The organism is Bifidobacteriaceae bacterium (assembly GCA_031281585.1).
Taxonomy (GTDB): domain Bacteria; phylum Actinomycetota; class Actinomycetes; order Actinomycetales; family WQXJ01; genus JAIRTF01.
Window position 1 is genome coordinate 1 of record JAITFE010000138.1, and the last position, 56,208, is coordinate 56,208.

The window sequence follows — 56,208 nt, forward strand, 5'->3', positions numbered from 1 at the left end:
TGGGGGAGACCGGCGGCCGCAGGCGCGACGGCGCCGGTCGGGGCCGGGGCGGTTCCGGCGGCGGGTCGCGCGGTTCCGATTCCCGTTCCGACGGCCGCTCGAAGGCCCGCACCCGGGCCACCGGTTCGGCCCGCCGCCAAGCCGCCGATGCCGACCGGTCCGGTTCGCCCAAACACGGCGACTCCCAGGGCGCCGGCGCCCCGAAACGCTCCCGCCGCCGCACCCGCGGCGGCAAGGCAGTCCAGCAGCCCTGATCGGCGTGCCCTGAGCTTGGGGCTCCGCTTCAGCGCGCGCGGGGACCGTCGGGCACTCGGCCGGCCCAACGGGCCCAACCAGCCCGGCCCGGTCAGCCGACCCCGATCAAATGGTCAGCACTTGGGGACCACGGCCGCGAAGGCAGCCACGTCCTGCTCGAAGATGCGGGTCTTGCCCGTCGCGTAGGCGTACATGACCGAGTCCGGCAGGTCGGAGTGGCCCAGGCCGAAGGCGTGGCCAATCTCATGCAACACAACCAGCACCGCCTCGTCATGGTTCGCAGCCAACGCGCGCTCAAAATAGGGTTCGTCCAGCATGATGTCTGAGTTGGTGATCCCGAAGCTGGTGTGGTAGGTGATCGCCAAACCGATCGAATCGGCAGAGGCGGCGTTGGAGGCGCCCCGAATTTCCGCGGACGGCACGTATTCGAAGGTGATCTCGACCGCCGCGACCGGCACGTCCTTGTCCGGCCGGATGTTCACGCCCGTCATCTCGCTGGCCAGGGCCACTGCCTCTTCGACCGCTTTCCTGCCGCCCGCCGGATAGTCCCCCACCAGCTCCCACGTGACCGGCCCGCAGATTAGCTTGTCGCCGCCTTCCTGCAGGTCACCCGCCCAGACGTAACCCTCGGGCAGCCCGTTGGGGCCGATCTTCACGTTCTCCGCCACGGGCACCTGTGTGCGCTCCGGCGTGAAACTGTTCCATGCCAGGTGGACCACAACAACGGCCAGCACGAACGCCACAACGATGGCGACTAGCTTCGGCCCCGTCTTCAGCCGTCGCCGGGCCGCCTTCGGCTCGCCCCACATGATGGGCGTCGGGCTGGGCGGGGCGAACATCGGGGGTGGCGGGGCGAAGCCCCCGCCCCATCCCCCGCCAGCCGCGCCTGGCACCGGATTGGTCGGGTACGTTCCGTTCGGCCCAAAGCCTCGGGGCGGTTGGCCGCCGACCTGGTACGGCGGCTGCGCCGCCGCTCCCGGCAGCGGAAACGACATCGGAGAAGGCGAATAGCCCACAGGGGGCGGCACGGAAGGCCTCGAGGCGGCAGGCGGCCAGCCGGTGCCCGGAGGCGGCACGGAGCTTTGGTACGGCGCGGAATACGGCTGCGGATAGTTTCCGGGAAATGGCACCGCCGCAGGCGGAGGAGTCAGCGGAACAGGCGGGGTCAGCGGAACAGGCGGGGTCAAAGGCTCGGCGGGAGAGGCAGGCAAATCGGTCGGGGATGAAGCCGAATCGGTGCGGGCGAATGGTCCAGCGGCACCGGGCACCGGCCCTTGATACCGGCTTTGAGGCTGGGCCAGCGGACTGTCGAGGGCGGGCGGAGGAAGCGGGGGACGCCAGAAATCCTGACCCCGCACCGACGTCCAGCGCTCCTCGCTGCGGTCGGGCGGGCCACTGGTCACTCACCCATTATGGCCACTCGCCATTGGCCAGGCCAGCGGCCACGGCCCGGCAACCGGGAATGCCCTTCTGAGGCTTGCCCGTGCGGCCCCGACACCGCCCGCATGGTCCCGTCAGCGAAGTTCGCCTGGCAGGCCGCCACCGAAGCCGGGCCGGGCGACCAGGCCGAGCCACCGGCGCAAAGCGCCGGCGGCCAGCTTGATGCGGGTTTGACAGGTACCCAGGCTCGGACGGGTGATCAAAGCGAACCACCCGGCGACTGCGGCCCACGCCTCACCCGCCCGCACTCTGAGCGGAAGCTGGTCAGCCCGGACGGTCGCAGCCAGCGCGCATGGGCAGGCGGCCGCGGTGACGCTTGCCCAGGGGATGGCGTAATCCGTGGTCAGGCGACCGGTGCTGAGGCAGCAAACCCCAACGCCCGCAATAGGCCTGACCGGCCATACGGGCCGGGATCCGGTTCCCGCCCAAGGACCTGCGGGCAGCCCCTCGAGGGAATCCTCAATCCGCACATGCTCAATCCAGCCCGTGTGGCGGTCAAGCCCCTCAAAGCGGCCGCCGTCCGGAAGGGTCACCGCTAAGACCACGTCCGCGAGCTGGTCCACCCAGGTCAGGCCGACCAGGCCGACCAGGCGCGGATCCGCCACGCAGCCGAGTTCGACCGGCCACAGGGCTTCGTTGATCCAAACCTCATGGTTGACGATTTGCGGATCAGACCCGTCGCTTGGCCTCAGCACCACCTCTGGCAGCTCGCCCCAGCCGTCCACACGTTGCCCGGCGGTGGCGGCGATAGCCGCCGCAACCCGCCCAAACACGACCATTCTTCTTCCGACTCCAATCGACCGTTCGGCGGCGCGCACACGCGCCGCCGCTGAGGAGCGAAGCCGGGACAAGTCCATTTAACCAGGTGGGGCCACCCGAAGAGAAGGCGGTGGCCGTCAATTCGTGAGATTCTCAGGGTTTCCACCTAAGAAAGTGAGCAACGTCACACCGTGCCCGAAGGCGTCCGGCCCGGCCCACCGCGCGTCCGGTGCACTGCGCGCTGGCGGTCGCCGACTGCCGAAGGCAACCGGCGCAGCGCCACAAGTTCCAGCGCGCCCAAGTCGGGCGGGGCCGGACCGACGCGGCCATGGCGGCCGTTGTTCAGACCCAGTTCTGAACCAGCCAGAACACCAACGGCAGGCTGGCGAACATCAAAACGTTCGACTGGACCACCGTCTGAGCCGAGAACTGGTACGCGGTCCGGTGCTGCGCCGCCAGCACCACTGTCATGGTGCCGCACGGCAGCCCGCACATGACCGCGGCGACGTTTGCGCCGAGCGGGTCAAGCCCAATCAGGCGCCCGGCCGCCAGCAGCGCGACCGGCCAGACCAGAAGCCGCAGGAAGTTGATGGCGTAACCGTAGGGATTGCGGATCAGGTCTGCCGGGGCCGAATCTGCCAGCCCGAACCCCACGATCATCATGGCCAGCGGCGCCATCGCCGCCCCGATCATGCCGAGCGCCCCGTTCAGCTCCGAGGGCAGCGACCACGGCACGAAGTAGAGCACCACCGCTGCGACACAGGCCACCACAACCGGGCTTTTGAACACCCGCGCTATGGAGAACTTCCGTTCCGGCGCCATGTTGTGCTCCCCGAACGTGAAGAACGCCAGGTTGAAGATCAGGTTCCCGGCCACCGCGCACAGCAGCCCCGCCTGGCCGTACAGCTCTTGGATGATCGGCATCCCGATGAACGTCATGTTCGGAAAGGTCACCAGGTTGACGAAGGCGTGCCGGGTGTCCCGGTCCAACGGCAACGCCTTCGACAGGACCAGCATCGCCAAGACGCAGACCACGAAGTAGGCGGCCAGCACCGCCGACGTGGTCCCCACCGCCGTCGCCAACTCCTGCGAGTACGGCCGCGAAGCCGCCACGACCACCGCGAACGGCGTGATGACCTGCATCAGCAGCCGCCCCAGGTCCTGGGCGAACCGCTCTGAGACGAAGCCCGACCGCCGGAGGCCGAATCCCAGCCCGCCAGCCAGGATGATCTTGGCACCGACCGCGATCAGCGCGCCCACTGGCCCTCCCCCGCCAGCGGCAACTCGCCTTGTCCAAGGATGGCGGCGAGCGTCTCCGGGTCCGTCAGGTTCTCCCCCAACCGATTGGGTTTGCCCGCGCCGTGGTAGTCGGAGGCCCCGGTCGTCAACAGCCCCAGCTTCTCCGCCAGCGCTTTCAGCCGCTCCCTTTGCTCCGGCGGGTTGTCCCGGTGGTAGACCTCCAGCCCTGCCAGCCCCGCTTCCACCATTTGGCCGATGCCGTCGTCCCCCACTATCCGTTGACGTCCCGTCGCCCCGGGGTGCGCCAGCACCGGGACGCCGCCAGCCTCCCTGATGAGTTCAACGGCCGCAGGCGCCTCCACAGACCAATAGCGCACGTAGTAGGGCCCGCGCGGGTGCAGCAACTGGGCGAAGGCCGCGCTGCGGTCGGGGATGGCCCCCAACGACACAAGTTCATCCGCAATGTGCGGCCGCCCGATCGCTATCCCCCCGGGGGCTCTGGCCTCAACTCTTTCCCAAGCGATCGGGTAGTCCCTGGCCAACCGCTCCACCATGGCTTGGGCGCGTTCCCGCCGGGCGTCTTTGATCCGGTCCATCAGGTCGATCAGCGGCTGATAGGCCGGATCATGGAGGTATGACAGCAGATGAACGGTGATGCCGCTGGCCCGCGCCGACAACTCCGTCCCCCGGACCAGCCCAATCCCGAGCGCCTCGGCGGCGGCCGTGGCCTCCGCCCAACCCGCCGTCGAATCATGGTCGGTCAGGCCCACCACGTCCAGCCCGGCGGCCTTGGCCGCCGCCATCACCTGGGACGGCGTCTCAGTGCCGTCCGAAACGTTGGAGTGGGTGTGCAGGTCGATCCGCATCGTCCCATTTTCTCAGGCTTTCCTGGGTACCAAGTCCCCCTCCCTGCGCGTCAGGGCCCGCGTGCGCCACCCGGACCAACCCCTCCAAGACACGCCAAGTGCGACTGAAACCACGATCGTGATCCACTGGTGGATCAAGAAGAGCTTGGAGGTCGCACTTGGGGCGCCCACAAGGCGTCGAAACCGCGCAAGTGCGACTGAAACGACGATCCTGATCCAGTGGCGGATCAAGAAGACCACGAAGGTTGCTTGAACGCCCGGCGCCGATGAATTGGCCAGGGCGTGGCGATTTGTCTGCTCGCAGCAGACCCGGCCGCTTGCCCCCGCCAATAGGCTGGCTGTGCGTTGGTCCATCCGGGAACCTGCGCGCGGTTGCCGCCAAGGCCGACGGCATTCCGGCCGCAACGGCCACGCGCTCGGTTGACGCAGGTGGGACCAGCGCCGTTCAGGGCTGTGGTGCGACCAAGGAGGAGCGAGATGTACTGTCCAAACTGCGGGGAGCGATTGGCGCCCGAGGACCGGTTCTGCGGCGCTTGCGGGCTTCCGGTCCCCCTACAACCGGCGGCGGCCGAAGCCGCCCCGGCCGCGCCAACCGGGGCGCCGCCGCAACCCTGGCCCTCCCAGCCGCCTAATTCCTCGCCGCCCTGGGCCGCGGGTGAGCCGCCGGCCCCCAGGCGCCGGGGCCGCGCCAAGTTGATCGTCGCCGCCGCCAGCGTGCTGGTGGTGGCGCTTGGAGGCTTGTCGGTCTGGTTCTTCACCCGCCCGGACGCCCCCGCGACGATTCGGTATCAACCCGCCGAGGACTTCCTCGCAGAACCGGAGTTCGGCCCGGACACCACAGCGGAGTCGCTGTTCGACGGGGATTTCGACAGTGTCTACCTGACCACGTTCAGCCCCTCGGGCAACCTGATCGCCGCAGTCGCGCAGTCGACAGGCAAGCCAGCGAGCCCGTCGGAAGCCGCTGCCGTGACCGCCATTTTCGCCGACGGCTGCGAACCGGCGTGGAAAGAGCCGGTGGACCTGGCGGTGGCCTCGGGGTTCGATCAGCCCGAGGTCAACGACCTCAAGTTCACCGATTCGGACTACATGATTGTGAATGTGGGCAACGGGGAAGACGCCGGCGAGGAATCGCTGCTGGTGGCCATGGACAGCCGCGGCGCGGTGCTGGGAACCACGACCGCCTATGGCGAGTGGTCGACCGTTGGCGACCACGTTGTGGTCCGAACCGAGGACGGCCAACTGTCTGTTCGGTCGGCGCAAGACGTGGATTCGGAGCTTTGGCACGCGAAGGCGCCCGATTCGAGTTACACCGTTAATCCGGGAAACTCTCCGGACCCGGAGAGTTGGCTCGGTCGCCTGATGGGAAAGGGGGGTGCCTATTACATTGAGGCGAAGGACGGCTACCGCGAGTTGCGGACCGGGGAGAAGGCTTCCTTGGGCAAGCCAGACGAGGACACCCAATACCTGTCGACGCTCGAAGGCGTGATCCTGCGGGCCACGCAGGACCCGGACGGGGAAGACTGCCAAGTCATGCGGGTCGATCCCGCGACCGGCAAGGACCTGTGGAACGCCGCCATCAAGTCTGAGACCTTCGGCGTGTGGGATTCCAACGCCAAGGCGTTCTTGTTGGAAACGGTCGAGGAGGGCGAGGTGTCTGCCATCGACGCCGCCACCGGCGAGGAATTGTGGGCGCATGTGATCGGGGACGAATACCCGAGCTACGCGAAGCTGCTCGCGGACGCGAGGGCCATAATGTTCGCGCAGTCCCCCGGCGACGGGGGCTGGGCCGCGATGCTGGTCGGCCAAGATGGCACCGAGGCGTCAAGGTTCGAGATCGGGACGCCCACCTCGCTGGTGTACGGCACCGCAGTCCTATACACGGTCAGCGATGGCACGTTGATCGCCTATGACCTGCAAGGGGAGGGCGCCGAGTTGTGGACCCTGGACTTGGACGAGGATGACGCAGCGTGGTCGTTGGGCGGGAACCTTCTAGTCGGCAACGCCGAGCACATGCGGCAGCTGGTTGGCAGTTGAACCGGGTCCCCACCACGCGGGACCCCACAACCCGAAGCCCCTGACGCCCGATGCCGCCGCCACCCCAAGCCGCCGCCGCCGCCCCGGATAGGCGGACAAGGCCTAAAGTAGCAGGGTGAACCAAGGCACCGACCAGCCCCTCGAGGCGCGCGGCGACAACCGCTCGCGCCGGCCCAATTCCAAAGCGTTCCGCGAGCTCATGGCCCGCGATTGGGGCGCCGTCGCCCCTGAGCCGGGCGCCGGCGAGCGCCTCCAAAGCGCCGACCCGGCCGCCGAACGCCGCCGACGCCTGGGCCGTGAGTTCCCCGGCGACCGCTTGGTCATCCCCGCCGGGCAATTGCGGACCAGGTCCAACGACACGGACTACCGGTTCCGCCCGCATTCGGCGTTCGCGCACCTGACAGGCCTGGGCGCCGACCAAGAACCCGAGGCGGTCCTGGTCTTGGAACCAGTCGAAGACGCCGAAAAGGCGCTCCTCGCGGGCGAGCCCACCCATGAGGGCGTCCTCTACATCCGCCCTCCCGCCACGCGCGACACCCCCGAGTTCTACTTCGACTCGCGCTACGGCGAGTTCTGGGTGGGCCGCCGCCCCTCCCTCCAAGAGGTCGCCGCCCAGACCGGGCTGCGCACCGAGCACCTGGACCAACTCAGGGACGCGCTCGCCAAGGACGCGGGCCAGGTCCAGCTTCGGGTCATCAAGGAAGCGGACCAAGCCGTCACGGAAACGGTGAGCCAGGTGCGCGCCGAGGCGGGCGCGCCGCCGTTCGCCGAACCGAGCCCCAACCCGGCCGAGGACCCCGACGCGAGACTGGCGGAGGCGGCATCGGAGGCAAGGCTGGTCAAGGACGCCTATGAGGTCGCCCAAATGCGCCTGGCGGTCCAGGCCACCATCCAGGGTTTCGAGCGCGTGGTCAAAGCCCTGCCGGAGGCGGTCGCGGCCGAACGGGGCGAGCGGGTCGTGGAGGCCCGTTTCGAGACGGGCGCCCGCGTGGCCGGGAACGGCACCGGCTATGAGACGATCGCCGCCGCCGGGCCGCACGCCACCACCTTGCACTGGATCAAGAACAACGGCCCCGTCCGCCCCGGCGAGCTTTTGCTGCTGGACGCCGGCGTGGAGGTCGACTCCCTCTACACCGCGGACGTCACCCGCACCATCCCCGTCTCCGGCCGTTACACCGACGTGCAGCGCCGCGTTTGGGAGGCGGTGGTGGACGCCGCCGATGCCGCCTTCGCCGCCGCCCGTCCCGGCAACCTTTTCAGGGACGTGCACGATGCCGCCATGCAGGTCATAGCCGAACGTCTAGAAGAGTGGGGGTTGCTTCCGGTGACGGCGGCCAAGGCGCTCGGACCCGAGGGGCAGCAGCACCGCCGCTGGATGGTCCACGGCACCTCCCACCACCTGGGGTTGGACGTGCACGATTGCGCCCAAGCCCGGGAGGCCCTCTACCTGGACGGGCGCTTGGAGCCGGGCATGGTTTTCACAATCGAGCCGGGCCTCTACTTCAAACCGGAGGACTTGGCGGTGCCGGAGGAGTACCGGGGGATCGGCTGCCGCTGCGAGGACGACATCTTGATCACCGCGGCCGGGGCCGAGAACCTCTCGGCGGCCCTCCCCCGCCGCGCGGACGCCATCGAGTCCTGGATGGCAACCCTCCGCGGCTGAAAAAAGGGACGGTCCTTTTCGCCTAGACGGTGGGGGCACACGTCGAGCCAGCGGACTCGCGGCCGCTCGCGGACCCGCCCCGAACCCGCCCGCCACTAGGCTGGTCGCATGAGCCATTCGCGTCGCGTGTTCGTGGCGCGCCTGGCCGGCACGGCCGTCTTCGACCCGATTGGAGACCGCGTCGGCTGGGCGCGCGATGTCGTCGTCACCATTGGCCTGAAGGGCCGCCCTAGAGCCATCGGCTTGGTGGTGGAGGTGCCGGGCAAGCGGCGCGTGTTCTTGCCGTTCACAAGGGTGACCTCGATCGATGCGGGCCAGATCGTCTCGACCGGCCTGGTCAACATGCGCAGGTTCGAGCAGCGCCCGGTGGAGACGCTGGTGGTGGCCGAACTGCTGGACCGGCGGATAGTCCTCAAAGACAACCGCCACGCGCTGATCGAAGACGTGGGCATTGAGGCGCATTCGGTGGGGCGCGGGGAATGGGAGGTCGCCCAACTGTTCGTGCGGGTCCTCAGCGGGGCGCGCGGCATCGGGCGCAACCGCGGGCCGACCGAGCTGGTGGACGTGCGGGACGTGCCGGACTTGGCGGGGCAGGCGGGCGTGCAGGGTGTGGGCCAGCTGATGGCGACCTGGGGCGACATGAAGCCGGCGGACATGGCGGATCTGTTGCATGACATGCCCAAGGGGCGGCGCCTGGAGGTGGCGACCGCGCTGGACAACGACCGGCTGGCGGACGTGATGCAGGAACTCGGCAACGACGACCGGCTGGACGTCATCGAACATCTGGGCAGGGCCAGGGCGGCGGACGTGCTGGAGGCCATGGAGCCGGACGACGCGGCGGACCTGATCAACGAGCTCCCCCAAGACGAGGCCTCGATCCTGCTGGCACTGATGGAACCCGACGAGGCCCAAGGGGTGCGCCGCCTGCTGGCCTACGGCGAGAACTCGGCCGGCGGCCTGATGACCACCGAGCCGGTGATCATGCCCCCCGAGTCGCCCATCGCCCAGGCGTTGGCGGCCGTCAGACGCCACGACCTGTCGCCGGCGCTCGCGTCGATGGTGTTCGTGACCCGGCCGCCATCGGAGACGCCGACCGGGCGTTTTCTGGGCGTGGCGCACATTCAACGGCTGCTCAGGGAGCCGCCGCACCTGGCAATCGGCGCCGTGTTGGACACCGACATCGAGGAGCTCAGCCCGGGCGACCCGCTGGGGCGGGTGACCCGCCTGATGGCCACCTACAACCTGATCGCCCTGCCGGTGGTGGATTCGGACCGCCGCCTGCTGGGCGCCGTTTCCGCCGATGACGTCCTGGACCACCTCCTCCCCGAGGACTGGCGGTCCGGGGACGACGATTTGACCGACCTATCGCTAGGACCCGCCGAGGAGGTGCCCCATGGCTGACCGGCTAGACACACCGCGCGACAAGAAGCGGAGTTGGTTCGACCGCCGCCGGGAGGCCGTTGGCGGCGACCGTTTCGGCAGCGGCGCGGAGGCTTTCGCCCGTTTCATGGGCACCGCCCGCTTCTTGGTCTGGATGACCCTGTTCTGCATCGCCTGGCTGACTTGGAACTCGTGGGGGCCGCTGAATCTCCGTTTCGACGAGGCGCAGCGCGGTTTCACCGCGTTGACGCTGATGCTCTCCCTGCAGGCCTCCTACGCCGCGCCCTTGATCCTGTTGGCGCAGAACCGCCAGGACGACCGCGACCGGGTCACGGCGGACCGCGACCGCATCCAGGCGGCCCGCAACCTGGCGGACACCGAGTACTTGGCCCGCGAGGTCGCCGCCCTGCGGATCGCCTTGCAGGAGGTCGCCACCCGCGATTTCCTCCGCTCGGAGTTGCGCGACCTTTTGGAGGCGTTGGAGGAGTCCCGTTCGGAGTCCGCCCAGCCTTCGTTTGGCGCCCAATCCGCCGATGCCGACCGGCCGCCCACCAGCACCACCCAGGCCACCAGCGGCGGCAACGGCGCCGGCCCGACCGCCGCGAGCATGGCAGCAGACCCGGTCGCCGACGCTCCGAGCGCCACCGCCGACCCGGCGCCGACCCCCAGCCCCGACCAGGACGCGGGCGGGACGAGCGGCAAGTAGAATTGGCGGCCGTGCCTACACCCACACGCGAACAAGTCCTGGCCGCGCTGGCCACCGTGATCGACCCGGAGATTCAGCGGCCGATCACCGACCTGGACATGGTCCACTCCGTCGAGATTGGCGAGGCGGGGGCCGTGACGGTCGAAATCCTGCTGACTGTGCCCGGCTGCCCGCTCAAGGACCGACTGGAGCGCGACGTCAAACACGCGCTGGCGGCACTGGGCGGCGTGGGGCTGGTGACGGTCCGCATGTCCACCATGAACGAGGCGCAGCGCGAGGCGTTGAAGACCAAGCTGCGCGGCGGCCGCCCGGAAAAGTCCATCCCGTTCGCGGAGCCGGGGTCCAAGACGCGCGTGATCGCGGTCGCGTCCGGCAAGGGCGGGGTCGGCAAGAGTTCCGTGACCGCCAACCTGGCGCTCGCGCTGGCGGACTTGGGGCTGGCAGTCGGCGTGCTGGACGCGGACATCCAGGGCTTCTCAATGCCCCGCATGCTTGGGGTGGAGAACGAGCCGACGCAGGTTGACGACGCGATTCTTCCGCCGGTGGCGCAAGGCGTGAAGGTCTTCTCAATGGGCATGCTGGTGCCGCCCGGCCAGCCCGTGATTTGGCGCGGGCCGGTGCTGCACCGCGCGGTGCAGCAGTTCTTGACGGACGTGCTGTGGGGCGACTTGGATGTGCTGCTGATAGACCTGCCGCCCGGCACGGGCGACGTGCCGTTGTCGATAGCCCAGCTGATTCCAGGTTCAAGCTTGATCGTGGTGACCACGCCGCAGCCGGCGGCGGCTGAGGTGGCGCAACGCGCCGGCGCTTTGGCCTTGCAGACCAAGCAGGAAATCTTGGGCGTGGTGGAGAACATGAGCTGGTTCGAGGCCCCGGACGGCTCGCGTGTGCCGATTTTCGGCGAGGGCGGTGGCCGCCAGGTCGCCGAAAACCTCAGTTCGGCGGTCGGCTCTGAGGTTCCGCTGTTGGGCCAGATCCCGCTGGACCAGGCGCTGCGGGAAGGCGGGGATACGGGCTCACCGGTTGTGGCCTCGGCCCCGGATTCGGCGGCGGCGACCGCCTTCCGCAAGATCGCCGCCGGGTTGGCGCCCGCCTGATCGCGGCGACGAATCGCGGCAGTTTGCGTCAAGGCCCCAGCAGCCCGAGCGGAACCGCTGCGGTCCCGTCTTCGAGGCGGTGCGCGAATCCGCCTGAGGTGATGATCACCTTGTCCACCAAAGTGTCGCCAATTTGACCCTCCAACCAATTGAGATGCTTCGCGGCGGGGGCCGAGGGCATGGCGCCGAGTTTGACCTCGATGGCAAGAATTCGGTGATCGGGCCTTTCCACAATCAAGTCAACTTCATGTTCGCCCCGATGGGTGCGAAGGTGGCTGACGCGGGCTTCCAACGGCTGGGCGAACACGCGCACGGTCAAAGCGACCAGGGACTCGAACAACGCCGCCAGCACACCGTCTTCAGTCCGGGTTTCGGTGGGGGCCCTCGGCTCTGAGCAACGACTCGGGCGTCGAACCTGGGAGGCGTGCCGCCAGAGCCGGGTCGGCCAGGTGGTGTTTGGGCGCCTGCGCCAACCGCTTCAGCGGATTGAATTGAGGTATCCAGGCGGGGAGCGGGTCGAGAATCCAGATCCGCTCCAGCAGCGCCCGGTATGCGGCCACGGTGTTCTTGCTCGGTTTGTCGTCTTGGCCCGGCGTCGCGGACGCGAGGATCCTTGCCCCCGATGCCGTGGTCGAACTCGCGGCCGCATAGGCCGTCAGCCACGCCAGCAGTTTGCCCAGCCGACGAATGCCCTCACCCAGCTCCGGTATGTCTCGCTCGACGATCTGCTCGACATAGGACCCAATGGCCCGGCCGCGCAGTTGATAGGGGTCGGATCGGATTCCCGTGAAGCCCGAGGACACGATCTCTTCGACGTAGTCGCTGAGGCGCAGCTCGGATCGGCCCTCGACCACCTCGCGTCCTCCAGCCAGCAAAGCCGCGAGCGGCACCGCGGAAATGGCCACTCCACGCTCGGTCAGTGTCATGGGCCGCATCCTCAGGCGCACAATCCGCCCGGCGCCGGAGCGGAGCCGCGCCTCGCGACACTCTATTGGGCGGTTTCGCGAAGTCTTGTTGGGCGGTTTCGCGGAACGGCGGCCTCAGGAGCGAACGAAGCCGGTGGCCTTGAGGTCTTGCTCGATCGCCGCGACGCGGCCCAGCACCGGTTCCAGGAAGTTGTCGATGATCTCTTCGACGGATTGCGCCAGCAGCGGGATCGAGACGTTGATGGCGGCCACGGGGTATCCGGATGTGTCCCGGATGGGCGCGGCCAGGGCCCGCAGCCCGACCTCCAACTCCTGGTCAAGCAAGCAGTAGCCCTGACCCCGGACCCGATCCAGTTCCGCCCGCAGCGGCTTCATCTTGGTGATGGTGAACGGCGTGCGCGCCTCCAAGCGCAGGTCTCGCAACTGCTCTTCCAACTCCCCCGCCGGCAAGAACGCCAAAATGGCCCGCCCCATCGAGGTCGCGGCGGCAGGGAACCGAGTCCCCACGTTAATGTTGACCGCCATAATCTTCTTCGTGGCGACCCGAGCCACATAGACGATATCTCTGCGGTCCAACACCGAAATCGACGATGCGGCCTCCACCTGCGCCGCCAGCAATTCCAAGTGCGGCATGGCAATCTCTGGGAGGTTCATCGAAGAAAGGTAGGAATGCGCCAACTCGAGCACAGCAGGCCGCAGCGAAAAGCGGCGGTCCTGCGAACGGACGTAGCCGAGGATCTCCAACGTGATCAAGAAGCGCCGGGCAGCAGCACGAGTCAGCCCAGAGCGAGCCGCGACCTCAGACAACGTCAATGCCGGATGGTCTCCATCGAAAGCCTTGATGACCCCCAGTCCGCGCTCGAGGGACTGCACGAATTCTGTGGGGCGCTCTTCCACGGCCCGCCCTCCCTGTTCGTCTAGCTAGTAGTTGAATCGTTCATTGTGTCTGTGGTCGCCGACGCGTAGCACCGGCCATGAAGCGTGGGGTGCCCGTGATCGGTGCCGCCAGCGGCGTCTCCGGTCACCCGGGACCCACGGTGTCGCGCACCAATGCGGACTCCCCGCGAAAGCACTCTACGGCATTCTCCGCAACTTCCGGGATTCTACATTGCCCGGTGCGCCGCAGCGTGCCGGATCCAGCGGATCCGGCCAAACACAAGGACGGGCTCTTTCGGCCGCATCGGGCCGGAAAGCTCCTGGGAGGCAACCCTAAAGGTTGCCTCCCAGGAGCTTTCCGGCTAGTTCGGTTCTAGAACTTCAGACCGTCCCAGTCAACGCCGCACGCGGGGGCGTCCGGGTTGACGTCCGGGCCGAAGAACTTGACGATGACGAGGTCCTCACTTCCGGTGTTGACCACCTCGTGCGCCTGGGTGGCGGTCGGATGGCACAGGAACAACTCGTCTTGACCGGGCACCTGCCCCGTTACCGTTTCGCCGGCTATGGTGCCGGTGCCCTTCCACGCCAGGAGGTTGTACGCACCTTTCTCGACGACTGTGGCTTTCGCCCCTGGCTTGACGATCAGGCGTTTGCCGGAGAACTTCTTGTAGTTGCCGTGGAAGATCCAGGCCTCGCTGCCCCACGGTCCCTCGCTGAACACAACTGGAGAAATGTGCAGTTTGGCGTAAAGGTCCGGGTCGGCGTTCAACTCCCAATCGACCCAACGCATGGGAGCCCTTTCCGCAAGCCGGGCCTTGTCCTCCTCGGTGATGTTCTTGTACAACATCGCCTTGTCCAGGATGCGGCACACCGACCACGCCTGGAACAAGGAGATCGTGTCCGCAGATTCTTGCAACTCGATTGTGAGCGCGCTGCCCGGGGCGTGCAGCAGACCCGAAGGCGCGTAGAACCCCTCCTCGTACATCTGCTTGTAGCCGCGGGAGTAAGCCAGGATTTCGTCGGAATCCCAAGCCACCAACTCTTCGTGGATCAAGTCCTGCGCCCCCTGGCCGACCAGCCACGGATGCACACCCAAGAACGTCTCCGGCTGCGGACCCATGTCAACGCCCGACGGGAAATAGTAGGCCTCGTCCTTCGAGGACTGGTGAACCAGGTCCGCGTGAACCTGCGGGGGATGGATGTGCATCGGGATCCGGTAACCGTAGTCCAGAATCTTGCACAACCGGCCCAAATGCGAATGCGTCGCCGCATATTCCGCGCCCATCACCAGTCCGGGCACCAACTGCTCGGCGTCTTTGAGCAGGAAGCGGTCCCCTGTGGATGCCTGGACGGTGCTCAATCCAGTCCCCGGAGGCACACCCGGGCCGTCAACCTCGGTTGTGGACGCCAGCCAACGCTCAACCACCTCTCCCGCTTCCCCCCGGTCGACCTGGTCGTCCGGCAAGTTCATCCGCCGACCCGAAGGTGTCCAGAAATTCGAATTCCAGAACACTTCGGGCCGCAGCACGCCGTTCGAAGCCTCGATGACACGCTCAAGATCTGCGCGTGTAATTTCACTCATTGAAACAGTTTCCTTTCCTGCGAATAGTCAATAGAAAAAAGAATTTCAGACTGCACTAGTCCCCTGACCCAGCTTCGTCACGATCATGGCAAATGATGTGGCACCAGCGTCCGGTGTGCCCAGCGAGTGGGTGCCATGGGTGCGGGCCCGCCCGACCCGTGCAACGATTTCGGCCGTCGCGGCGGCAGCTGATGTCGACTCTGCCGCTGCGGCACGCCACGCCGATCCGAGGTCCGCACCGGCCGCGACCTCACGGTCCAGCGCGGCGGCGAACGGGATGATCGCGTCCACCATCGTTTTGTCGCCAACTTGCGCACCGCCACGGGAGATGATGGCGTCTCGGTAAGCGCGCACCGCAGCAGCAGTCGCAGCGTCATCCGGCGCGCCCTGGTCGCCGAGCACCGCCCCAGCCGCAGCCAGGCCGCCGCCCCACAGCGCCCCCGAGGCCCCGCCGGCGTCATTCGACCAAGCCTCGCCAGCACACTTCAGCAGCGTTTTCACGCCCGCGCCAGCTTCGGCCGCCGCGCGTGCCGCCCGTGCCGCCCCGGCCGAGCCGCGCCGCATGCCGGCTCCATGGTCCCCGTCACCAGCCACCGAATCGATGGCTCCCAACGCGGCCTCCTCGGCGGCCAGCAAGTCCCGCACTGCCTCGAACATGCCGGCTAACTGCGCGGCCACCGCCTGCGACTCCGCCGAAGCCGGCGGAATTACCTGCTCGTCGTCTTTCGCCTCAGCCACCACGCGCCGGTCCCGCGCGCCGACCGAGCCACGGCCGAAATACGCGCAGTCGGCCGGTTCGAGCCACAGTCGCTCGAATTCGTCGGTCAAGTACATGATGGAGAGCGAAAGGCCTGCCATGTCGAGGCTGGTGACCAGGTCAGCCACCAAAGGCGCGACCAGAACCATGCCCGCTGCCTCGATGCGGTCCTTGACTCGCGCGAAGACCAAGTGCAACTCGTCGGGCGAGGTGGTGCCCAGTCCGTTCACCAGCACAGCCACTCTCTGGCCGGAAACCGGCGGGCGCTCCTCAAACAGCCCGTCCACAAGGAGATCGGCGGCGTCATTGGCGCTCCCAACCGGAGCTTCTGCTATGCCTGGCTCGCCGTGGATTCCCAAGCCAACTGCCATAGCGCCCTTGGGCACGGTGAAGAGCGGCGAGTCCGCGCCAGGCAGGGTGCACCCTGTCAGCGCCACGCCGAAAGTCCGGGTGGCAAGGTTCGCCGCGAGCGCTATTTGCTCCACCGCGTCCAACGGCTGGCCCTCCTCTGCGGCAGCGCACACTACCTTCGCAACCAGGAAGCTGCCGGCGATCCCGCGCCTGTTCAAGTGCTCTTCGGGTGATCCCGAAGCGATATCGTCGGTCACTTTCACCATGCGGATGTCTAGGCCCTCGCCTCTCAGCGTCTCCGCCGCTGCCCCGAAATGCAGCATGTCGCCGGCGTAGTTGATCGGCAGCAACAGCACGCCGCCTCCGTTATTCGCAGCGCGTATCAAGGAGACCACCTGCGCCTCGCTTGGAGATGCGAAAATGTTCCCGCACACCGCCCCGTGGACCAACCCTGGCCCAAGCCATCCGGCAAAGGCCGGAAAATGCCCCGAGCCACCGCCCATCACCACCGCGACTTGTCCAGCGGGACAAGCCGTCGCTCGCACAGCTCCTCCAGGCACCGCCACCACGCGGTCGGCGTTCGCGAGCACGTAGCCGCGCAAAGCCTCAGCGGCGAAGACCGCCGGATCGTTCTCCAACAAAGCCATAGTCTTAAGACCTCCTCAATACGATTTTGGGTGCGGCATCACCAATCACGCCGCCGTCCCTTGCACAGCCCAAGCCCAAGCGAAGTCTTGGGTTTCCAGTCGAACCCCTTCGCCGACAACTGCGTCTTCCGCCTTTCCCCATATGCGCCGCTGGTTCCAAATCACGCAGTTGGGCACAGTCTTCTCCTTCGAGGGCTCGGCCTTCTTCACATATCATTACAGTCCTGCCAAAGCCATTACGCCAGAGACCAGAGGGCTATGGATCCAGCAATTCTGGCACTGGTTCGGCAGCGGGGCGGTCGTCATGGCGGACCTGCGGTCGCAAAGAACAGTCGGTCGCACTTCCAACTGCACTTCCGGGCCACCGAGCGCAGTTCACCGGTTCATGCCTCAAGAATGACAGCGAGGCCCTGGCCCACCCCAATGCAGGCTGCCGCCAGCCCCCGCCCACCGCCTCGCCGTCTGAGCGAATGGGCCAGGTGTCCCACAAGTCGACCACCTGAAGCTCCCAACGGGTGACCAATGGCGAGCGCGCCGCCGTCTGTATTGACCTTCGCGGGATCCAGACCCTCCCATAGTTTGAGACAGCCAAGGGACTGCGCAGCAAATGCCTCATTCAGCTCCACCAGATCGATGTCATCCCAGCTCAACCCGGCCCGTCCGAGCGCTTGGGCGGCGGCTGGCACTGGAGCGATCCCCATCAAATTGGGCTCGTTGGCTGCCAGTCCACGGGCGACTACACGCGCCAACGGAGCGGAGGGCAACACGCCTTCGGCGGCGACCAGGACCGCAGAGGCACCATCGCTCAATGGCGACGCGTTCCCGGCCGTTACCGTTCCCGTCTGGCCGGGTCCGCGAAAGGCCAGTTTCAGGCCTGACAACGCCTCCAGCGTGGTGTCCTCGCGGATCGACTCGTCAACGACCAGGCCGGTTCCGGGAACCGTGACCGTGTCCAGGGCATAACGGCCTTCCGCCCACGCCGCAGCCGCCAAGTGGTGACTGCGCAGTGCAAATTCATCCTGAGCCTCGCGGCTGATACCTAGCATCTCTCCGACTTGTTCGGCCGTCTCACCCAGAGACACCGTCCAGTCGCCCGGCATTGAAGGATTGACCAGGCGCCATCCCAGCGCCGTCGAAACCAGAGTCTGGTCTCCAGCAGGGAACGGGCGGTCCGGTTTCAGCAAAACCCACGGTGCGCGGGACATCGACTCGACGCCGCCTGCCACCACGATTCTGGCATCACCGACCTCAATCGCGCGAGACGCCTGGATGACCGCTTCGATGCCTGAAGCGCACAAGCGGTTGACAGTCACACCTGGCACGGAAACGGGAAGTCCAGCCAGCAGCGACGCCATTCGGGCCAGGTTGCGGTTCTCCTCGCCGGCCCCGTTGGCGTTGCCGAAGATCACATCGTCGATTGATGCGGGATCCAGATCGGGATTGCGCTCCAGGATGGCCCTGATCACCAAAGCCCCCAAATCGTCGGGGCGGACTCCGGCCAAACCCCTGCCGAACTTCCCGAAAGGCGTCCTAACTGCGTCATATATGAACGCACTGACCATCTTGATGACCCTACTCTCTGCGAAAAGTGAATTGCGGTTTCGCGGGCGTCTCGTCGCGGAAGGCCGAAGAACCGTCGGCTCCCTTGGCTGATCCCGTCATAGTTGATTCAGCCGCCCGGTGCTGCATTCGCGGCGAATCGCAGCGGTGCTCCCGTGTGCGCTTTGACATAGCCCGCGTCAACACCTGGTGCCAATTTGACGGCCAGCAGCCCGTTGGGAGTCACGTCGAACACCGCGAGTTCGCTGACTATCGCGGTGACGCAGCCGACCGCTGTCAATGGCAACGTGCATCGTTCGACGATCTTCGGGTTCCCAGACCGATCGTTGTGCTTCAGCATGACGATGACACGTCTGGCTCCCACAGCGAGGTCCATCGCACCGCCGATGCCGGCCACCCGGCCGCCACCAACACTCCAGTTCGCGAGATCGCCATTAGCCGCAACCTGGAAGGCACCCAGCACCGTAGCGTCCAGCCGCCCCCCTCTGGCTATGCCGAAAGAAATGTCGTGGGCGACCACGGACGCTCCGGCCACTAGCTGAATCGGTTCGCACCGGGCATCGATTATATCCGGATCCGGTTGCTCTTCCTCACGAAGCGTCCTGTAGCCGATCAGCCCGTTTTCGCAGTGGAAGACAACGCCGTCGGCCGGATTCACCTCGCTTGGCACCAACACAGGCATGCCTACGCCCACGTTCACAACCCATCCCGGCTCCAGCAAAGCGGCGACTTCGCGAGCTTGCTCCCGCTTGCCCCAGCCCGTCGACTCAGTCATTTCCCTGCACCCTCGACGTAAAGGCGGTCGACGAAAACGCCTGAAAGATGCACATCATCCGGCGCAAGGGCGCCCAACGGGACCAGCTCTTGAACCTGGACCACGGTCGTAGATGCAGCCATCGCCATCACCGGATTGAAGCCGCGGGACGCATAGCGGAAGCGCAGATTCCCGAACGGGTCGGACTGAGCAGCCTTGATCAAAGCGAAATTCCCCGGGAGCGGGTCTTCCAATATATAGGTGCGGTCATGAAACCTTCGCTCCGCTTTACCCTGGGCCACGGGCGTGCCAACCCCAGTCGGGGTAAAGAAGCCGCCTAGCCCGGCTCCTGCAGCTCTCAGGCGCTCGGCCAAAGTGCCCTGCGGCACCACTTCCAGGTCAACCTCGCCTGCGTCCAAAACCGCACGAAACGCGGTCGCTCCCGGATGGACCGGGAAGGTGGTAAGCACTTTCGCCACACAGCCAGCTTTGAACAGTTCTCCAACATCCCCCGGCCGACCCATACCGCAATTGTTAGTTGTGATAGTCAAGCTCTTCGGACCGGCCTCGGCCAAAGCCAGAATCAGCAAGTCGGGAACGCCAATGCCGCCCCAGCCGCCAACATGAACAGTCATGCCGTCGGCAACTCCAGCCACCGCATCGGCTACGGTTTCCACGATCTTCGATGGCCGACTCACGCCTCACACCCGCACTCTCCACTCGGCTTTCCGGTGGGCCCGGTTCGTTGTCCGCGCAGATGTGCGCGTGCCGAATCAGATTGACACGCTGACAGCAGGGTTGTCAAGCCCGGCCCACCGTCGCCGTTTCCACCCTCTGATGGGCGCGGCCCCTCCTCAGACCACAAGTCCTGTCCGTAACCTCCGATTGCTTCGTTCGCCGTCATCTGGTCACGCCCCCATCAACGCCATGCCCTTGCTGTACCGCTGAGCCACCCCAAACACGGCCAGCATAGGAATCATGCTGATGACAGCGGCCGCGCACGTCGCACCCACATTCACCGACAGTTCATTCTGGAACCCTGTCACATAGACCGGGACCGTCGACGACGAACTATCAGTCAAGGTCACAGCGAACAGATAATCGACATATAGCTGTAGAAAGGTCAATGCGGCCGTTGACGCGATACCGTCGCCCATGAAAGGAATGATGATTCGAACCATCCGCTTCAGAGTCCCAGCTCCGTCGAGGGTCGCCGCCTCCTCGACCTCCCTCGGAATGGCGTCGCAGAACGCCTTGAGCACCCAAACCTCAAGCGGAACTCCGATCGTCAGCAAAGCGCACAGCAACCCAGGCTTCGTATTTAGGAGTCCCAGTTTCGAATACAACATGTAAAACGCCGCCACTAGAGCAATAGTCGGTAGTGCTTGAAGACCAAGGAAACTGACGTAAGCCCGATTGGCACCCTTGCTTGGCGTTAATCGCGACAACCCATAGGCCGCCGGGAAGGCCACCACGAAAGACAGCAACATGGCGCCGCCTGCCACGATTATGCTAGTGAGCATGAAGCCCCAAATGACCGGTTGCCCAGGACCGCCAAGGATTATACTGCGATAGTTTTCGAGCGTGAGTTGCCTAGGTAACGACCAGCCAAGGACCGGTTCGGAATTCGGAGAGAGCGAGGTCACGAATAGGTAGTAAAGCGGAAGGAGAACCCACAGCAGAATCACACCCACAGCAACGCCGAGCCCTATCTTTACCGCGAGACGATGATAGTTCCGCGGTCGGCGCGCGACAGTCACGGGTTGGATCACACTAGACATAGGACCTCCGTACCACTGCTCGGGCGGCGAACCAGGCCGCAGCCATTCCTAGAATGAGCACAAGGATCGACTGCGCCGACCCGTATCCAAAGTTGAGGAGAGTGAACGAGTTGTTGTATATGTACGTGGCCAACACTTCGCTGCTATGATCGGGGCCGCCCTTCGTCATTGCCCACGGGAATGCGAATGTGTTCAGTGAAGCCACCGCCTTGAAAACCACAGTGACGAACACAACGGGCATCATCATCGGCCAAATGACGTGCCTTACCCTCTGCCAGAAATTGGCTCCGTCTATCTGAGCGGCTTCGAGAGGATCTCGGTTTAGGGACTGCATGCCGCTCGACAGCAGAATGAAGGACCAAGGAGACCACGCCCAAATGACAGTGACCAAGAGTCCAATAAAGGCCGTCCTGCTGTCTCCCAATATTGGTAGATCCAAGGGAATTCCAAGAATCCGGTTGACCTGTGAGAAGGGCGGACCATACATGATATGTGCCCAGAAAGTGGCCGCTGCCGACGGCACCAGAAGTATTGGCAGTATGAAAATCATCTTTAGTACCCGGCCGAGCCACCGCCGAACGCTGAACACTATCAGCGCCTGCACAAAGCCCAGGGCGAGGTCGGCCAGTCCAGTGATCACAACGTAAACAAGAGTCCGCAGGATCGCCATATGTAGGCCACTGTCCTTGAGGGCACGGCCGTAGTTGTCAAGCCCCGCGGACCCGGTGGTCAGGTGGTTCAGGAGGTCATAGTTCCTGGTGCCCAGGTACAGCGTGTATCCCACCGGTACGCCGATGATCACCAGCAAGACGAGCCCTGCTGGCACGCAGAGCAACCAGTAAATCCTCCGTTGCACGCGCGCGTGCACTCGTCCAGTCTTGTTCACTACAGCCATGTGTTGCTCTAGCTCCTTATCGCTGCTCGAGATGGGGCGGCGGTTCACGAGCGTCCACGCGGACGTCGCGCGCCGCCGCCCCTCTACGCCTTCTTCTAGGATGAGCCCTCCACAATCTTCGCAATTGCTTCACCGGAACTGGCGGCGAAGTCCGCTGGCGAAATCTGGTTCGCCATGAGTTTGTCATAAGGGGAATCCAAGGCAAGCCGAATAGCTGAAGTGTTCCCATCGATCAGGAATGCGGTGCCCTCTCCCACCGCGTCCACCACCGCGTCGGGCAGCACGCCCTCCCCAACAGCCTTCTCTGCGACCATCGCGTCGGTCGGTACGAAAGTCCCATTCGGACTCGCGACCGCCAAGCCGAGGTTCTCTTCCGAGTGTAACCACTCGAGGAACTTCCAAGCCGCCTCCTTATGCTTGCTGGATTCCGGAATCGAGTGCATCCAGAACGAGATGAACTCTCCAGCGTCGCTTGTGAACGGCGGTACTCTGAAACTTGAGACCGGGCCGCACTTCGACTCTGATTCCTTGATCTTGCTCCAACTCAAATAGATCAGGTCCATGTACATGGCCGCCTGGCAATTGTTGAAGAACGCTGCGGCACCATCTGTCGCCATACCTGTCAATTCCTTCGGTGCCGCGCCATGCTTCCAGACGAGGTCTTGCAGATAGGCTGCGGCCGTGGCCACTCTTTCCTGAGCGTCGGTCTGCCCCGGGCCCCAACCCGCCGTTCCATCGTTCTCTTGCCATGTGAGCCCAGAGCGGAAGATCAGTTCCTCGAGGACATTGCGGCCGGTTTCGCCCTGACCAGGGACAACAATGCCATAGCGGTTCGGAGGATCATTGAAGAATTGCACCAACTCAAGCAAAGACTCCGGACTCTCCGGCGGGACCTGCATGGCGTGGCCGAACTCAGCCTCGAATGCCGCCTGATTGGCCGCGTCCTCGAGGAGATCGGTCCGATAGGCAACACCGTACCCTCCCGCGTAGAAGGGCAAATACCGAAGCTTACCTTCAAATAGGTCCTTCTCTTGTGCCCATCCCGGTTGCTGTGATTGGAATTTCTCGAATGCCGAGTCGTCGCCGAGGAAGCCATTGAGATCGGCGAGGTACGGGCCTGCGGCAGAGACTGTGTCGTTCGGCAGCGTGACAACGTCATATGTATCTTGATTCAGTTGGAGGGCGCTCAGCACCTTCTGCCGAATCGTCTGCGTATCGTTGAGGATCAGATTCACCTCGATGCCAGTCTCTTTTGTGAATTCTGGAATCTTGTCCCAAACCTCGTTGAACTGCGGGTGTCCCTGGGCGTCGATTACGGTAATAGTTTGACCAGAGAGGTCACCGCCATCGGAGCCACCTCCCGTGGAACCCGACGAACACGCACCAACAAGTGATGCGGTTACGGCAACCATCAGCAAAGCGCATTTTGAAGCGCTCGGTGTGACTAGCTTTCGAAGAGTGTGCATTGGCTATTCCTTTCAACTTGGTGGTGATCGCAGTCGCCTATTGAGTTCTAGAATGATCTAAGATGGTTCCCCTTCTGCCGCTTTGGCGATTCTTCCCAACGAGCCGATGCTCAATGCTGAGGTCAGTTGACCCGGCGCTTTCGACGACCCATCTAGCCGGTCGGCCCGTCGGCAGGACTGAGCAGTTGGCGGCTTCACCGAGGCTCTTCCTTCCCTGTGCGAGTCGTTTCCGCTAGCTCGGCCGCAATTCCGATGAGTTCACGCGCGAGGACTTCGGGATGCGAGACCATGGCGTCGTGTGGCAAGTCGAGAACGCGGTAGTCGAGGAGCCTGGCTCGTTGATCGCTGACCTTCGACACTAGATTGGACCGGCTGAATCTAAGGTAGGTCTTGGGAATCGGCTCCGCGGCCGACACATCGCCCAGCGGTTGTGTGAACGTCGCCGCAGGCTGATCGGAAAGGCGGGCCCGCACCCATGACACATCGGACGGTTCCCTTATCCCGAAGTAGGCCAGACCGCTGCCTCGACCAGGCACCACTCGCCCCCGACCGTCGGTCGCGATCAACTGCTCCAGTTCCTGCCGCCGCTCTGCGTCACAGATATCGAAGTGACATTCCCCGCTGCGGGGCACGACAGCGTCCAAATAGATCATCTGGGAGACGCGGTCCGGCACCCTGGCCGCAGCCCCGGTGATGACCATGCCTCCGTACGAGTGGCCCACAAGTATCACATCGCGCAGGTCGTTGAACTTGATGAGGTCCGATACGTCAGACACATGCGTCTCCAGATCGACTTCGAAACGATCTAGTAGGTGGGCACGTTCGCCGAGCCCGGCTAGAGTAGGCCAACGAACCGAACTGCCCTCACGCTCCAATAGAGGCACCAGCCGTTCCCAACACCATCCGCCGTGCCTCGAGCCGTGTACCAGCACAAAAAGGCACCCAATGGCAGCAGAACCAGTCATCTTGACGCCGCGGGCTTCCGAAGTCGAGCTTCGATGCGGCAAGAGTTCTGGCAAGAAGAACGTGGCAGCGAACGTCCTCTCTCGTTGCGGCAGATCAAATTCGGCGTTGCACGGGGCGAGACTCCCCAGTTCGCACTCCGAGTGAGCCGTCGTGCCGCGCCGACAGGATCGTCACGTGTCACCGTTGCCACCTCAATCTGTCTACACTCCGCACGTTTGTGCGCTCCACGGACACGCTAAGCTCGACCGGGCCTTTTGTCAAGCCCCCATTCTTGGGGGATGAGCCCTCGTTGACGCCAAATGGCCGCTCGACTCAACGCAGCCGGGGCATTGACTCGCATCGACGCCAGCTATAGACTCTGTGCGTATGGTGGCTGCTTGTGCGGTCAACGAACAACGATGTTTCCCAAATTCCTAGGAAGGAAGCGATTGTCAGGTGGCTGAGTACCGGTCGGACTACAACCCGTCAATGGAGCCGAAAGATCTCAAGTATGTGATCTACGAGAAGAGGGACCATGTGGCCCACGTCACACTGAATCGACCCGAAGTCCGCAACGCCTTGCATACTTGGGCCTACCAGGAGTTGCACAAGTGCTGGACCGACATCCAACTCGATCCCGACGTCTACTGCGGGATCGTCACGGGCAGCGGCCAGGCGTTCTGCGCAGGACGGGACGTCAAATTCTTGGCGGAATACCAGGCCAAGGGCCTACGGACTCCCCACGAAGACCCGACTAGCCCGCATTACAGCTGGGGTGGGGGCGGCCAGCCACAGGACTCTATCTTGCAGAAGCCTCTGATCGCCGCCATCAATGGTTTCGCTGTCGGCGTCGGCATTTCCATTGCGCTCCAGTGCCAGTTGCGCGTGATGGCAGAGGATGCATGGCTCGGCGACCAGCACACTGCCATTGGCCGACTGGGCATGCCCCATGAGATCTACTGTGAGCTTCCTCGCACCGCTGCGGCGTACCTCACGCTTTGCAACGGCCGTCTGACCGCAGAGGAATGCTACCGGCAAGCCATAGTCAACGGGGTAGTTCCGCGAGAAGAGCTCATAGCTGCCGCTGAGGGCCTGGCTCAGATGGTCTGCCGGAACTCACCTCTCGCTGTCCAGGGTGTGGTGAAGGTCTACAACATGGTGAAATCCTTCACTCCTGTCATGACGGAATACGTGTCAGAGATGGACCGCCAAATCGGCGAGTCGGACGACATGAAGGAAGCCGCGGCTGCGTTTGTCGAGAAGCGCAAACCTGTATGGAAGATGCGATAAGGCGGGAATGTCTCATGGCGACAGGTGCCGGCCTGAGCGACGTTAGCGGATTTCTGAACCCGGCTTCGATTGCCGTTGTGGGGGCCTCGGACAGAGAGGCCTCACTCGGCGGGGCCTCGGTGCGGTTCCTGCGTAAGTTCGGCTACCCCGGGGATGTCTGGCCCGTCCATCCGAGCGCGAAAGAAGTCGCCGGGTTCCCAGCGTACCCCGACTTGCCTTCCCTGCCCGGCGTGCCGGACCTGGTCGTCTTTGCCATTGCCGCAGGCCGCATTCCTGCGGCGGTGCGCGCCTATGGTGCCGCCGGAGCAAGGTCGGCAGTCATCTGGGCCGGCGGCTTCGCCGAAGGCGGTGCCGACGGCAAAGCGCTACAAGAAGATCTCGCGGCGGCCTGCGCCGAAACCGGGATGAGCGTGTTGGGGCCAAATTGTATCGGCATCATCTCCACCGCGCAGCCCATGATCGCCAGCTTCGGATCATTCATGCGCGAAGTCGATACGCTTCCCGCCGGGCACATTTCGGTCATGGGGCAGTCGGGCGGGCTTGTAACCATGGCCATCGCTCACGCGCGAGCTGCCGGTTTTGGCTTCCGGTATGCCATCAGCACAGGCAACGAGGCCGTGCTCACAACCGCAGACTTCATCGGTGCCTGCGCCCAGGATCCCGAGACGCGGGTGATTGCGGCCTATATGGAAGGCGTCAAGGACGGTCCCCGGCTGTTGAGCGCCCTCGACATAGCCCGCCAGGCCGGCAAGCCTGTGGTCGTACTGAGAGGCGGGAGTTCCAAAGCAGCCGCGATGGCGGCAGCCGCGCACACTGGCGCGCTCGCTGGGGAGTCAAGGGTATGGCACGCCGTATTTCAGGAGTACAGCGTTGTCGAGGTCTACTCGCTCGAAGAACTAATAGACGTGGTAACGCAAATCGCCTCGATGCCGGTTCCCATGCGCCCAGCGAGTAACGGCGTAGCCCTCGTCACGTTTGGCGGGGGCGGCGGCGTGCTAGCAGCCGATCAGTGCGAGAGAAGGGGCTTAGCCACGCCTCGGCTCAACACCGAGTCCAGATCGAAACTTATTCCACTGGTGCCATCCATCGCTTCGGTCCAGAATCCCATCGACCTCACCCCGCAGGTATATGCGGACCCGCAATGGCTAGCCAAATTGCCCACCGCTCTGGACACAATCGCCGCAGATCCAGCAATCGACTCAGTCCTCCTCCAGTACGGGCCGATGGCCGCTGGGGCCGAAGCCATCGCACGGATGGCCAAGGAGTTCATGGAGCGTTCGCCGATTCCTGTCATGCTGGGATGGCCGTTGGCACCCAAGGCCGCCGCCGCGTGGCTGGCCGAGCGCAACGTAAACGTTTTCGTTGAGTATGACCGCGCCCTCCGCGTCATCTCTGATCTTTTTGCCTCAACGACCGGAAGCGGCTTTGGACCGCCACCCCCTCCTTCGCAAATCGACTGGGAAGCTCTGGTGCCATGCCCGGTTCCCGGAACGGTTCTGGCCGAACACGAGGCCTACGACGTGCTGCGCGCGGCCGGGCTGCCAGTGGCCCCAGGTCGCTTGGTCGCCCAAGCCACCGACTTGCAAGATGTCGGCGAGCAGGTCGGCTGGCCGGTGGCTATCAAGGGCATGAGCAAGAAGTTCACGCACAAGTTCGCAATGGGTTTGGTCGCCTTGGGTATTGGCTCACCAGCCGAAGCCGCTGAAGCCGGAGCCATGATCGAAGCCCGTGGCCAAGAGTTGGGCGCCGACCTCGAAGGGCTGTTTGTTCAGCACATGGTCGACGGTGGTCAGGAGGTCCTCGTTTCCGCACTCCGCGACCCGAACTTTGGCGTCATAGTGTCCTGCGGAGCGGGAGGCGTGCTTACCGAGGTGATTGACGACATTGTGCTGCGCCGAGCCCCGTTTGGACCGGACGTGGCCGGGCACATGCTGAGCCAACTGCGCGTCGTCCGGCGAGCTTTGAACAGGGGATTGGTCGGGCCCTCTCTCGAGCCGATGATCGGCTTCCTGGTCGAATTCTCACGCGTGGCTGCTAGCGCGCCGTGGAAGTCGTTCGTCATTGAGGCGAACCCCGTCAAGTGGAGGTCGGACGGGGTCTGCGCAGTGGACGCTCTGATCATAATTGAAAAGCCATGAGTTGGGCTGACCTGCGGCGGGTCGGCGACAGCGCGGCTTGGACTACCAGGTAACTCCGGCTGCTTGTAAGCGCACAAAGCATCTTGGCAGGTAAGAAAAGGAGAAACTAGTGGAATGCGTAGAACTTGACATACCCGTACCGCATGTAGCCGTGGTGATGCTCAACCGGCCACCGGTGAACGCGCTTAATCAACAGGCCCGCCACGAACTGATCGCTGTGATGGACGAGCTACAGAGCCGGGACGACGTACGGTGCCTTGTGCTGACGGGGAAGGGAAGAATCTTTTGCGCGGGGGCTGACATCAAAGAGAAGGCGGATCTAAACCAAGGAGACCATTCCCAAGCGGCCGCGAACAGGCTCACTCGCGACGTATTCCTCTCGGTGCTCGATTCCTCAAAGCCGGTCATCGGTGCCATCAATGGGCACGCCCTTGGGGCCGGGATGGTGCTGGCGAGTTGCTGCGATTTTCTGCTGGCAGCGGACACAGCTAAGTTTGCGATGCCAGAAATCGACGTTGGCCAAGGGGGAGGCGCCAGCTACTTGCAGCGGGTCCTCCCACTAACCCTGATGCGCAGAATGATGCTGACCGGCATGAGGGTGCCCGCCACGGAACTCTACCGGCGGGGCGTCATCGAAGAGTGCTTGTCGGCTGACGAACTGGTGGGTTCCGCTGTCGAGGTGGCTGCGGCGATCGCCGCCAAATCGCCGCTGGCAGTCCGCACCATCCGGGAATCCTTCGTGTCGGTTGAGCACCTCCCCATGGCGGAGGCCTTCAAGATCGAACAACGCTACACATCCATGCTGTCTGCCTCCCCGGACGCCGACGAGGCCCGCCGAGCGTTCTTTGAGAAGCGCAGGCCCGTATTCTGAAAGCTAGGGCCTTCGAATCGGCTCGGCGCGACGCGCGGCCCCGTGGTCAAGAAACCCCGAGGCCGCGTGTTCGACCCGTGCACTACTCGATTTCCGCCGGATCCTGGCCATCCATGTCGATCTCCTCGCCGCCGGCCATCAGTGTGATCACTTCCAATCGTGTGCGCTCGCCCGCGCGGAACTGGTCTAGAACCTTCCCCTGCTTCAGCACGGTGAACGAGTCGCCAACCGTCAAGGCATGGTGCGCATTGTGAGTGATGAAAATGATCGCGACTCCTCCGTCGCGCGCTTTTCGAATGAGCCGCAGTACGACAGCGGCCTCCTTGACCCCCAGGGCTGACGTGGGCTCATCGAGAATCAGGACCTTCGCGCCAAAATAGAGCGCGCGGCCTATTGCGAGGGCTTGGCGCTCGCCTCCTGAAAGCGTGCCCACCAACTGGCTGGCGTCAGCCACTCCACGAATCCCAATGTTCTTTATTTCGGTTCGCGCGACACTTGCTGCGGCGCGATGGTCGATCCACCTCAGCGGGCCAAAGCCTTTCATCGGTTCCCGCCCAATGAAGAAGTTCTGAGCGATGCTCATCAACGGGAAAGTGTCTATCTCCTGAAAGACAGTGGTAATGCCCCGCGCCTGAGCGTCGCGAGGAGATCGGAAGTCCACCGCTTCTCCATCAACGCGGAGCTCGCCTCGGGTGACCGTGTGCACGCCTGACAGAATCTTGATCAGCGTGGATTTTCCGGCTCCGTTGTCCCCCAGCAGACATGCCACTTGCCCGGGGGCAACCGAAAAATCGACATCCGACAGCACTGTGTTCAGGCCGAAAGTCTTGCACACTTTGACGAACTCGACCACGGGCTCAGCCATTCGCTACTCCTTCCTTCGCAACAGGCGGTCTTCGGGCGAATCGTGGTGGTGACAGCGCCATCTTGCGCAGCCTGTTGTTCGAGATCACGGCAACCAGCAGCAAAGCTCCCAGCAGGACTTGGGTGAGGTTGGCGTCCCAGCCTGCGTAGAAGAGACCCGCCTTGCTGATGCCATAAATCAGAATGCCGAAGAAGACTCCCGTGATGCTCCCGTATCCCCCTGTTATCAGGACCCCACCGATGATCACCACGATTGGCACGTCGAAAACGTATCCCGATCCGGTGGTCGGGTCAGCAGTGCTGAACTTGACCGCCTGCATCATGCCCACAAACACGGCCGACATGCCCGCGCATGCGAACAAGGTGATCTTCACCCGATTCGTCAGCACTCCTGAGCGTCTAGCGCGCTCGGTGTCCCCCCCGGTCGCAAGAATCCAGTTGCCGAAGCGAGAGCGCCGAAGGACCCACGCGCAGATCATTGTGATACAGATGAACCACACGATGGAGACGTCGAAGTTCGAATCTCCGATCTTCGACGCGAAGAGGCGAGGAAGCACTCCCTCGCGGTCAATGAGCACCGAAAGAGTCGTCGATTTGGTCAGGGCTTGGGCAATGGTTACGCCCAAGCCCAAGACGATAAGCATCATGCCGAGCGTGACAATGAACGAGGGCATACCTGTTTTCGTCACCAACAAACCGTTGGCTAGACCAAAAGTCAGGCCAATGGCAAGGCCTGCCACCAAAGCCACGCCTAGAGGCAGCCCGAAGTATCCCGTCATCAAGCCGACAGTCACAGATCCGGCACCAACCACCGACCCGACAGACAGGTCCAATTCGCCGGAAATCATTAGCAGTGCCACTGGCATGGCCATCATGCCAAGGTCGGCCATGCCGTTGACCCATGCGGCCGTGCCGTCCAGGCTGGTGAAACCGCTCCCAGACGACACGACCGCAAAGAACAGGTACAGAACGACCGCGACCACCGCCGGTGCAAAGGCCTGGGACCGGACGAGCCGACCCGGCCATGCGCGCCATCGAGATTCCATTGTGTTGCACGCCCTCCTACGTACTTACGGCGCTCGCTGGGTTCCGTTCCGCCGTTGCTGGGTTAGTTGGCACCACGCACACCCGGATACTGGGCAACGATCTCGAGCGTCTGATCGAGGTTGTTCTTGTCGATGGCGATGGCGCCCGGTATGACTGCGCCCACAGGATGGATCCCGTAGCGGATGTACTGGTCCAGGATCATTATGGCTTGGAAGCCCCAGAGGTACTGCTGGGTGTCCACGATCCCGTCCAAAGTGCCGTCCCGGAGCAATTCGATGGCACCTTTGGATATGCCCAAAGTTGAGAGCTTGATCTCTCCTGTCTTGCCGATGTTCTTGATGGCATCGGCGGCGTAGATCGCGATGGAGGAGTTCTGAGTCCACACGCCGTCGATGTCGGGGTGTGAACTCAGGTGGCCCTGGATCGTTTGGGTGGCACTCGCCGGGTTGTTCACGTCGGTAGCGGGGATGATGATCTGCTCAGATACTCCGCCGGATTCTTTCATTCCCTGTTCCGCGCCGTCGCAGCGCTGCTGCAGCCCCGGGTTGGAGGCAGCGTTGTTTACGCAGAGCAGATGCTTGACGCCGGTTGCTGCGGCAGCTTTGCCGGCGGCCAGGCCGGAACCGACCTTGTCCTCGCCAATGAAGGTCAAGACCCCTTCTGATTCCCAGGTGTCCATGCCGGAGCTGATGGTCACCACGGGAATGCCCTGCTCTACGGCCCGTTTGATTCCTGGGCCAAGCGAGTCAGCGTTGAAGTTCCAGACGATCAATCCGTCGGGGTTCTTGGCAATCGCTTGGTCAAGCAACGCCACGTAGTCTGGGATCACATTCGAATAATCTTTCGATGCCGAGTACTGGTAGTCGGTCATCCCCAGCAAGGCAGCAGCGTCGTCGGAACCGAGCTTCATAGGTTGGAAGAAGGCGTCCGATACGGGGCCGTTGACGGCGATGATGTAGGGGGCTTTGGAGTCCGTCGGGGCGCCGGTCGGTTGGGCCTTGGAGTCGGTCGGTTGGGTCTTGGAGTCGTCACCAGTTGAGCACCCAAAAGCGGCGCCAACTGCGGCGATACTGACAACTCCGACAAGGATTCTGCGCCACATCTTCGTGGTGCCGTTTGATTCGATCATGCTCGCTCCTTCACGAGTCTGTTTCCTGCGCCTCGTTGTTGAGGCACCTGTCCAGCGTCTACTCCTTAGTAGGGCGTCTGTTCTCACGGGAGACGAGGCACTGCTGCGTCCAGCTAGACTGGCACGCGTGCCTTGTTCGTATTACATCACTTTGTGCGCATTGTGTCAATGGCCCAACTGCCAAGTCGCGCAATCCTGCGCTGACCCGTGCCACTCCACATCACGGACGGCACCGTGACGAGCCCCCGCGATCGAGCACACATCTGCGGCAGCGCGGAAGGACCGGCGCGCAGTTCGCTGGTTCCACGTATCGCCACCGACACGGCTCCCCATGGATGACCCCCTATCGGCTAGGTCGCGGACGGCCATGCCTCAGCACGTCGTTGAGCAGTTTGGCTAGATCCTTCGGAGCGGTGAGAAAGGGCGAGTGGTCGGAGTCGATGCTCGCGGAGTACCGCATGTTGCGAGCCATCTGCTGCTGCACATCCGGCTTCAGCGCATGGTCGCGCAGACACACAATGTAGGTCGACGGCAGCCGTTCCCACGGCCGGTTTTCAAGACCGATCGTTGTTCCCGGCGGAGACGGCATCGGGCGCAGTCGCGCCCAAGCAGCCTGTGCTTGCGCTCGCGTGCATTCGCTGAAGAAGGTCTGCCAAGCGATATCAAAACTCGGCACATCACCGGTGCGAATCCGATCCGCCTTGGCGTAGGCCTGAAGCTGAGCGGCATTTGGGGCGGGGGCAGCTAGGTAGATCAAGTGCGCCAAGTCGGCTGTGCTGGCCACGATCGACGTGAGCCGACCGCCGTAGCTGTGCCCGCACACCACTGTGTCGCCTCCAAGATCCTGTACGGCCTGGCGGACCACGGCTACGTCCGACGCAACAGAGTCAAAGGGCAATTCAACGGCGACAACCTCGCGGCAGTCGGGGTCGATGAGGCCCATTACTTCGGACCAGCACCAAGCGCCGTGCCACGCACCATGCACCAGCAGCAAAGGGCTGAGGGGATCAACCCCGCTACGACCGGTCATCTTGAACCTCCCTCGTTAGCACGCACAGTTAGTGCGGTTCTGATGCCGACGCAAAGCGAGCCGAGTCAAGAACACGAGCGGAGTTGACGGCGAGTAGCTGCTGCGCGAGTTCCGATGCCGCTTCGGCGCCATGCACGGTAGCCGCACACTCAATGAACTTCGCCACCAATGCGCCGACGTGATCGGCCGACAGTGGCGTGGTCATCGTCCCACCGCCGCTGGCGGTGGCGGCAAACACGGCGTCATGAGTCGCTACTTCCACTCGGGCGGCCCCTTTCGACTCACGAACCTCGACATGGTCCATGAACCGACGCACCTCAGCCCGACAGCGCGTGCCAGGCACAGCCCACAAGACTCGCGGAATCCGCAGAGCCAAGCACGCGAGTTGGTAGGGAAAATGCAGCAGGCAGTCCTGCTCGGTAAGCAGCCGATTCGCTTTCATGACGACGTGGTTGCCGGAATCACCGGCACTCACAACGACCTGCTCGATGCTATCCGCATCCAGATCGTTGTTGGCGACAAGATCGCTAAACGCCGCCTTGACCGCGATAGTTGGGAGATTGGTGGGCAGCAGCTTGTGCCGAACTAGGTGCCGCCATTCTCCGTCGGCCATCGGAAGCGGCTCCCACTCGCGGTTGGCGCCGATGTGCCAAAAATCTTGATCGGCACCGAAGACGGAGCTCGGTCCCGTGAACCCACACCGGGCCAGTTCAGCTGCGGCCAGCCCGACCTGGGCGATCTGACCGAAGAGCGTGTATTTCGCCATGGACACCGTCGTGCGAACGAAGTAGTCGGCCACCGTGTCGGTCGGCCGCATCCAGGTGGCGAGTGCTATCCCGTGACGGCACTCTTCAGCGGACAACTCCTCCGCACGGGCGATCGCCGCAACTACGGCTGGCGCGAAGAGAGGATGGCCGACATGGCGGATCTCGTGGGAGCCGAGCTCCGCCACTAGTTCCCTGTACCGAGCCGTCAGTCGCGCTGAGACCTCGAGCCCTACGGCAATCGCTTCGAGCAGGTCCAGCCCGCTTCCGCCGGCGTGCTCGACTGCCACGAGAGCAGCCGACACAACCGCTGGCACGTCGTGACCCGCCGAGGATACGGGGTCGAAGTCCATCGCGTTGATCAATTGCGCTCCGACGAAGGCGGCGGTGTCCCGGTCGGAGGATAGCTCGAGTCCAAGCGGCCGGGCACCGCCCGGGCGAGACGCCGCCCACCGCGCAAGAGCGAGGCCGGATGGAATCCTGGAGCTTGCGAGGGCACAGCCCACAGAGTCGAGCAGGACATGCCGCGCCTGGGTAAGGACGGCAGCGGGAATAGGTCCAGGCCGAACCGCGAAATCCGCGAGTTCGCCCAGCAGTGGGTCGCTCCGGGCGTTCATTGCGGCGTGAAGGCTAGGAGGCGGCGGGGATTGTCAACAAAGATCGCCTGGATCTCGGCGTCCGACATGCCCACGTGCGCCAGGGCGCGAGCGAAGATGGTCCAGGGCTTGGCGTAGCCTGGTCCCCCCGAGGCCACCAAGTCGCCCACAAGAGAACCCTGATCACCAGATACGAAGATGCGATCCAGCCATCCTGCCTCGGCAAGGGCCGACACCTGGCGCGCCTGGCGGATATCGTCGGCTGGATTGTTTTCCCGCGACACGCGATCAAATCCCACGGACGCTCCTCGCGCGACGATGCGCTCGTGGACCGAGATGTCGGGTAGTCCGCCGAGGTGGCCGATGACTACCCGCGCTGGATCAGCTCCCGCATCCTCGAGCACCGCGAGTTGCTCTAGGGCGGCGAGTCCTTCGCATTCCGTGTGTGTGATGATCGACAGCCCGGACGCTCGCTGCACAGCTGCCACCGCTCGCAGAACTTTCCGCTCGTCGGCAGTGATGGTTCCGGACGTGCCTATCTCCCCCAGGATTCCCCATCGCTCTTCTGCTGCGGCCTTGAGCATTTCGGCGGTGAGTTCGCCTTCCGTCCGCTGCGCGACTCTCGGCGGATAGACCTGTTGCAGATAGAATCCGCCGCCGAGAACGAACGGCATGCCCGTCCTCTCGGCGAGCGTACGGACAACACCAACGTCCCGCCCCATGTCGTCGTGGCCGGCATCGACGATCAACGTCACTCCTGCATCCCGTGCCGACAGCATCTCCCCCTCCATCAGCCCAAGGTCGTCGAGGTGGAAACCGGGGGCGGGCGGATCACCCCGGAGGCGCACCAGGAAGTCCTGGCTGTAGTGGATGTGCTCATGGAACAGCACGACCCCGAATTCCTCCGGGGGGCGGTCGCCTGCCGTTGTGCGGATGACGGATCCCATCGATTCAACCCCCTTGGGTGTCCGAATAGCGACTGAATGTGCGCATTGCGTGCCCAGCCTAGCATGTAGGTACTCCGGGGCATAGAGCCCGGCTCTCCCGTGAGGCCCGCTGGCCCGCGCAGAATCCCTCCTTGCCCGGTTCGAACTTGCCCGGCCGACGAACCAGCCCGAGTCCCGCTTCTCACAGCATGAGCGGAGGTAGGGACGTGAGCGTCTGCTCTGTGGGAATGGTCGGGTTGTATTCAAGGGCGACATAGCCGTCGTACCCCCTTGCGCGGAGCCGAGCGAGCAGTTGCGAAAGCGGCAGTTCCCCCGTCCCGGGTTGGCCGCGCCCAGGCCAGTCGGCGATTTGAACGTGGGCCACACGGTGGCCGTAGCGGTCCACGACACGTCCGAGATCGTCGCCGTTGTTGGCGAGGTGATAGAGGTCGCACAGGAATCCCACGTTGTCGATCCCCGCCTCCTCCAGCTTGCCGATGACCGCAAAGCAATCGTCGGCCAGTTTCAGGGGATAGGTCTCCGCGCCTGGGCCTGACACGGGCTCAATGAGGGCCGTACCGTTGATCTGCCTGGCCTCGGCGGCCGCGTACCGGAGGCCAGCCAAGGCAACATCATCCGACTCTCTCGGGTCCTCTTCTGGCTGGCGATTGCCATACAGCGCGTTGAACGCCCGGCATCCGAGCTCTCGCCCGATAGCCAACGCAACGGGAACATTATCTCGAAACTCCCCGTGGCGGGAGACCGAGCTAAGGACGCCCCGGCCCGGGCCCGGCATGGTCCCGGCGTAGAAGTTCAGTCCGATGAGTTGAGCGCCCGAGGCCTTGATAGCTTCAATGAATTCCTGGATCTGGTCGTCCGATGGAACCGGTACGTCCCACGGCCACCAATACTCCACATAATCGAATCCAGCCGCCTTCGCGGCTGCTGCCCGTTCGAACAGCGGATACTCGTTGAACAGCAGACTGCAGTTGACCGCGTAACGCATGGTCTTTCCCCTTCCCTTTACTATTTGGCTGCAATGGAGTTCGGAGCGTCGGCTATCGTTTCCGCAAGCGGTTCGAACTCAGTTACGTTGTCCAATGACGATCCCATCGCCAGGTTGGTCGCTTTTTCCACGATGCACTCGACAATAACTGGTAAGCGGAGTTCGTAAGCAAGGCGTTGAGCTTCTTGTAGGGTGGGCACCAACTGAGTTGGCTCAGTCACCCGGAACGCCTTGCAACCGAGGCCTTGGGCCACCGCAACGTGGTCAACGCCGTATCCACCGGTGTCAGAATTCACGTTCTCGAAGCCCAGCCGCACCTGGTAGTCCATGTCGAACGCTCGCTGCGATTGACGGATGAGGCCAAGGTATGAATTATTCAAGATAACATGAACATACGGCAGCCGGTGTTGCGCACCGGTGGCCAGTTCTTCGATCAGAAACTGAAAGTCATAATCGCCCGAGATAGCCACCACCTTAGTGTCGGGGTCGGCCACCACCGCGCCAAGGGCGGCAGGCATGGTCCAACCCAACGGGCCGGCCTGGGCAGCGTCAATCCAATGCCGCGGTTCGTAGACCTTGAGCATCTGACCCGCGCCAATCTGCGACAGCCCGATCACAGTAACGAAACGGGTATGACGGTCAAAAGCTTCGTTGACCGCCTCGTATACACGCTGCGGTTTCAAGGGAACACTGTTGAAATGGGTCTTTCGTTGGAGGCCGATCGCACTCTTGCGCTCGCCGCATTCACGAACCCATCCCGACCAGGCCCGTAGCTTGCCCGCATCCTGGCGTTCCTTGGTCAAATTCAACAAAACCTGGAGCGCACTTCCAGCGTCGGATACCACGCCGTAGTCGGGTGGAAAGATCCGTCCGATTTGGGTCGGTTCGATGTCAACGTGGACAAACCGCCGACCCTGTCGGTACACGTCCAACGCGCCCGTGTGACGGTTCGCCCATCGGTTGCCCACGCCAACAATCAGGTCGCTCGCCAGGAACGTCCGGTTGGCCCAGATCTGGGCAGTTTGGATGCCCACTAGCCCCTGGCTTAACTCGTGATCGTCTGGGATCGTACCCCAGCCCATCAGGGTTGAGACAACCGGAACGCCCAGCAACTCCGCTAATCGAACGAACTCGCGTTCGGACCCCGAGATTAGCACTCCGCCACCCGCCAGCAAGAGAGGCCGTTCAGCCGCCGCCAAAAGATCCAGCACATGCTCCGCTTGGAAACGAGTCATCGCAGGGTTGGCAACGGGCAACGGCTCATAGGAGTCGATGTCAAAATCCATCTCTGCCATCTGCACATCAAAAGGAAGGTCCAACAAGGCTGGGCCGCGCCGACCGGTCCGCATCACCTGGAACGCTTTTGCCAACACGCCTGGAACCTGCGCCGCCTCCATCACGGTGGCAGTCATTTTCGTCACCGGAGCGGCAATTTCGGTGTTCGGAGCGTATTGGAAGTCCTCTTTGCCCAGTACTGCCCTGGGGACCTGCCCCACGATACACAGAATCGGGATCGAGTCTGCCCACGCCGAATAGAGACCCGTGATCATGTCGGTTCCGCCAGGGCCGGAGGTGCCCAAAGCCACACCGATGTTGTGAGGCCCCGCCCGAGTGAACCCCTCTGCCATATGCGTGGCAGCTTCTACATGGCGCACCAAAACGTGCTTGATTGCGCCACTGGACTTCAGCGCAGAGTACAACGGGTTGATCGCCGCCCCAGGCACGCCAAATGCATGGGTGACCCCTTCTTTCACCAGAATCTGCACCAACGCATCGACTGCGCGCATCACCGCCATCGCCGCCTCCTCCCGACAACTCAATCGGCGCGGCCGGACAAACGCTCGACCACCCGCAGCAAAGCTGAATGATCCAGGCTTCCGTCTCCATTGGCACGGGCCGTGGCAATCAACTGCGCGACTACTGAACCGAGGGGAATCACCACGGCCGCCTCCCTGGCCGCCGCCGTCACGATTCCCATGTCCTTGTGATGCAGATCGATGCGAAAACCGGGCTCGAACTGCCGAGCCAGCATAGATCCGCCCTTCAGTTCCAACACGCGGGAACCGGCGAGGCCACCGCCGAGGACCTTCAAAGCTGCCCCAGTGTCCACGCCATAAGCCTCCAAGAACACGATCGCCTCGGCAACCAACCCATAAACGCCGCCGACAATAAGTTGGTTCGCAGCCTTCACCGTCTGACCGGAGCCAGACGGCCCCAAATGCACCACAGTCGATCCCATCGAATCCAACAACGCTCTCGCGGCCTCGAAGCCATCCCGCTCGCCACCGACCATGATCGCCAAGGAACCGTCAATGGCGCCCTTCTCGCCCCCCGATACCGGTGCGTCCAAGGCCCAGATGCCTTTCGCCCGGCAAGCCACTCCCACTTCGCGTGACACATCGGGACGTATGGTCGACATGTCCACATATACCAAGCCTGGTTCTGCGTTTTCTAGCAGACCGCCGGGACCGAAAACAACGACCCGGACGTCAGGAGAGTCCGGCAGCATCGTGACGAAGAAATCAACATCGGTGCACGCCTCCCCCACTGAACCTGCTGCCGCTCCGCCGGCCCCCACCAGTTTCTCCACCCCAGCGGGGTTAATGTCAAAGCCCTTTACCTCATGACCGGCCTTCAGTACGTTCAGCATCATCGGAACACCCATGACGCCCAAGCCGACAATACCAACCCGTGCCACAACCCTCTCCTTCCAAGAACAACTGAATCCATTTCTGGTCTTGCTTATAACAGTCTCCGCTAACGCAGGTTTCCGCCTTCGATGGGCAACCTCCAACCAAGTGCGGCAGGCTCATTCGGGAAGTCTCCAACGGGGAACGGGCGGCTCGTTCTGACTGCGGCATCGACTCGGCGCCTGGGCCGTTGCCCCCGGCATCACGCTCCGATTGACGAGGTAGCCTGGAAGTGGAAAGCGGCCGTGGCCGCAGTCGGTTGGGGCCAGCGTTGCGTGACAACCTTCGCTTGCGTGAAGAACCTCACCCCCTCGGGGCCGTAGATGTGGGATTCACCCGCGAACGAGTCTTGCCAACCACCAAACGAGTGGTAGGCGACGGGCACTGGAATTGGTACGTTGACACCGATCATCCCGACTGGCACCGACCTTGCGAAACGTCGAGCCGCTTCACCTGATGAAGTGAAGATTGCAGCGCCGTTCCCATAGCGGTTGCTCTTGATAATCCCGATCGCATCATCGAGTTCGCGGGCCCGTAAGACAACCAAGACCGGGCCAAAGACTTCCTCATGGTAGACCCGCATTTCTGCCGTCACACGGTCAATGATCGTGGGCCCTGTGAAAAAGCCCTCAGGTCGATTGCTGGGACGGAAACCGCGCCCATCCAGAACTACGCGTGCACCCGCTGCCCTAGCTTCGGCAATGGTCTGTTCGATGCGGTCGCGGTGCGCCTTCGAGATTACCGGCCCCATGTCAACATCCGAGGACATGCCGTCGCCGACCTTGATTTCCCGTGCCTTCGCGACAAGGCAATCGAGGAGACGGTCTGCGACTTCCTCGACCGCTACGACCACTGGCAAGGCCATGCAGCGTTCTCCGGCCGCACCGAAAGCCGCCGCGACGACGCTTGCCGCCGCGAAGTCGAGGTCCGCGTCAGCAAGGACGACCCCGTGGTTCTTAGCACCACACATCGCCTGAACCCGCTTGCCGTGGGCCGTACCGCCCCGATGTACTTCCTTGCCTACCCTTGTAGAGCCGACGAACGAGACCGAAGCAACGTCTACATGATTGACAAGAGCCGTCGCCGCCCGTCCCTCGCCCTGCACAACATTGAAAACGCCTTCGGGGAGACCGGCGGCGGTCCACAACTGGGCAATGAAGACCGATGCTGAAGGATCCAATTCGGATGGCTTCAAGACGAACGTGTTCCCGCATGCGATGGCGACCGGCGCCATCCACAATGGACACATGACCGGGAAATTGAACGGTGTAATGCCCGCACAGACGCCCAGAGGCTCCCGGAACGAGAAGACATCAATACCGGTGGCGGCTTGTGCGGTGAATTCCCCCTTGAGCAGTTCGGGGATTCCGCATGCGAACTCGACAACCTCGAGTCCGCGGCTTACCTCTCCCAATGCGTCGGACAAGATCTTGCCGTGTTCTCGGGTCACAATTTCGCCCAATTCGCCTGCGTGCGCCTTGAGCAGTTCGCGGAATGCGAAAAGCACATCCGTTCGGCGACCGAGTGACACTCGCGACCATGCCTCGAAAGCGCGGCGCGACGACGCCACCGCAGTATCGACCGCTTTTTCGTCACCAAGTTCAACGACGCCGATCCGCTCACCCGTAGCCGGGTTACAAATCGGATAGGTTCCGTAACCACCGGCGCCTATTTCGCCGTCGATGTAGTGCGAAACCCTGTAGACCATGGCACAACTCCTCATCTTTGGGGACCGATAAATCAAGAATTCCTCGAGGCAGGCCAAGTGCCTCCGCTCACCAGTTCGCTGTGTTCGCCAAGCGCCGGAGCCGGAAGAGGGTTCGGCGGGGAGTACCCCCTGAGGAGGAAGGGGAACCCCTTCCGCCGGGGTGGCCCACCCAGGAAGACACGCCGAGCAGAGAAATGCGGTTCTTGGCAGCGCTCGACTGCGGTGAGGACGGGAGCCGCAGGAACGCCAGCAGCGTTCAATCTGTCTGCGGCGACCCGAGGATCGTAGATTGAGGTCCACTCGCCTATCATCAGCCCAATCGTGCTCATTGCCTGCCTCCAGGCAGAGGCGGTGGCAGGCTGGACTGGCACACCGACCAGTCGACCGAGGGCCGCCCGCTCGTCGTCCGTCGTGCATGCGATCGCGACCCACCGGTCGTGTCCCCTGCACGGGTACACGTCCCTTGGCAAGCACCCTGGTCGGTCGTTGCCGGTCGGCCGCGCGATAGCGCCCGAATCAAGGTAGGCCTCGACAAGGTAGGCAATCGTCCACGTCACAGCCTCACGCTGCGCAATATCGAGGACCGCTCCCGTGACTCGACGGACCCAACAATACGCAACTAGCGCCGCGCCGAGCAACGAGACAAACTGATCAGGGTAATTGACCTCAGCAGAGGACCAAATCCCATCGCCGCCACGGTAGCCAGTGACTGATGCGAGACCTGACAACAGATCCAGCGTCGAACCGTACGAGCGGTAGCCCGACTCAGGTCCCGTCTGGCCCTGGCTGGATAGCGAAAGGTAAATGGAATCTGGGTTGGCGGCATGAATGGCCGCCGCGTCGACGCCGAGCTTTGCTGTCACGCCAACACGGAAGTTCTCAATGACCACGTCAGCTTGGCCGGCGAGGTCCAGCAGCCTGCGCCGCTCGTTTGGATTCGTCAAATCGATGTCTATTCCTAGCTTGCCCGCGTTGTTTGAGTCGAACATCGGAGAGTCAGCGCCGCTGTCGCCTGTCAGGGCCTCCGGCCACTTCCGGAACGGATCTGGGCGGATGGTTGATTCGACCTTGATCACATTACCGCCATAGTCGGCTAGCAGTCGGCCAGTTGCGGCTCCGGCAGTGATTGTCCCAAGGTCCAGCACGCGCAGGCCGTCCAGCGGTGCCCGTGGGTATGGTGATCGCGCCTTCGGTTCCCAACGGTGCCCTCGCCATTCCAGCGATGGATCACGGTCATCCGGGACCTGCCCAACATGCCAGGTGAGCGTGTCGGACTTGAACAGTGGCCCGATAGCCGGCCGTTCGCCGGAGCCCACAAAGCTGCGGGCACGGTACTGTTCTGACTCAGCCAGGTCTGCGACGTTGGCGAGGTATCCGAATGCTAGCCCCGCCGCTTGGGCTTCGTGATAAGCCTCTTCCTTGGTCCTGGCGGCGGCCCAGTCGCGCACCGCAGGCCACCATGCGGCTGCCTTCGCCCGACGAACGACAGCATCGCACAAAGCGGGGTCTGCCAGTCGCTGATCGGCGATGAGGCTAACCATCGCCGCCCACTGAGACGGCTGGAAGATCACACCCAGGCCGCCGTTCTGCGCCTCGACGATCCTCCACGCTCCGCCCTCGACACCCGAGCGGCTTGGCGGCATGCCGGTCCGATCGGCCACGATGTCGCTCTTCCAGTCGACGTATGCCGCCAGGTCCGCCAACGCCACATCAACGACATCGCCACCGTGCCCTTGGGCCAAGCGCTGCAGAGCGATCATGGCACCGAAGAATCCAGCGATGCCTCCCATGTAGCAGGTCTGGTGGCCGCCAAGGGTCAAAGGCTTGTTGCCCGGTTCGCCGATCATCGTAAGGAGCCCACCATATGCCTCCGCCAACAAGCTGTCCTCGGGAAGGGATGCAGCTTCGGTCAAGCCGAGCGTAGTGACCGAGACGACGACAAGTTGGGGCCAGCGCGCCCGGAGGGTGTCTGCGTCCGCACCAAGCCACGCTGCATCGCGGTCGATGATCACGATGTCGGCACCCTCAAGGGTCTCGCATAACTCGGACGAGAGTCCTGGCGGGTCCCAGCGAACGATTCTCTTACCTTGGGCCAGGGCTGCGAACATGTGACCCACGCCGTCAGAACGCAGCGGCGGCGTTCGGCGCAGGCGGTCGGCAGCAGTGGGCTCGAATTTGATCACGTCCTCGCCCAACGCTGCGAACAAACGACCACAGCACGGACCAGCTATGCCCTGAGCGAGTTCGACAATCCGCAAAGCGCCGGGACGTATCGTCCCACCTGCCGTCTCCCCTGGCGGACCGTTCATCATGTTCTCCGCCCGGAGTTTCCCCTGCCATCGGTGAGGGCCCCAAGCTCTTGGTCCAAGCGCTCGGTTCGCGCACGAATCTGGGTTCCTACGCTCTCACCGTATTCAAGGGCTGCCCGCCACTCGGCGATGTTTCCAGGCACCTGCTGAAGGGAGCGTTTGCACCACTCAAGCGTGACGGGATCGTATGCAGCAATCTGGCGGGCGAGCACTTCGGATTCTTCGTCGAGCGTCTCGCGAGGAACGCTTCGGTTCACGAGCCCCCAAGCTTCAGCAGTCTGACCGTTGATGCGAGAAGCTGTGAGCACCATCCAAGCTGCATGCTTCGGCAGAAGACGTAGCTGGGTCGAGGGGCCAGCAACTCCAGGATAGAGGCCAAAGCTGGCCTCCGGCATTCCGATCAGCGCCTCGTCAGCCGCGATTGCAAGGTCGGAAGTGTTGATGAGAGTGACGCCGCCGCCGAGCGCGTACCCGTTGACTGCAGCGATCACTATTGAAGGGTGCGCCCGGATCTCATGCTGGACATTTGTCCACATTGTGCGGCGTCGAACGGCGTCGCCCACATCATAAGCCTCGCCCGAAGCCACTTCTTTGAGGTCCATCCCCGCGCAGAAGGAAGTTCCCGCGCCCGTGATGATCAGAACCTTGGCCTTCCCGTTGGTTGCGTCCAGGGCATCCACCAATGCTTTCCTCGCTGCGAAATCCATCGCGTTGCGCTTGGCTGGCCGGTTCAGTATTATCCGGAAAACGCCGTCGCCCAAGTCATTCAGCAAGACACGAGCGGGCTCCTCCTCGCTCACGACACGACCCGGAATTTCGGGATTATCCGGTCTGCGGGGCTCTTGACGAATTCGACTTTGAGCGGTGCATCGACTTCAAGCTGGTCAGGTGGATCAATGAGGGAACTGACCATCAGCGGTCCTTCTTCAAGCTTGATCTGGACAACGAGGTATGGCCTCAGCTCATCGAAGGCCTCAAAGTAGCGCTGGTGCATGATGATCCACGACCAAAGGGTGGCACGACCGCTGACTGGCTTCCAGGTATGCGCATCACAGAGGCATTCAGGGCAGCAGGGCGCGTCGGGGTAACGCATGGCGCCGCACGCGTCACACTGCTGCAAACGGAGTTCACCCTGGGCGAGGCCATCCCAATACTGCCTGTTCGTGTCAGTGACGGGCGGCAGGAGCCGCGCGTAGGAATCGTTCATGACGCTCCGTTCAACTTGCTGTAAGGACGTGTGCCGTCAGGACAGGTGCGACACAGATGTACTGGGCTACGCGGCAGTTAGGGACTTGTCGGTCGCCAGCTTCACCTCGCAACTGGCGGACCGCCTCGACATGATGAGCCCAGCCTTGCATGTAACTCTCGGACGTATGGCCGCCAGCGGTGTTTACTGGTCGCGGTCCTTCCAGTGAAATCCGCCCGTCCTGGATCCACTGCCATGCGGTGCCACGCTCCGTGTGCCCGAAGCCCTCAAGGCTGAACAGGATGGTCGGAAGGAAGTTGTCGTACACCTGTAGGATGTCCATGTCGAGCGGACCTATGCCGGCCTGGGCATATAGACGCTCCGCGACGTTCGCCGACGCCCCATAAAAGAAGTCCTCGCTTTGATAGTAGTTTCGCAGTTCGGCACCCCCTGCCGTGGCCGCTATCGTGACTGGCGTCTTCTTGAGGTCACGTGCACGGTCGAGGGTAGTTACGATGAGGGCCACCCCACCGTCGTTGATCAGGCAGTAATCGAACAGCCTCATCGGCTCGGCTATGTAGCGAGACGCAAGATACTCTCCCAACGTGAGCTCCTTGCGCATCACCGCGACAGGGTTGAGGCTGGCGTTGCGACGCTGATTGAGAGCAAGGGGCGCGAGTGCGTCGTCGGGGGCTCCATAGAGATTTCGGTACCGCTGGTACATTAGGGCAACTGACGCGCCCGGCGAAGTCATGCCATAGATCCAGTTATAGGCATCGGTGGATCCGGCGCTCTCGCCCTCGCCGCCGTATTTCATCGCAACCGAACGTCCGTTGTTGCCGTATATGAGGGCAACGGTGGTCGCAAGGCCAGCCCGGATGAGACCAATGGCTTCTTGGACAGCAATTCCGCTCATGCGGCCCGAGCCTTCGAGATCATGGACAAAATGCAGATTCCGCAGACCGGCCACGGTGGCCATACGGGCATAGTCGACGCGTGAGCAAATCATCGCGTCGATGTCACCCTTGTCTACCCCCGCGTCGTCAATGGCCGCCCGCAGCGCGGCGGCACCTAGCCCAAAAGCATCGCGGAACTCGTCCCGGTGACGGTAGAGCGCTCCGAAGTCGGAATGCCCCACCCCTACAATGGCAATGTCGTGGCCTGCTGCTGGGATTGTCATTTTGAGCCTAACTCTTCGAAAAGATCGAGCGCTTTCAAGGCTGCCGCCTTCGCTGCCTGAACATGCCGAGTGGACGCCTGAACCGCACCGTCGCGGTCGCGGGCCTGGATCATCATCGCAAGCTCCAAGTACTCGTTCACCGAAGCTCTCTCTCGGTCCGGCAAGGACGTCGACAGTCTCCGTAGGGCGTGGATGCGCGCGTGGATCGTCGCAAGGAAGTCTTCCAACACTGGGTTGCGGGCACCTCGTGCCAACAATTCGTCGAACCGATAGATGGATCGCAGCCGAACCTCGCTTGCAGTTCCGATTGGTTCAATGCAAGTGATCAAATCGCCAATTTCGTCATCTGTTGCCCGCTGGACGAACAGGCCCGCAGCCGCCGGCTCGAGGGCCAAGCGGACCTCATATATGTGCTCGACATCCTCTCGAGTGACCCTCGCGACCTGCACACCCCTGCTCGGCGAAGGCTCCACGAGGCCAATCTGCTCAAGGTGTCGGACCGCCTCACGGATCGACGTTCGACTGGCTCCTGTGTATTCAATGAGCTCTGGCTCGGTCAACCGGCGTCCGGGCTCCAGTCGGCCGTCGACGATGGCTCGAGACAGCAGTCGAACGACCTGCCCCGGGACCGTCTCCTCGGGTCGGCGAATCTGCAGATTCAGGTTTGCGGTCACGAACTGGAATCCTCGCTAGCTTGCTAGTTATGACGTACGGGGCACTAACGAGTACATCATACGGGGTACCTGTAGCAGCCTGTCAATCAGATTCGCGAATGATGAGCGAAAGCCCAGGTCAGACGGTCAGTTGCCATCGAGGTATTGACAGACCTGGGCGGTCGCAACTAGAGTTGCCTGAATCTTCGTCATACGAAGTACGTACTCCTCTCAATGAAGACAGGCAAATGGCGTGTGGCATCCCAGACAGGCACGCTGGTGAGATCGAACCCAGCCCCTCTGGCGTTGCGCCGTGCCACCGCGTGTCGGCCCGGCGGATCGTCCGGTACGGGCGAACACTGCTCGGCAGCTCCGCATACAGCACACGGCGAGCCGGGCAATAGTCAAATTCAGGCAAAGAAAGGCTCATCCAATGTCCAGATTCCGAAGCGTGATCGGTGGCTTTGCTACCCTAACCTTGCTGACCTCCCTAGCCGCCTGCAACGGGAACAGCGGAGAAGACGAGAAAGAGCCAGCGAAAGGCACCAGTACAGAGGAAGCCAACGTTGATCTAGAAACGTTCACGTTCAACTACCGATTCAACCCGCAGCACTTTGATCCTGCAACGACAGAGGGATCAATGATGAACACAATGATGTACCCGGTTTACGACCGCCTCATCTGGCCGGACGATTCCGGTAACCTTTTACCGCAATTGGCCGAATCCTGGGAGTACTCCGACGACAGCCTGTCAATGACGCTTCACTTGCGCGAAGGCGTGACGTTCCAAGATGGTTCTGCGTTCAACGCCGAAGCGGTCAAGGCGAACCTAGAACGCACGCGGACCGTAGAAGGCGGCACTCAGAAGGTACTTCTAGCGTCCATAGCTGACATCGAAGCCGTTGACGATCTGACGGTCACCCTCACGCTAGACAAGCCCGATAGCACACTTCCTTATGCGTTCGCAGACGCTGCCGGGATGATGATGAGCGTCGCTGCTTTCGACGACGCGAAGCTCAACCCCGTGGGAGCTGGGCCGTTTGTCCTTGACGAGTTCATCCCTGGCCAGTCGATCACCTACCACAAGTGGGACGACTACTGGGATGCCGACTCAATCCACGTCAAGAACCTTCGCCTGAATCTCATTGTGGACACGACCACGGCGTTCAACTCGCTTCAGGGCGGCGAGGCCGATGCCTCGGACTTGAGCCCAAGCGACGCTGAGCAGGCCGAGTCACTCGGATTCATAGTCGAGGCTCGCCCCACGACCGCTTGCTACAGGATCTACATGAATCCTGAGAAGGCCACGCCAATGGCAGATCCAAGGGTCCGCGAAGCGCTTAATCTTGCGATCGACCGGCAGGCTCTGGCCGACGGAATCTATATGGGCTTCGCTGAGCCCACGGCTCAGTACTTCCCCGAGTCGATGCCGTACTACAACCCCGATATCCCCAAGTACACGTACGACCCGGAGAGGGCCAAGGAACTCCTCGCCGAGGCGGGTTATCCTGACGGCTTCACCTACGTTTCGAGCGCTACTACGACTTACCCCGACCAAAACGTCGCTGTGCAGGCGATGCTCGCCGAGGTCGGAATAGACGTGACCTATGAGGTGAAGAATGGAGCGGAGGCTGGCAACGCGTACTTCAGCGGCCAGACTGACGCCATGATCGCATCGTGGGGCGGCAGGCTTGATCCGCTCGCGACGATCCAGTTGCTGACCGGCACAGGTTCAACGCAGAACCCAGGCAACCTCAACACTCCTAAGCTCTTGAGCCTCATCGATCAGGCCCTCGCGGCAACCGGCAGCAGCGATGAACGCAATGAAATCATCAAGCAGATTAGTCAAGAGATCTACGACCAGTCGCTCAACGTGCCGATCGTACTGTCCTCTGGCGTCATTGCCCATCGCGAAGGCATTGAGGGGCTGCCCGCTCCGCAGTGGTCGGATCGCTCCTACGACTTCCGTCACGTCAAAGCGGTCGGTTGACGGACCGCTTTGCCAAGTCTTGATTGGGACTGACTGATGTCACTCGCTCTTCGACTGCTCCGGATGGTTTTTACCCTGGTGCTCGCCAGCGTGATCGTATTCGGGCTGGCTCTGCTGGTGCCCGGAGATCCCGCTTTCACTCTCGCAGGGGAATCAGCCACTCCGGAGCAGATCGAAGAGGTGCGTCGGGCACTAGGTCTTGACCAGCCCGCCCACCTCCAGTTTCTCAATTGGGCTAGTCGAGCGATTCACGGAGACTTGGGCAAATCGCTATTCAGCGGCCAGCCCGTTGCAACAGAGATCGCACGCCGACTACCAGTGACCCTCTCGGTAGCACTGTTGGCGACCGCCATGGCAACCGTGTTGAGCATCATCGTAGGACTACTCGCGTCGCTGCGGCGCGGCACCTGGATTGACCGTACGGTCACGGGCGTTGCGTCCGTCGCGATGGCGATGCCTGAATTCTGGGTTGGCCTGCTGCTGGTTTCTTTATTCGCATTGAAGCTCGGTTGGTTTCCAGTTGCCCAATACGTTCCGTTGAGCGAAAACCCGAGCCAATGGCTAATGCATTTGGTGCTGCCGGCCATGGCCTTGGGCGTGACCAAGACAGCTGAGTTGGCGCGCCAAGTGCGCAGCTCTATGTCGCAGGTTCTTGAGGAGAACTACATTCGCACGGCCCGAGCCAAGGGCCTGCGTTCGGTTCAGATCATCGCGAAGCACGCCCTCAAGAACGCCGGAACAGCCTTCGTTACGGTGCTAGGCGTGCGCATCGCGGTACTTCTGGGCGGCGTCATAGTGATTGAGCGGGTTTTCGCACTACCAGGTTTAGGAAGCTTGATGGTCAATTCAGTTCTAGCGCGGGATCTGCCTATGGTCCAAGGTGTCGCGATCGCGATCGCCGTGATGGTGTTGATCATCAACTTCCTCGTCGATCTGTCCTACAGGTTCTTCAATCCAAGGGTTCGAGTGATCGGATGACTGCGAATCAGCATGTGGACGACTGCGTCCCCGACTCATTGGACGAAGCAGCTCAGCGCTGGTCGGTTGAGCGAGCCAAGGAACTGGCTGCCAAGACCGCGCCGGCTGCCCCACCGACCTCCGCCGCGCGACGTTTCTGGCGACGGTTCCGCCACCAGAAACTCGCAATTGCCGCCGCCGTAGTGCTCATTTTTCTGGTTCTGCTCGCCTTCTTCGGCGACGCGATCTACCCAGTAGACCCGAACCAACAAGCACTCGGCGACAAATTGCTCCCGATCGGCTCTCCAAAACACGTCCTTGGAACAGACGTGTTCGGACGAGACGTCTTGAGCCGGCTGATCTCTGGGACGAGCATTTCGCTCGCTGCGGGAGCCATAGCCGTTAGCGTGGCAGTCGTCTTGGGCGTACCGCTCGGACTCATTGCTGGGCTGTATCGTGGCTGGCCTGACCAAGTGCTCTCCCTGGTAATGGACGCCCTTATGAGTTTCCCTAGCCTGCTGCTGGCCATCGCAATCGTGGCAGCCCGCGGCCCCGGCCTGGTAAACTCGATGGTCGCCATCGGCATCACCCAAGTGCCCCGGCTCTTTCGACTGGTGCGCAGCGTGGTTCTCTCCGTGCGCGAGGAGACCTACGTAGACGTGTCAAGGTCGATCGGCACGTCGAACCTTCGCATAGCGATCACCCATCTGGTGCCGAACATGATGCCACCAGTGTTAGTGCAACTCACGGTGTTCATGGCCCAGGCGATGCTCGGCGAAGCAGCCCTAAGCTTCTTGGGCCTCGGCGTCATGCCGCCGCAAGCGAGTTGGGGCGCTATGCTCTCAGACGCATCGCGGTACCTGTCCAGTGCGCCGCTCATGATAGTTTGGCCCGGGGTTTGTATCGCGCTGACGGTGCTAGCGCTGAACGTTTTGGGGGACGGCTTGCGCGACTCCCTTGGGCGCGAAGTCAGGACCGGACGATGAACAGCGCCGCCGAGCTTAACTTGGACCAAACGGCCGACGGGATCGGTCCCGTACTTGATGTTCAGGGCCTCACGGTCGAACTGGCAACCGCCGGGGGCTGGACTCGCATCATCGAAGACGTGACTTTCGCAGTCAAACCAGGCACGGCGGTCGGAATTGTCGGGGAGTCGGGTTCTGGTAAGTCGGTGACGGCCCTGAGCGTAATGGGTTTGCTGCCGCAGAGCGGCAGCCGAATTGTCTCCGGTAGCGTCACTCTTGACGGCGAGGAATTGTTGGGTCAACCCGAACGGAGGCTTCAGGACATTAGGGGCAACCGGATGACGATGATCTTTCAAGAGCCGATGTCGTCTCTCAATCCAGCCTTCACAGTCGGCTATCAGATTGCCGAATTGGCGCGACGACACTTGGGTGCCTCAAAGCGCGAAGCAACTCAGATGGCCATTGAAGTCCTTGACCGCGTCGGGATCCCCAACGCGAAGCAAAGAAAAGACAGCTATCCTCACGAATTCTCCGGAGGAATGTGCCAACGTGTACTGATTGCTATGGCGATTCTGTGCAATCCCCGTGTTCTCATAGCCGACGAGCCCACCACCGCACTCGACGTCACGATCCAAGCGGGCATTCTGGATCTGCTCAAGGAAATGGTTAGGGAGCTGTCTATAGGCCTGGTCCTTGTTACACACGATCTCGGCGTGATAGCGGACGTGTGCGACCGAGTTGCGGTCATGTACGGAGGCCAGATCGTGGCCGCCGATGACGTTCAAGGCGTGTTTGCCCACCCAACGCATCCGTACGCAGAGGGACTGATGGTTTCATTGCCGCAAATCGGAACGGGTTCGCGTGCCCTTGCCACTATCCCGGGCGAAGCTGTGACTCCAGACGCCATCCCGCCCGGCTGCCGCTTCCACCCCCGGTGCCCATTCGCGCAAGAACGGTGCTCCATCGATCAGCCCACCTTGAGAACGCTGCACGGGGGCGCCATGACCCGTTGCCCACGGTACGAAGAACTGGACCTGAAGGGACCGGCGCGATGAGCGAAGTGACAGCGAGCGACACGGTCCGACCTGACGAAGACCGCCGGGTCCTGACTGTCTCGGGCCTAAGTGTGGAGTTTGCAATCAAGGGAGCACATGGCCGCAAAGCGAGGCTCCGGGCGGTTGACGACGTGAGTTTCGACCTTCGAGCCGCTGAAGTCATCGGTCTGGTAGGAGAGTCCGGTTCAGGCAAAACAACGACCGGGCGGGCTCTCATGAGGTTGGTCGAGCCAAAGGCCGGCAGGGTCATACTGGCTGGACGAGACATCACCAACCTGTCCCAACGGCAGCTACGGCGCTATCGCCGGCATGTGCAGATGGTGTTCCAGGACCCGATGGCCTCCCTTGATCCCAGCATGGTAATTGGGGATAGCGTCGCTGAGCCGTTAATCGTACACGAACGACTCAGCCGCCAGGCAAGGGACGCCAAAGTGGGCGAGCTCCTTTACCAGGTAGGCCTGTCCCCGGCCCTATCCGGCCGCTACCCGTACGAACTGTCTGGGGGACAACGTCAACGCGTATCAATTGCGCGGGCTATTGCCGTCCGCCCAGACGTGCTGGTTTGCGACGAAGCCCTCAGCGCGCTGGACGTGTCCGCGCAGAACGGGATTATCCGTCTGCTTGACGAATTGCGCGAGAACCTAAGCACGGCGTTAGTCTTCATCAGCCACGATCTCTCGGTGGTTCGCAACTTGGCAGACACCGTGGCAGTCATGTACTTGGGACAGGTCGTGGAGTCAGGTCCCACGGAACGGGTCTACCATGAGCCGGCACATCCTTACACCAGGGCGCTCCTTTCCGCAGTGCCCGTGCCAAATCCTGAAATCCAGAAGACCCGGCAACGCATTCGGCTGCTTGGAGAGCCGCCCGATCCCGCAAACCCTCCTCCCGGCTGCGCGTTCGGTCCGCGGTGCGCCAACGCCATTGACATATGCCACACGAGCCCACCACCCCAGGTTGCTGCCGCCTGCGGCGTCACGGTGCGGTGCCACCTTACCCAAGGCACAGCGCGGCCAGCCGATCCGCGCCTTTCCCAGATGAGCCGCGAAAAGCTCTAGACAGTCTCCAACCAATGAAAGTAAGTGATCAACATGAAGGATCGAACTGCCGAGATAGCGCCGACACTACTGGGGTCCCCGCCCTTGACGCGTACCGTCGCGGGAATTGGCCCCAAGGTCCGCCTGTCAGAAGTGCCAGACCGAGTCATTCAGCGGGTGAAGTGCTGCTTCCTTGATTGGCTAGGTGTAGCGATCGCTGGATCGGCGACCGAGCCGACCCGCATTCTCCGCAATGTCGTGACGCGTTCCGCTGGGGATGGAACCTGCTGCCTACTAGGCGACGATTTCCGCATGACCGGTCCAGTCGAAGCAGCCTTGATCAACGGGTTGGCCGGCCACGAAATGGACTTTGACGATGTCGCGATCGCTATACATCCTTCGGCGGACATTATGCCCGCGTCACTCGCCGTTGCGCAGGATCGAGACGCTTCCGGCGAGCGCTTCATCGAAGCAGTAGTCACAGGCCAGGAGACGAGCGGTCGAGTCGAACGCCTGGTCGGCTACGCTCACTATGATGCTGGTTGGCACGTGACGGGAACCGTTGGCACCTTCTCTGCTGCCGCAGCGGCCGCCAAGATTCTGGGATTGGATCTGGCGCAGATCGAAATGGCCCTTGGGATCGCTGGGACCCAAGCAGCGGGGCTGCGGGCTGTCTTCGGCTCAATGTGCAAGTCATTCCACGCGGGCAAAGCGGCGAGCAACGGAACCCTCGCCGCGCTGCTTGCCGAGGCGGGCTTCACATCAGCGCCAAACATACTCGAGGCGGAATACGGCTTCGTCTGGGCCGAATCATCCCGTGCCCAAGCCGAGGCCCTCAATGACTACTACGGCGAGCAATGGGTTGCCTCAGCGGGTCCTTCCGGTGCCGAAGCTGCCCTGCGTCCGCTCGGAGACCCATATCTGGCGGACGAGATAATCCCCAAGATGTGGGCATCCTGTGCCTCAGCACACTCGGCCATCGGAGCGGTTGAACTGCTCCGCGAGGAGCACGGCATCATAATGGATCAGATCCAAAAGGTTGTGGCATACATCCCGCCTTTCGCGCTCGACCACGCAGGGATTGAGAATCCTCGCACGGGCTTGGAAGGAAAGTTCAGCGTCCGATATGCGGTAACCGCTGCCCTTCTTGGCTACGACACGATGGGGGCAGCGTTTACAGATGAAGCCGTAAACTCCCCCGAGGCAAAGGAAGCCATCAAGTGCGTGCAGGCCGTTTATGCCCCCTCGACCACGCGGAATGCTCCGAGTGAGGTACACGTCACGCTGAAGAATGGCCAGCGCCTAGTCAAGTCCTTCGATCACCACGACCACATCGCAGGTTGGGAGAAACTCAGCTACAAATTCAACCACATTGTGCCCCCTATCACCGGGCCCGATGTGGCATCTCGGCTGGAAGACGCCGTCTTCCACCTTGAAGGCCTGGCATCGATGCGAGCAATAACCGATATTCTTCGGGATGCCGACATTGCCGCGACGGCTTCCCCCCAGGGGGACACGGAAGACTTCCAAGAGCGAGGTGTTTGAAATGTCGAAGTACGCTTCGGAATCCGGCGAAATCGTGATGACCATCACGGGTGAAAGCTTGATCACCAGGCCGGTGTCAATCTACACTGAGCCCGAGTTCACCCAGCTTAGGGAACTCATCCGGTCTGCCGATGCAGCATATACGCATATCGAAATGCTTTTTCACGACTACGAGCATCCGCCGGAGACCAACGAGCTGGATCCAAGTTTCGCTGTAAACAAGACCGCTCTGCGCGCCGCGCCCTCTATTATCAAAGAACTGCAGTGGCTCGGCCTCAACATCACATCCAACGCCAACAACCATTCCTGGGATTTCGGGCCTGGAGGGTTGCTGACTAGTAAGCGGCATCTCGACGAACACGGATTGGTGAACGCTGGCGCAGGTAGGAACAGGGCCGAAGCTCATGCCCCCGCGTTTCTGGACACAAGGGCAGGAAGAGTCGGCATCGTCGCTTGCACCGACTGTGGACCGGCGCAAAGCCGCCCAGGCGACCAGCGCCGGGACATGATCGGGCGACCGGGAGTCATGTGGCTACGCCCTTGGGCGGAGTATTCGGTTGATGTCGCTACCTTTGAAACTTTGCGCCTAATGGCCTCACGGATTGGTAACCAGGACAGCCACAAGCAGCCCTTCTTTCAGAGATTCGAGAAAGACTCTGATTCGGTGTTCCATCTTGGCGGGCAACCTATGTACACTCCTTACCCAGTGACCCGATACGTCCGGGGCGACGACTTCTCCTTCCGGCGAACCGCCGATCCCGACGACCTCCGGGCGATAGTCAGACAAGTTGATATCGCAAAGCGATCCGCCGACTGGGTCATCTTGTCGATCCACACCCACGAGGGAGGGGTTCTGCCGGAGGAATCGGGCGGCCATTTCGTAGAAGCTGCTCACGAGGCAATTGACGCCGGCGCGGACATCGTGGTCGGCCACGGACCGCATCGCGACCGCGGCATTGAGCTGTATCAAGGAAAGCCGATTCTGCATTCGCTGGGCTACCTGTTCCATCAGGCCGAGACGGTTCCGCTGCAGCCGCAGGACAGCTATGACCTGGCGGGCCTGGGCTGGGACTCCGATGCGGTGGACTATTACGACATGCGGAAGCCTGTGCGCTACGATTCAAGCATTGTCAGGGCGAGGATCACATCCGACGGTCTCAAACTCGAGGTGTTTCCTATTGAGTTGTCAAACAACGGCAGACGAAGCACCCACGGTCGGCCAATGCTCGCCACGGGGGAAGATGCTGACCGAATTCTGGGCGAAATGGCCCGGATGTCTGCCGCCTTGGGCACCGAGATGACCATCGCAGGTGACTGCGGCGTAATTCAACTGTGAAGCCGCCCGCTCTCTCCACTAGTCTGATCTAGCAGAGAAGGGAGGCTGATACACCTTGGTTCTCGGAAGCCGACAGGCCCCGGTCACGCGGCGTGGGTCTGCGGGCGTGTCCTGCGCGCGGCGGTGCATCGCGGTGTGGCGGTTCCCGGCCCGACCAACTTTGCGCGACCTGCCCCGCCTAACGGGACGTGCCTGCGGATAAAAGGGGGAGCGGGATCGCGGTCCCCCTAATCTTTCAACCGGAACGTAATGCCGGGCGGAATCGACAGGGTGGGCCCGTGAAGGTGAGTGGCTAAATGGTCAAAGGAACGAGGACTTCGGTTGCAGCCAACTTGCCTTGGCGTAGCCTGGCTGCAGCCATCTTTCTGCCCAATCTGCTGTTTTCGATCGGACAGGGTGCGATTACACCGGTGATACCGGTGATTGCACACAACCTCGGGTCGTCACTTGCGAACGCCGGATTCGTGGCGTCGATGCTTGTCGTCGGCGTGCTCGTGGCCGACTTACCTTCCGGCGCACTGGTCACCCGGTTCGGTGAACGATCCGGGATGCTCGCCGCACTGGCCCTGACAGCCATCGCGGCTAGCGCCGCGTTGCTGGCACGATCACTATGGATGCTGGGCCTCGCGGTCTTCGCGATGGGGCTAGCCACTGCTGTGTTTTACCTTGCCAGACACGCATTCCTGACCACTTCAGTGCCTTTCGCTGCCCGCGCGCGCGCCATGTCAACGCTCGGCGGAACCTTTCGCCTCGGCTTTCTGATCGGCCCGTTCTTGTCTGCCTGGCTCATCACGGCCACCGGTTCGCCCAAGACAGCTCTCTGGGTCCAACTCGCGGCCTGCATCGCTGCCGGGATAGTCGTGTTGATAGCCCAGGACCCGCGGGAGGTTGCCGAGGCGCATCGACAGACCAATCCAACCGCCTCCCCACGAAGCACCCGTGCCGGTAATCCGCCAGACCCCATCGGAGGCGGCCAAAGCAGGCGGCATGCGTTGGTCACGGTCGGCGTTGGAGCCGCCACCCTGGCGGCTCTGCGGGCGAGCCGCCAGGTGCTGCTGCCGATGTGGGGTCTCAGCCTGGGCATGTCGGAGGCGAGCATTGCCATGGTTGTGGGAATGGGCGGGGCCATTGATGTTGCGCTGTTCTACACCGGCGGTTGGGCGATGGATCGATTCGGGAGACTGCGGGTGATCGTGCCTTCCATGGTCGGCCTCGGCATCGGCCACGTGGTCCTGTCGTTCACCCACGACCCGCCGAACGCGGTCTCCTGGTTCATCGGCGTTGTTGTCGCACTGTCACTCGCCAATGGCTTGACCGCCGGAGTCCTGATGACGCTGGGCTCCGACTTGGCGGATCCAACTGACCCGGCGCCGTTCCTGGCCACATGGCGTTTTACGACCGACGCAGGCCAGGCCTCCGCGCCACTCTTGATTTCTGGCGTCACAGCGCTCGCCTCACTAACCCTGGCGGCCTTTTGCCTAGGGGTGTTGGGCTTTGCCGGTGCGCTGATCCTCCGTCTCTCGCTTCCGCGTTACCGCGCGACAGGACCGGATTGAAATTGTCCAGAACTGCCCATCTGGTAAGCCGTCGGCCGTTTCCGTTGCATCCGCTATCACCATCACCTGGCCGGGCGTTCTGGCATCAGTGATGTGGGGGCCGGGTGGTCCGATTACCAGGCTCGGTTCAGCCAGCGGCTATTACCGGTCCCTCCTCGTACGCAAGCCGCCGGGGCCGGGTCGCCTACCCCCGGCACCACCTTCACGCCGTTGCAGCGCCGCGAGCACCCTCCGCTCGATAGCCGCGCGTGCAGGAGAACTGCGTTGCGCCAACTCCACGAGCGAATCACAGGAAAACCCGCGATCACAAGAGGGTCCGCGACGAACCCGCTGATCACGGGCTTGGCCATTCGCGTGGCGGGTGGACCACGAAGGCCCACGCGGCGGTCGACGGGGCGGGC

The 56,208-nt window shown here is 62.9% G+C and carries 48 protein-coding genes; 17 read left to right on the plus strand and 31 right to left on the minus strand.

Translation table 11 applies throughout. The annotated features are described in order from the left end of the window. The coding region (locus LBC97_14530; protein MDR2567246.1) for a hypothetical protein at positions 1-254 on the plus strand (254 nt) is incomplete at its 5' end. Between the two features lie 114 nt (positions 255-368). Here LBC97_14530 and LBC97_14535 read toward each other — a convergent pair. From LBC97_14535 to LBC97_14550, 4 genes are all read right to left on the minus strand, one after another. After that, positions 369-1,250, minus strand: a complete 882-nt coding sequence (locus LBC97_14535; protein MDR2567247.1) for a matrixin family metalloprotease — start codon at positions 1,248-1,250, stop codon at positions 369-371. Positions 1,251-1,769: 519 nt separating this feature from the next. Further along, on the minus strand, positions 1,770-2,468 hold the full coding sequence (locus tag LBC97_14540) for a hypothetical protein (protein ID MDR2567248.1): 699 nt from the start codon (positions 2,466-2,468) through the stop codon (positions 1,770-1,772). A gap of 328 nt (positions 2,469-2,796) precedes the next feature. Further along, positions 2,797-3,714 (minus strand): AEC family transporter, encoded by a 918-nt coding sequence (locus LBC97_14545; GenBank protein ID MDR2567249.1) that lies wholly within the window; start codon positions 3,712-3,714, stop codon positions 2,797-2,799. Further along, the gene (locus LBC97_14550; protein MDR2567250.1) at positions 3,702-4,559 is read right to left on the minus strand and encodes a PHP domain-containing protein; all 858 of its coding nucleotides are present in this window, start codon (positions 4,557-4,559) and stop codon (positions 3,702-3,704) included. The genes LBC97_14545 and LBC97_14550 overlap by 13 nt, the downstream gene beginning before the upstream one ends. 477 nt (positions 4,560-5,036) lie before the next feature. Here LBC97_14550 and LBC97_14555 point away from each other — a divergent pair, with 477 nt between their 5' ends. From LBC97_14555 to LBC97_14575, 5 genes are all read left to right on the plus strand, one after another. Then, complete coding sequence (locus tag LBC97_14555) at positions 5,037-6,593, plus strand: PQQ-binding-like beta-propeller repeat protein (protein MDR2567251.1); 1,557 nt, start codon at positions 5,037-5,039, stop codon at positions 6,591-6,593. 115 nt (positions 6,594-6,708) lie between these two features. Next, positions 6,709-8,256, plus strand: a complete 1,548-nt coding sequence (locus LBC97_14560) for an aminopeptidase P family protein (GenBank protein ID MDR2567252.1) — start codon at positions 6,709-6,711, stop codon at positions 8,254-8,256. Positions 8,257-8,364: 108 nt separating this feature from the next. After that, entirely contained in the window at positions 8,365-9,657 is a 1,293-nt protein-coding gene (locus LBC97_14565) for a CBS domain-containing protein (GenBank protein MDR2567253.1), read from the plus strand. After that, the gene (locus tag LBC97_14570) at positions 9,650-10,342 is read left to right on the plus strand and encodes a DUF1003 domain-containing protein (protein MDR2567254.1); all 693 of its coding nucleotides are present in this window, start codon (positions 9,650-9,652) and stop codon (positions 10,340-10,342) included. Before LBC97_14565 ends, LBC97_14570 begins: the two co-directional genes overlap by 8 nt. A gap of 11 nt (positions 10,343-10,353) precedes the next feature. Then, positions 10,354-11,439 carry an Mrp/NBP35 family ATP-binding protein gene (locus LBC97_14575; GenBank protein ID MDR2567255.1) on the plus strand — a complete coding sequence of 362 codons (1,086 nt, stop codon included), beginning with the start codon at positions 10,354-10,356 and terminating at the stop codon, positions 11,437-11,439. Positions 11,440-11,467: 28 nt separating this feature from the next. On the opposite strand, the gene LBC97_14580 is transcribed toward LBC97_14575, so the two are convergent. The 12 genes from LBC97_14580 to LBC97_14635 form a co-directional block, all read right to left on the minus strand. Next, complete coding sequence (locus LBC97_14580; protein MDR2567256.1) at positions 11,468-11,791, minus strand: DUF4143 domain-containing protein; 324 nt, start codon at positions 11,789-11,791, stop codon at positions 11,468-11,470. A 7-nt stretch (positions 11,792-11,798) separates the two neighbouring features. Then, complete coding sequence (locus tag LBC97_14585) at positions 11,799-12,365, minus strand: hypothetical protein (protein ID MDR2567257.1); 567 nt, start codon at positions 12,363-12,365, stop codon at positions 11,799-11,801. Positions 12,366-12,479: 114 nt separating this feature from the next. Next, positions 12,480-13,262: a helix-turn-helix domain-containing protein gene (locus LBC97_14590; protein MDR2567258.1), complete on the minus strand. Its 783-nt coding sequence runs from the start codon at positions 13,260-13,262 to the stop codon at positions 12,480-12,482. Positions 13,263-13,614: 352 nt separating this feature from the next. Continuing rightward, on the minus strand, positions 13,615-14,823 hold the full coding sequence (locus LBC97_14595; GenBank protein ID MDR2567259.1) for a hypothetical protein: 1,209 nt from the start codon (positions 14,821-14,823) through the stop codon (positions 13,615-13,617). A gap of 45 nt (positions 14,824-14,868) precedes the next feature. Then, positions 14,869-16,578 (minus strand): dihydroxyacetone kinase family protein, encoded by a 1,710-nt coding sequence (locus LBC97_14600; protein MDR2567260.1) that lies wholly within the window; start codon positions 16,576-16,578, stop codon positions 14,869-14,871. Between the two features lie 383 nt (positions 16,579-16,961). Beyond that, on the minus strand, positions 16,962-18,140 hold the full coding sequence (locus LBC97_14605; protein ID MDR2567261.1) for a thiolase family protein: 1,179 nt from the start codon (positions 18,138-18,140) through the stop codon (positions 16,962-16,964). A 107-nt stretch (positions 18,141-18,247) separates the two neighbouring features. Then, positions 18,248-18,913: a 3-oxoadipate CoA-transferase gene (locus LBC97_14610; GenBank protein MDR2567262.1), complete on the minus strand. Its 666-nt coding sequence runs from the start codon at positions 18,911-18,913 to the stop codon at positions 18,248-18,250. Then, positions 18,910-19,590 carry a 3-oxoacid CoA-transferase subunit A gene (locus tag LBC97_14615; GenBank protein ID MDR2567263.1) on the minus strand — a complete coding sequence of 227 codons (681 nt, stop codon included), beginning with the start codon at positions 19,588-19,590 and terminating at the stop codon, positions 18,910-18,912. The genes LBC97_14610 and LBC97_14615 overlap by 4 nt, the downstream gene beginning before the upstream one ends. Before the next feature lie 210 nt (positions 19,591-19,800). Further along, the gene (locus LBC97_14620) at positions 19,801-20,673 is read right to left on the minus strand and encodes a carbohydrate ABC transporter permease (protein MDR2567264.1); all 873 of its coding nucleotides are present in this window, start codon (positions 20,671-20,673) and stop codon (positions 19,801-19,803) included. Beyond that, positions 20,666-21,568: a sugar ABC transporter permease gene (locus tag LBC97_14625; GenBank protein MDR2567265.1), complete on the minus strand. Its 903-nt coding sequence runs from the start codon at positions 21,566-21,568 to the stop codon at positions 20,666-20,668. Before LBC97_14625 ends, LBC97_14620 begins: the two co-directional genes overlap by 8 nt. A 95-nt stretch (positions 21,569-21,663) precedes the next feature. Beyond that, on the minus strand, positions 21,664-22,980 hold the full coding sequence (locus LBC97_14630) for an extracellular solute-binding protein (GenBank protein MDR2567266.1): 1,317 nt from the start codon (positions 22,978-22,980) through the stop codon (positions 21,664-21,666). A 248-nt stretch (positions 22,981-23,228) separates the two neighbouring features. After that, positions 23,229-23,999 carry an alpha/beta fold hydrolase gene (locus tag LBC97_14635; protein MDR2567267.1) on the minus strand — a complete coding sequence of 257 codons (771 nt, stop codon included), beginning with the start codon at positions 23,997-23,999 and terminating at the stop codon, positions 23,229-23,231. 436 nt (positions 24,000-24,435) lie between these two features. Between LBC97_14635 and LBC97_14640 the strand changes: the two genes are divergently transcribed. The 3 genes from LBC97_14640 (at position 24,436) to LBC97_14650 (ending at position 28,278) form a co-directional block, all read left to right on the plus strand. Next, on the plus strand, positions 24,436-25,269 hold the full coding sequence (locus LBC97_14640; GenBank protein ID MDR2567268.1) for an enoyl-CoA hydratase/isomerase family protein: 834 nt from the start codon (positions 24,436-24,438) through the stop codon (positions 25,267-25,269). Next, positions 25,254-27,407: an acetate--CoA ligase family protein gene (locus tag LBC97_14645; GenBank protein ID MDR2567269.1), complete on the plus strand. Its 2,154-nt coding sequence runs from the start codon at positions 25,254-25,256 to the stop codon at positions 27,405-27,407. The genes LBC97_14640 and LBC97_14645 overlap by 16 nt, the downstream gene beginning before the upstream one ends. 109 nt (positions 27,408-27,516) lie before the next feature. Then, positions 27,517-28,278, plus strand: coding sequence for an enoyl-CoA hydratase/isomerase family protein (locus LBC97_14650; GenBank protein MDR2567270.1), 762 nt, complete (start codon positions 27,517-27,519; stop codon positions 28,276-28,278). A gap of 82 nt (positions 28,279-28,360) precedes the next feature. On the opposite strand, the gene LBC97_14655 is transcribed toward LBC97_14650, so the two are convergent. The 15 genes from LBC97_14655 to LBC97_14725 all read right to left on the minus strand — a co-directional run bounded on the left by LBC97_14655 (position 28,361) and on the right by LBC97_14725 (position 45,387). Beyond that, the gene (locus LBC97_14655; protein ID MDR2567271.1) at positions 28,361-29,143 is read right to left on the minus strand and encodes an ATP-binding cassette domain-containing protein; all 783 of its coding nucleotides are present in this window, start codon (positions 29,141-29,143) and stop codon (positions 28,361-28,363) included. Next, positions 29,136-30,125 (minus strand): ABC transporter permease, encoded by a 990-nt coding sequence (locus LBC97_14660; protein MDR2567272.1) that lies wholly within the window; start codon positions 30,123-30,125, stop codon positions 29,136-29,138. Before LBC97_14660 ends, LBC97_14655 begins: the two co-directional genes overlap by 8 nt. A 125-nt stretch (positions 30,126-30,250) precedes the next feature. Next, positions 30,251-31,318, minus strand: a complete 1,068-nt coding sequence (locus LBC97_14665) for a substrate-binding domain-containing protein (protein ID MDR2567273.1) — start codon at positions 31,316-31,318, stop codon at positions 30,251-30,253. A gap of 343 nt (positions 31,319-31,661) precedes the next feature. Continuing rightward, a complete protein-coding gene (locus tag LBC97_14670; protein MDR2567274.1) occupies positions 31,662-32,348 on the minus strand; it encodes an alpha/beta fold hydrolase in 687 nt (228 codons plus the stop codon). Positions 32,349-32,376: 28 nt separating this feature from the next. Further along, entirely contained in the window at positions 32,377-33,729 is a 1,353-nt protein-coding gene (locus tag LBC97_14675) for an MmgE/PrpD family protein (protein MDR2567275.1), read from the minus strand. Further along, positions 33,726-34,655, minus strand: a complete 930-nt coding sequence (locus LBC97_14680) for a hypothetical protein (protein MDR2567276.1) — start codon at positions 34,653-34,655, stop codon at positions 33,726-33,728. The genes LBC97_14675 and LBC97_14680 overlap by 4 nt, the downstream gene beginning before the upstream one ends. 181 nt (positions 34,656-34,836) lie before the next feature. Further along, positions 34,837-35,640, minus strand: a complete 804-nt coding sequence (locus LBC97_14685) for a TIM barrel protein (protein MDR2567277.1) — start codon at positions 35,638-35,640, stop codon at positions 34,837-34,839. A 20-nt stretch (positions 35,641-35,660) separates the two neighbouring features. Further along, on the minus strand, positions 35,661-37,436 hold the full coding sequence (gene gcl / locus LBC97_14690) for a glyoxylate carboligase (GenBank protein MDR2567278.1): 1,776 nt from the start codon (positions 37,434-37,436) through the stop codon (positions 35,661-35,663). Positions 37,437-37,456: 20 nt separating this feature from the next. Beyond that, complete coding sequence (locus LBC97_14695; protein ID MDR2567279.1) at positions 37,457-38,338, minus strand: 2-hydroxy-3-oxopropionate reductase; 882 nt, start codon at positions 38,336-38,338, stop codon at positions 37,457-37,459. A 194-nt stretch (positions 38,339-38,532) separates the two neighbouring features. Further along, the gene (locus LBC97_14700) at positions 38,533-40,038 is read right to left on the minus strand and encodes a CoA-acylating methylmalonate-semialdehyde dehydrogenase (GenBank protein MDR2567280.1); all 1,506 of its coding nucleotides are present in this window, start codon (positions 40,036-40,038) and stop codon (positions 38,533-38,535) included. A gap of 32 nt (positions 40,039-40,070) precedes the next feature. After that, entirely contained in the window at positions 40,071-42,347 is a 2,277-nt protein-coding gene (locus tag LBC97_14705; protein MDR2567281.1) for a CoA transferase, read from the minus strand. Further along, the gene (locus tag LBC97_14710; protein MDR2567282.1) at positions 42,347-43,120 is read right to left on the minus strand and encodes an enoyl-CoA hydratase/isomerase family protein; all 774 of its coding nucleotides are present in this window, start codon (positions 43,118-43,120) and stop codon (positions 42,347-42,349) included. Before LBC97_14710 ends, LBC97_14705 begins: the two co-directional genes overlap by 1 nt. Positions 43,121-43,143: 23 nt before the next feature. After that, positions 43,144-43,554: an OB-fold domain-containing protein gene (locus LBC97_14715; GenBank protein MDR2567283.1), complete on the minus strand. Its 411-nt coding sequence runs from the start codon at positions 43,552-43,554 to the stop codon at positions 43,144-43,146. A gap of 10 nt (positions 43,555-43,564) precedes the next feature. Beyond that, entirely contained in the window at positions 43,565-44,713 is a 1,149-nt protein-coding gene (locus LBC97_14720) for a thiolase family protein (protein MDR2567284.1), read from the minus strand. Continuing rightward, complete coding sequence (locus tag LBC97_14725) at positions 44,710-45,387, minus strand: GntR family transcriptional regulator (protein ID MDR2567285.1); 678 nt, start codon at positions 45,385-45,387, stop codon at positions 44,710-44,712. The genes LBC97_14720 and LBC97_14725 overlap by 4 nt, the downstream gene beginning before the upstream one ends. A 430-nt stretch (positions 45,388-45,817) precedes the next feature. Here LBC97_14725 and LBC97_14730 point away from each other — a divergent pair, with 430 nt between their 5' ends. The 8 genes from LBC97_14730 to LBC97_14765 all read left to right on the plus strand — a co-directional run bounded on the left by LBC97_14730 (position 45,818) and on the right by LBC97_14765 (position 55,807). Continuing rightward, positions 45,818-47,356, plus strand: a complete 1,539-nt coding sequence (locus LBC97_14730; protein ID MDR2567286.1) for an ABC transporter substrate-binding protein — start codon at positions 45,818-45,820, stop codon at positions 47,354-47,356. Positions 47,357-47,392: 36 nt separating this feature from the next. After that, on the plus strand, positions 47,393-48,334 hold the full coding sequence (locus tag LBC97_14735) for an ABC transporter permease (protein MDR2567287.1): 942 nt from the start codon (positions 47,393-47,395) through the stop codon (positions 48,332-48,334). Beyond that, positions 48,331-49,299 carry an ABC transporter permease gene (locus LBC97_14740; protein MDR2567288.1) on the plus strand — a complete coding sequence of 323 codons (969 nt, stop codon included), beginning with the start codon at positions 48,331-48,333 and terminating at the stop codon, positions 49,297-49,299. The genes LBC97_14735 and LBC97_14740 overlap by 4 nt, the downstream gene beginning before the upstream one ends. Next, a complete protein-coding gene (locus tag LBC97_14745) occupies positions 49,296-50,333 on the plus strand; it encodes an ABC transporter ATP-binding protein (protein MDR2567289.1) in 1,038 nt (345 codons plus the stop codon). Before LBC97_14740 ends, LBC97_14745 begins: the two co-directional genes overlap by 4 nt. Then, on the plus strand, positions 50,330-51,391 hold the full coding sequence (locus LBC97_14750) for an ABC transporter ATP-binding protein (GenBank protein MDR2567290.1): 1,062 nt from the start codon (positions 50,330-50,332) through the stop codon (positions 51,389-51,391). The genes LBC97_14745 and LBC97_14750 overlap by 4 nt, the downstream gene beginning before the upstream one ends. Before the next feature lie 33 nt (positions 51,392-51,424). Continuing rightward, positions 51,425-52,915 carry an MmgE/PrpD family protein gene (locus LBC97_14755; protein ID MDR2567291.1) on the plus strand — a complete coding sequence of 497 codons (1,491 nt, stop codon included), beginning with the start codon at positions 51,425-51,427 and terminating at the stop codon, positions 52,913-52,915. 1 nt (position 52,916) lies between these two features. Continuing rightward, positions 52,917-54,251, plus strand: coding sequence for a CapA family protein (locus LBC97_14760; protein MDR2567292.1), 1,335 nt, complete (start codon positions 52,917-52,919; stop codon positions 54,249-54,251). 296 nt (positions 54,252-54,547) lie between these two features. Beyond that, complete coding sequence (locus LBC97_14765) at positions 54,548-55,807, plus strand: MFS transporter (protein MDR2567293.1); 1,260 nt, start codon at positions 54,548-54,550, stop codon at positions 55,805-55,807. The last annotated feature ends 401 nt before the right edge of the window (positions 55,808-56,208 follow it).

Bases quoted from the DNA above. Each gene is read 5' to 3' on its own strand.
- LBC97_14655 (MDR2567271.1), bottom strand. From the start codon at position 29,143: ATGGCTGAGCCCGTGGTCGAGTTCGTCAAAGTGTGCAAGACTTTCGGC.
- LBC97_14555 (MDR2567251.1), top strand. From the start codon at position 5,037: ATGTACTGTCCAAACTGCGGGGAGCGATTGGCGCCCGAGGACCGGTTC.
- LBC97_14745 (MDR2567289.1), top strand. From the start codon at position 49,296: ATGAACAGCGCCGCCGAGCTTAACTTGGACCAAACGGCCGACGGGATC.
- LBC97_14665 (MDR2567273.1), bottom strand. From the start codon at position 31,318: ATGATCGAATCAAACGGCACCACGAAGATGTGGCGCAGAATCCTTGTC.
- LBC97_14685 (MDR2567277.1), bottom strand. From the start codon at position 35,640: ATGCGTTACGCGGTCAACTGCAGTCTGCTGTTCAACGAGTATCCGCTG.
- LBC97_14760 (MDR2567292.1), top strand. From the start codon at position 52,917: ATGTCGAAGTACGCTTCGGAATCCGGCGAAATCGTGATGACCATCACG.
- LBC97_14600 (MDR2567260.1), bottom strand. From the start codon at position 16,578: ATGGCTTTGTTGGAGAACGATCCGGCGGTCTTCGCCGCTGAGGCTTTG.
- LBC97_14570 (MDR2567254.1), top strand. From the start codon at position 9,650: ATGGCTGACCGGCTAGACACACCGCGCGACAAGAAGCGGAGTTGGTTC.
- LBC97_14630 (MDR2567266.1), bottom strand. From the start codon at position 22,980: ATGGTTGCCGTAACCGCATCACTTGTTGGTGCGTGTTCGTCGGGTTCC.
- LBC97_14605 (MDR2567261.1), bottom strand. From the start codon at position 18,140: ATGGTCAGTGCGTTCATATATGACGCAGTTAGGACGCCTTTCGGGAAG.
- LBC97_14715 (MDR2567283.1), bottom strand. From the start codon at position 43,554: ATGAACGATTCCTACGCGCGGCTCCTGCCGCCCGTCACTGACACGAAC.
- LBC97_14565 (MDR2567253.1), top strand. From the start codon at position 8,365: ATGAGCCATTCGCGTCGCGTGTTCGTGGCGCGCCTGGCCGGCACGGCC.
- LBC97_14755 (MDR2567291.1), top strand. From the start codon at position 51,425: ATGAAGGATCGAACTGCCGAGATAGCGCCGACACTACTGGGGTCCCCG.
- gcl (MDR2567278.1), bottom strand. From the start codon at position 37,436: ATGGCGGTGATGCGCGCAGTCGATGCGTTGGTGCAGATTCTGGTGAAA.
- LBC97_14705 (MDR2567281.1), bottom strand. From the start codon at position 42,347: ATGAACGGTCCGCCAGGGGAGACGGCAGGTGGGACGATACGTCCCGGC.
- LBC97_14535 (MDR2567247.1), bottom strand. From the start codon at position 1,250: ATGTCGTTTCCGCTGCCGGGAGCGGCGGCGCAGCCGCCGTACCAGGTC.
- LBC97_14585 (MDR2567257.1), bottom strand. From the start codon at position 12,365: ATGACACTGACCGAGCGTGGAGTGGCCATTTCCGCGGTGCCGCTCGCG.
- LBC97_14645 (MDR2567269.1), top strand. From the start codon at position 25,254: ATGGAAGATGCGATAAGGCGGGAATGTCTCATGGCGACAGGTGCCGGC.
- LBC97_14700 (MDR2567280.1), bottom strand. From the start codon at position 40,038: ATGGTCTACAGGGTTTCGCACTACATCGACGGCGAAATAGGCGCCGGT.
- LBC97_14675 (MDR2567275.1), bottom strand. From the start codon at position 33,729: ATGAACGCCCGGAGCGACCCACTGCTGGGCGAACTCGCGGATTTCGCG.
- LBC97_14765 (MDR2567293.1), top strand. From the start codon at position 54,548: ATGGTCAAAGGAACGAGGACTTCGGTTGCAGCCAACTTGCCTTGGCGT.
- LBC97_14635 (MDR2567267.1), bottom strand. From the start codon at position 23,999: ATGACTGGTTCTGCTGCCATTGGGTGCCTTTTTGTGCTGGTACACGGC.
- LBC97_14670 (MDR2567274.1), bottom strand. From the start codon at position 32,348: ATGACCGGTCGTAGCGGGGTTGATCCCCTCAGCCCTTTGCTGCTGGTG.
- LBC97_14620 (MDR2567264.1), bottom strand. From the start codon at position 20,673: ATGTCTAGTGTGATCCAACCCGTGACTGTCGCGCGCCGACCGCGGAAC.
- LBC97_14750 (MDR2567290.1), top strand. From the start codon at position 50,330: ATGAGCGAAGTGACAGCGAGCGACACGGTCCGACCTGACGAAGACCGC.
- LBC97_14720 (MDR2567284.1), bottom strand. From the start codon at position 44,713: ATGACAATCCCAGCAGCAGGCCACGACATTGCCATTGTAGGGGTGGGG.
- LBC97_14735 (MDR2567287.1), top strand. From the start codon at position 47,393: ATGTCACTCGCTCTTCGACTGCTCCGGATGGTTTTTACCCTGGTGCTC.
- LBC97_14740 (MDR2567288.1), top strand. From the start codon at position 48,331: ATGACTGCGAATCAGCATGTGGACGACTGCGTCCCCGACTCATTGGAC.
- LBC97_14595 (MDR2567259.1), bottom strand. From the start codon at position 14,823: ATGAGTGAAATTACACGCGCAGATCTTGAGCGTGTCATCGAGGCTTCG.
- LBC97_14625 (MDR2567265.1), bottom strand. From the start codon at position 21,568: ATGGCTGTAGTGAACAAGACTGGACGAGTGCACGCGCGCGTGCAACGG.
- LBC97_14680 (MDR2567276.1), bottom strand. From the start codon at position 34,655: ATGGGATCCGTCATCCGCACAACGGCAGGCGACCGCCCCCCGGAGGAA.
- LBC97_14550 (MDR2567250.1), bottom strand. From the start codon at position 4,559: ATGCGGATCGACCTGCACACCCACTCCAACGTTTCGGACGGCACTGAG.
- LBC97_14610 (MDR2567262.1), bottom strand. From the start codon at position 18,913: ATGACTGAGTCGACGGGCTGGGGCAAGCGGGAGCAAGCTCGCGAAGTC.